The following is a 57,671-nucleotide window of genomic DNA, read 5'->3' on the forward strand; positions in this document are numbered from 1 at the left end:
GCTACGACCAGGGCGGCGGCTTTGGTGGTGGTGGCAACCAGGGCGGCGGCTTCGGCGGAAGCGGCGGCGGTGGTGGACAGGCTCCATCCGGCGGCTTCGGCGGTGGAATGGACGACGAAATCCCGTTCTAAGCCTAGCGCATTATTCATTAAGGCCCGGTGTGAGTGTGAGCTCATTGCCGGGCTTTTTTGTTTACGGCAGATTTTGTTGAGTGCGTAGATTCTCTCAGCTTGGGAGCTGGTAGAGTTAGGCTTGCAGGGTAGGAGGTTGCTAGAGCAGGATGCTTTGTGTGCGTCTATATAGACGTAGCCACTTGCTTGCAGATCTTATCATAATGTGAGGAAGAGAAATGGTACGCCCAAGGGGAATCGAACCCCTGTTTCCGCCGTGAAAGGGCGGCGTCCTAACCGCTAGACGATGGGCGCACTCTACAGCGTTTTCGCCGTGCGGCGCGCTGTGTGAGGAGGCTTATAGGTTTTCACTAGGATAATGTCTAGTGCTTAAAATTTTATAATTCAAACAATCCACAAATATGAGGATCGCATATACTTTTCTTAATTATGCTTTGATTTCAGCGCCTCAATGCTGATTGAGGCGCTGTATCAGATCCTCTGGGATTACCAGCTTCCGGTGTTGCCCATGGAGAGCCATGGTTCGGCTGGCTCAAGATTTCCGCCTTTTTGCAGCAGTTCGATGGAAATGCCGTCTGGAGAAACGATGAATGCCATGCGGCCATCACGTGGTGGGCGGTTGATGGTGATGCCAGCTGCCTGCAGTTTTTCGCAGGTCTCATAGATGTTATCGACTTCATAGGCGAGGTGGCCGAAGTTGCGACCGCCGGTGTATTCTTCCGGATCCCAGTTATAAGTCAGTTCCAGCGCAGGAGCAGAAGAGGCGTTGAAGGTTTCTTTATCTTCAGGTGCTGCAAGGAACACCAAGGTGAAGCGGCCCGCCTCACTTTCGTGGCGGCGTACTTCTTCCAGTCCGAAAATGGTGCAGTAGAAGTTGAGTGACTCATCCAGATCTTTAACCCGGACCATGGTGTGCAGATAACGCATGTCGAACTCTTTCTTATATGGGGTGGCTCTCAGAACAGGAGCCAGCGGAGGTTGAAGTTGAGCGAAGCTAGCGTGAAAAATGATAAAGGGAAAGGGTGCCTAGTATTTCTGATTTGGGAATATACAAGGTACGTTTTGCAATAGTGTGTATCCGATGATGTGGTGGGCTTTTGAAAGTAACACGGGGTTTCATGGGATAAAATCTTCAGTAGTGTTAGCTATACCCCCTCCAAACTTCAGGTAAATGGTGTTGATAGGACAACACTAACCAAATCAATGGGGGATCATTTAGCTCTTTGTTAATTTTTTACCTTCTTGGCGTCGGGCGTGATGATATTCTTTTCGTGGAATCAAGTGGCGTTCGGTTCTGAATGGACGCTACATTTCAGATGCGGCAAATTTCGGGGCATTCATCATGGTGGTAAAAACGGCGCCTCAGGTAGGCTCTGTCGAGGACCTGGTTGACGATACAGCCTTAGATGTTCTTCAGGTAGCAGGAACAATCAAGTGGTTTGATATTGGGAAAGGCTATGGTTTTGTAGAGCCGGAAGACGATCTGCCTGACGTCTTGCTGCATGTTACATGCTTGCGCAGAGACGGGTATCAGACTGCTTATGAGGGGGCTCGCGTTGTTTGCGAGGTCTTGAATCGTCCACGTGGTTTGCAGGCGATGCGCATTCTTTCCATGGATGAAAGCTATGCGGTTCATCCGTCACAGCTGCCGCCATCCCGCACTCATGTTCAGGTCACGCCAGAGGGTAGCTTTGTTGAGGCTGAGGTGAAGTGGTTTAACCGTGTCAAAGGCTTTGGCTTCCTGACACGCGGTGAAGGCACGGAAGATATCTTTATTCATATGGAAACTCTGCGCCGCTTTGGTATTACTGAGCTGCGCCCAGGCCAGAAGGTTCAGGTGCGCTTTGGTGATGGTCCAAAAGGCAAGATGGCTGCGGAGGTTCGCCCTGTTGGAAATGGCACGCACATTCCAGCATCGCACTAAAGAGATCTGTCTGGTCAGATCACAATATTGAGATTTGCCGATTTCAAGCCCTTGGTGACTTGCCAAGGGTTTTTCTTTGCCTCAAAGCTTAAAGAAAAGAGGTTCAGAGCGAGCGGTATGACGGTTCTTCGATTAGCTTTTCTAGTATTATTAATGGGTGTGACAACGGCGTTTTCAGCAGGCATGCGAACTGAAACGGTTGAGGTTCGTAGCGATAACGGGACGCACGAGTTTCAGGTTGAAGTGGCCGAGACGGCTGATGACAGAGCGCAGGGACTGATGGGGCGGACTGATCTGAAGCCAGATCAGGGAATGTTGTTTATCTTTCCGCAATCGGGTCTTCAGTATTTCTGGATGAAGAATACGCCAACTTCACTCGACATCATCTTTATTGGCTCTGATTACAAGATTAAGAGCATTGCGGCGAATACGGTGCCATTCTCTGAGGAGATAATCCCTTCCGGATTACCAGCAAAATATGTGCTGGAAATTCTGGCGGGCCGAGCAGCTGAGCTTGGGATCAAACCTGGAGATCAGGTTATTCGTATTCCATAAGAATGTTTGAGTTCGCTGAAACAAAAAAGATGCCGACTGAGAGTTTCAGTCGGCATTTTTGTTAGAGGCTGTTTTTGAACTGGAGTTTCTTTTCCCAGTCCAGCGCGTGCTTTACGATTGTCGGCAGATCATCGAACTGTGGTTTCCAGTCCAGATTGCTCATAATCCGGGAGTTGTCGGCCACCACTTTTGGGGAGTCGCCGGCACGGCGTGGTTCTTTTTTGACCTCAAAGTTTACGTCGGATACGGCTTTCACAGCATCAATCACTTGCAGTACGGAATAGCCGTCGCCGTAACCAGCGTTCATGACGATGCTGTCGCCGCCATCGCGCAGTCGTTTTAGAGCGAGGTAGTGCGCACTTGCGAGGTCGGACACGTGGATGTAGTCGCGCACGCCGGTGCCGTCGGGAGTGTCGAAATCATCACCAAAAATGCCGAGATGAGTGCGCTTGCCAAGTGCCGCTTCGCAGGCAACCTTGATCAAATGAGTGGCGTTTTTGGTTGATTGACCCGTGCGACCTTCAGGGTCTGCGCCTGCCACGTTGAAGTAGCGTAATGCGGTGTATTTGAAGTCATGTGCGGCGGCGGTGTCACGCAGCATGAGCTCTGTCATAAGTTTGGAAGTGCCGTAAGGGCTTAAGGGGGTTAGGGGTGCATCTTCAGAAACCGGAATAACTTCCGGATCCCCATAAACAGCAGCCGTAGAAGAGAAGATGAAGTGCTTGATGCCATTCTTCACGCACGCTTCAATCAGTGTGCGTGAAGCTGCCGTGTTATTATTATAGTATTTCAATGGGTTAGAGACGGACTCTGGTACAATAATTGAGCCGGCGAAGTGAATAACTGCCGTGATATCATGATTGCGGAAAATCGTCTGGAGCAGATCAAGATCTGTGATCTCACCTTCGTAAAGTTTAGCGCTCTGCGGTATCGCCCAGTCAAAGCCAGTGGACAGGTTGTCGATGACAACGAAGTCCTCTTTGGCATCGTGAAGGCACCACGTCATATGGCTTCCAATATATCCGCAGCCGCCTGTTACAAGTATGGTCATTGTCTGCTCCAAGACTCTCAAAATAAGTGTGTTTCATAGAGCGCTTCCTGTCGGATCTCTATGCAAAAGAATTAGCCTTGATTATTCGCCCTCAAGAATCTGATGGTCACGTGCGGCCTGTACTTCCAGGAAGACGCGTCCGATCACAGGGTGCGCGCGTTTGATTGTATCTTCCAGCGAGAAAATGACTTCCTCAACGGCGCCCGCTGTGAGTGCGTCTTCAAAATCCAGAGATGCTGCAAGGAGGACGTCATTCGGGCCGAGGTGCAGGGTGCGGATTTCGTTGACGCCTTTAATGGCTGATGGTGCGTTCAGGATCTCACGCACCGATGCTACAAGCTCGTCAGAAGCACTTTCGCCGATGAGGAGGCCTTTGGTTTCAAGGGCGAGCACGAAGGCTGTGCCTGCCAGAATAAGGCCGATGACGACTGATGCTGCACCGTCCAGCCAAATGATACCAAAAGTTTGAGCGCCCCAGATGCCGCCAAGGGCAACAAGAAGGCCCAACATTGCGGCGGTGTCTTCAAACAGAACGGTGAAGACCGTTGGGTCTTTGCTGTCGCGCACCGCCGTCATGAACGGGCGCTTGCCTTTGGTTTTTTGGAATTCTTTGAATGCGACCATCCAGGCCCAGCCTTCGAAGATGATAGCAAGGCCCAGAACGACATAAGCGACAAATGCGGATTCAAGTGGGTGCGGATGGATGATCTTCTGGATGCCTTCGTAAAGCGAGATGCCTGCGCCAACCGCGAAGATCATGATAGCGACGACGAAAGCCCAGAAGTAGATTTCGGAGCCGTAGCCAAATGGGTGTTTCTCGTCAGCAGGCTTTTCTGCGCGCTTCATGCCAAGCAGCAAGAGGCCCTGATTGCCCGTGTCGACGAGGGAATGGATGCCTTCGGACAGCATTGCGGCTGAGCCGGTGTAAGCTGCGGCGCCAAACTTGGTGATTGAAATGAGTGTGTTGCCAGCGAGGGCGGCGAAAATGACCTTCTTGGAGCCGTGGGCAGCCATTCGAATCCTCCATAAAATACAAGGGTGACTTTACGAAGGGGATTTTGGACTTCAAGTCCTATCTCATTTTCGGGAAGGGTGCGCCCACAAGTGCTGCGGGCGCAGAGCTGTTTTAAGAGTGCATCTCGATCAGCGAGAAGATGCCGTCTGCTACGAACTGAACGGACAGGGCCGCAAGGATCACGCCGAAGAGACGGGTGATGATCAGCTGAACAGTTGAGCCGAGCAGTTTGTCGATGCGTGCTGCCAGCAGGAATACGAAGAAGCTGAGTGCGAGCACGGAAAGGAGGACTGCGATCAGGCTCATTTGGCCTGTGAAGCCCGGTGCCTGGCCTGCGAGCAGGATGATGGCAGAGATGGTTGCCGGGCCAGCAATGAGCGGAATAGCCAGCGGGAACACAGCTGTCTGAGACAGGTCTTCCTGCTCAACCACTTTTTCGGCGCTTTCAGCTTTACGCTTCTGGCGATGTTCGAACACCATCTCAGTTGCAATGATGAAGAGCAGAAGGCCGCCCGCAACCTTAAAGGCCGCTTGAGAGATGCCGAGAACTTCCAGAAGCTGGCGTCCGGCAAAGAAGAATGCCAGGAGCGTGACGCCAGAGATGATTACGGCTTTGATCGCAATCTGACGGCGCTCAACACTGCTTGCCCCAGCGGTTACGGCCAGAAAAATCGGTGCCAGACCAATAGGGTCAATGGTGACAAACAGCATGGCAAATGCATTGATCAGAAACTCAATGAGCATTGCGCTTTACCTTGTATGTGGGGTGGGCCCGACTTCGGGCGTTTTTACCCGCAATTCTGCGGTTCTTGAGAGGGCGCTAACAGACAATGTTGTATTTGGCAAGAGTTTGATAGGTTTTTGCACCACCTGAACTGAGCTTAGTATTTTTATGAGGAAGAGCGAGGCTTTTGAGCAACGAAACTGCGTAGAAAGGCCTAGTGACCTGCCACGGATCAGGCCGTGGGGTAAGGTAGTTGTTATTAGGTGTCTTTTCAGGGCTTGTGGCGTTTGGTTCTGCGGTTTGAATCGGCTATAAAGGTGCGGAATTCTGACTTAAATTGATGAGAATAATCCTTGGCAGATCAGGACTTAAGTACACCACCAGGTGGCCTACCCAGCGACATTCGGCCCGTCTCTATCACAGATGAAATGAAGCGCAGCTATCTCGATTATGCGATGAGCGTGATCGTAAGCCGTGCGCTTCCCGATGTTCGTGATGGTTTGAAGCCGGTTCACCGCCGTATTCTGTATTCCATGCATGAAAACGGATATGAGTGGAACAAGCCCTACCGTAAATCCGCCCGCGTCGTTGGTGACGTTATGGGTAAGTATCACCCTCACGGTGATAGTGCGATTTATGATGCTCTTGTTCGTATGGCGCAGGATTTCTCCATGCGTCTGCCGCTCATTAACGGGCAGGGTAACTTTGGCTCGATTGACGGTGACCGCGCTGCGGCGATGCGTTACACCGAATGTCGCCTTGAAAAAGTTGCTCACACTCAGCTTTCCGATATCGACAAAGATACGGTCAATTTCCATGAGAACTACGATGGTTCCGAGCAGGAGCCTGAAGTTCTACCGGCTCGCTATCCGAACCTTCTGGTCAATGGTGCTGGCGGTATTGCGGTTGGTATGGCGACCAATATTCCTCCGCACAACATGGGTGAGGTGATTGACGGCACGATCGCAATGATCGAGCGCCCTGAAATCACTCTGCCTGAGCTGATGGAAATTATTCCGGGCCCTGACTTCCCGACTGGCGGCATTATTCTTGGCCGTGCGGGCATCAAAGCGGCTTACGAGAATGGTCGCGGCTCCGTCATTATGCGCAGTAAGGTGGACACGGAAGAGATCCGTGCCGGCCGTATGGCGATCATCGTCTCCGAGATCCCTTATCAGGTCAACAAGTCTGCAATGATCGAAAAGATCGCGGAACTTGTGCGTGAGAAGCGTATCGAAGGTATCTCCGATATTCGCGATGAGTCTGATCGTCAGGGCATGCGCGTTGTTATTGAGCTGAAGAAGGATGCGGTTCCTGATGTCATCGTGAACCAACTCTATCGCTACTCTCAGCTGCAACAGAGCTTCGGCTGTAACATGGTGGCGCTGAATGGTGGTCGTCCTGAGCAGCTTGCTCTGAAAGACATGCTCAAGGCCTTCATCGCGTTCCGTGAAGAGGTTGTTGGACGCCGTACACGCTTCCTGCTGGCAAAAGCACGAGATCGTGCGCATGTGTTGGTTGGTCTGGCTGTTGCGACTGCGAACATCGATGATGTTATTCATCTGATCCGCACTGCGCCGGATCCTGCGACTGCGCGTCGTCAGCTGATGGAGCGCAACTGGCCTGCAAAAGACATTGAGCCTCTGATTCAGCTGATCGATGATCCGCGTTATGCAATTCAGGAAGATGGCACATTCAAGCTATCTGAAGATCAGGCACGCGCTATTCTGGATCTTCGCCTGCAACGTCTGACCGCTCTGGGTCGTGACGAAATCGGTGATGAGCTGGATAAGCTTGCTGCGGAAATCAAAGACTATCTGGATATTCTGAAGAGCCGTGAGCGCATCCTTGAGATCGTTCGCACTGAGCTTGAAGAAGTTCGTGATGAGTTTGCGACACCGCGCCGAACTGAGATCACTGATGGTGGTGGCGATCTGGATGATGAAGATCTCATCCAGCGTGAAGATATGGTCGTGACCGTCTCTCACTCCGGCTACATCAAACGTGTTCCTCTGGATACTTACCGTGCGCAGCGTCGTGGTGGTAAGGGTCGTTCCGGCATGCAGACGAAGGACGAGGATTTCGTAACCCGTCTGTTCGTTGCCAACACCCATACGCCGGTTCTGTTCTTCTCTTCCCGCGGTATTGCCTACAAGATGAAAGTCTGGCGTTTGCCGCTGGCTGGTCCCCAGGCACGTGGTAATGCGCTGGTTAATATGCTTCCTTTGGAGCAAGGCGAACGCATCACATCTATTCTGCCGCTTCCTGAAAATGAGGAAACATGGGCAGAGCTGGATGTGTTGTTTGCGACCAAGCGTGGCACCATTCGTCGGAACAAGCTCTCTGATTTTGCGCAGATCAATAAGAACGGCAAAATCGCAATGAAGCTGGAAGAGGGCGATGGCATTGTGAACGTGATGACGTCAACCGAAGACGATGATGTTCTTCTGACGACTTCTGCGGGCATGTGTATTCGCTTCCCAACGACAGACGTGCGTGTGTTCTCCGGGCGTAACTCCGTTGGTGTTCGCGGTATCAACCTTGCTGAGGGTGATCACGTTATCTCCATGACCATCCTACGCCACTTCGACTGTGATTCAGAGGAGCGTACTGCTTACCTGAAGCTTTCACGTGCGATGAGTGGTGAAGAGGGTGCTGAGAGCGTTTCCTTTGAAGATGCTGGTATGACCAAAGAGCGTTTTGAGGCAATGGACGAGAATGCAGAAGTCATTCTTACTGTTTCTGAAAATGGTTACGGCAAGCGCACCAGCTCTTACGAGTACCGCACCACTGGTCGTGGCGGTAAGGGTATTGCTGCGATGACTGTGAATGATCGAAACGGTCGTCTGGTTGCCTCTTTCCGCAGTGAAGAGAGTGATGAGATCATGCTGGTGACCAACGGTGGTCAGCTGATCCGTTGTCCTGTTCACGGTATCCGAGTTGCTGGTCGTTCCACACAGGGCGTGATCGTCTTCAACACGTCTGCGGATGAAAAAGTTGTTGCAGTGGAGCGTATTAGCGAAGCTGACGATGATGAAAACGTAGAAGCGGAAGGCGCAAGTGAAGGCGGAGCCGAAAACGGCGAAGCTGGAGCAGTCCCTCCAGCACCAGAGGGCGACGGCGGCGAGACGCCAAGCGCTGAATGATTTGAGAAAGGGAGCTTCGGCTCCCTTTTTTATTGGGTGCCTGAGATGTGAGAAGTGATGTATCGGTTTCAAGTTTTACAAGAAATGCCTATGGTCTTGATTGGGTTTTGAACTTGGAATTTGAAATGACATACGAAGTATTGCGGGAACCACCCAGACTGGAAGATTACATGCGATTGCGCCGCGTTTCTGGTTTAAGCGGCTTTTCTGAAGAGGGTGCACGTAAGGGATTAGCAGCGACACTATTTGGTGTTTCGATTCTTCATGAGGGCCAAACAGTTGGCATGGGCAGACTGATTGGGGACGGTGGCTGCTTTCTTCAGGTGGTTGATATTGCTGTAGATCCTGAACACCAGGGAAAAGGTTTGGGAAAGCAAATTATGGCTGCGCTTAATCAGTTCATTGATGAGATTAAAGAGCGTCCGATATATGTGAGCCTCATAGCCGACGTGCCTGCCAATAAGCTATATGAGCAATTTGGCTTTAAGGAAACAGCTCCAGGTTCCATTGGTATGGCGCGCTCTTTGCGTTCCTGAGCACTTTGGAAGTGCTTTCTTGAAGGCTGAACTCTCACGAGGTGAGGGAGCTTGTAGCTTCTTCGACGTATTGCTGGGCTAAGCTGATCAGAAACAGCTTGAAACACCTAGTAAAAATAGGTTCAATCGCGCAAACGCCCGAGAGGTAAGCGTCATCTTCGATGCTTATGGGGGAGGCATCTAGTGACGCGAGATATTATATGAAGCGCATTGCACTTTATCCGGGGTCTTTTGATCCTATGACGCACGGCCATCTGGACATTCTGGAGCAGTCTTTGGTTCTGGCTGATGAGGTGGTCGTTGCCATCGGTATTCAGGCCTCCAAGGCGCCGTTGTTTTCTTTTGAGGAACGGGTGGAGTTGATCCGTCTTGCTTGTGAAGAACAGTTCGGCAAGGAAAATGCAGCGCGCATTCGCACTGTGTCCTTCACCGGGCTTGTTGTTGATGCCGCTCGAGAGCATGGTTCCAACATTCTGGTGCGCGGGCTTCGTGACTCGACAGATCTCAACTACGAAATGCAAATGGCTGGCATGAACGGTGCCATGGCGCCGGACATCAAGACTGTCTTTTTTCCAAGTTCGCCGGTGATGCGCCCAATTACGGCTACACTGGTGCGCCAGATTGCGAAGATGGGGGGAGATTACAGTTCGTTTGTCCCCAAGTGTGTTGAGGACGCGCTGAAAAAGCGCTTTGAGATTGCTTAAAAACAACGCAACAGGAAAGACTGCCTATTTGATAGGGTTAGACTTTTTTAGCGCGTCGCGTTTATGTGCAATTACGCATCACCGCTAATTAGTGTTTTGTACGCGCATCTTGCTCTTCAGGTCGATTGGGGCTTAGGGCAGTGCGCTTTGGTTAAGACAAGGACAGAAATCTTGCTACGTATCCTGACAGCATGTGCGATGGTTCTGGGCGCATTTATGATGCCTTTTACTGCCAGCGCCAAAGATCTTGAAAACACGATTTATCTGGACCTGAAAGATGGCCGCGTTGAAATCGCGCTGCGTCCTGATCTTGCTCCTGAGCACGTCAAACGCATCAAGCAGCTGACCCGTGAAGGTTTTTATGACGGCATCGTCTTTCACCGTGTGATTGATGGCTTCATGGCGCAGACTGGTGATCCAACCGGCACCGGCATGGGTGGTTCTGAACTGCCAGACCTGAAAGCTGAGTTCTCCAAGGCTCCTTTCAAGCGCGGCACTCTTGGCATGGCTCGCTCCCGCAGCCCGCACAGCGCGAACTCCCAGTTCTTCATTATGTTCAATGAAGGTTCCTGGCTGAACGGTCAGTACACCGTATTTGGTGAAGTGGTTTCCGGAATGGACGCTGTAGACAAGATCAAACGCGGCGAACCTGTTCGTAACCCTGATAAGATCATCAAAATGCAGGTTGCGGCAGACGCCAAGTAAAGGCTATGTCTGCACTCAGACTTATTCTAAGATAAAGGACAGTCCCGTGGCTGATATCAAAGATCCAGAAAACACACTGCTGCTGGAAACCACTCAGGGTAACGTTGTTATTGAACTGCGTCCTGACCTGGCACCTAACCACGTTGCTCGCATTAAAGAGCTGGTACGTGAAGGTTTTTACAACGGCATCGTGTTCCACCGTGTGATTGACGGCTTTATGGCTCAGACCGGCTGCCCACAGGGTACAGGCACCGGCGGTTCTGGCAAGAAGCTGAAAGCTGAGTTCAACGATGCGAAACACGTTCGCGGCACTTGCTCCATGGCGCGTTCCATGGACCCGAACTCCGGTGACAGCCAGTTCTTCATCTGCTTTGGCGAAGCAAACTGGCTCGACGGCCAGTACACCGTTTGGGGTCAGGTTGTTGAAGGCATGGACAACATCGACAAGATCAAGCGCGGTGAGCCAGTTGTAGACCCAGACAAGATCGTTTCTTTGAAGGTTGCAGCAGACGCTTAATTTTGAGCGCATTGCGATTTTTTGAAAAGGCTCGGCAATTTGCCGGGCCTTTTCTTTGCCTGCATGCAAATGGACGCGGCAAGTCTAAACAGGTTGACCTTAATCGCACTAAAGGGTATCCCCCAGTGGCTTCAAGCGTTTGGCTGTGGGATAGGTGACAGTAAGGCCTGCAGGTGACCGGCGTTTGAGCGTAATTCCAATAAGACAGCGGATAAAAGGCGACCACATTTTGTGCGGCGCTGAGATGCTGTTTTGTAAAGCTGGATACCCTATGCTGGTTGATGATTTTGATTTTGATCTGCCGCCGGAAAACATTGCGCTTCGTCCGGCAGTGCCGCGTGACAGTTCACGCTTGTTGGTGGTGCGCCCTGATGGGGAGCAACTGCTAACGGATGATCAGGTGCTGTCTCTACCTGATTTGCTGGAGCCAGGTGATGCACTGGTCTTCAATGATACAAAAGTAATTCCTGCACAGCTCCTCGGCTTTCGCACGCGTGATGGCGTGACAGCAAAAGTTGGTGTGACGCTACACCAGCGTGCAAGCGCGAAAGAGTGGCGCGCCTTTGTACGTCCTGCCAAGAAACTCAAGGTTGGCGATACTGTTCGCTTTGCTTTTGATGAAGAAAGCAAGGATGCGGCTGAGCTTTCTGCAGTTGTGACCGAGAAGTCCGAAGCAGGAGATATCCTGTTTGAGTTTGATCGTTCTGCAGGTGATCTGGACACTGCGATTGCGCAGGTCGGTCACATCCCGCTGCCGCCGTATATCGCAGCCAAGCGTGCGGAAGATGATCAGGACCGTAAGGATTATCAGACCATCTACGCCAAGCATGAAGGCGCTGTTGCAGCGCCAACCGCTGGCCTGCACTTTACAGATCGCCTGTTTGCAGCTTTGGAAGAGCGCGGCATAGAAAAGCACTTTGTGACGCTTCATGTTGGTGCAGGTACGTTTTTGCCAGTGAAAGCTGACAAGACCGAAGATCACAAGATGCACTTTGAGTATGGTGAAATCAGCGAAGAGACTGCCGCTGCGCTCAACGCTGTGCGGGCACGTGGGAACAAGATTGTTTCTGTTGGTACAACCTCACTGCGCATTCTGGAAAGCGCGGTAACGGAAGAGGGGATCATCAACCCGATCTCCCAAAGCACCGACATCTTTATTACGCCGGGCTACCAGTTCAAAGCCATCGATGCGTTGATGACCAACTTCCACCTGCCGCGCTCTACGCTGTTCATGCTGGTAAGTGCGCTGAGTGGTATGGAAGAAATGCGTGCCGCGTATGAACATGCCATCAGTTCTGGCTACCGTTTTTACAGTTATGGAGACAGCTCGCTGCTGTTCAAGAAGGCTTCAAAATGACCGAAACGACTATCGATACACAGCAGGACGCCAAGCCGTTTTCCTTCAAGCTGCTAAAGACCGATGGCATGGCCCGCCGCGGTGAAATCACAACCCCACACGGCAAGGTGCGCACACCAGCTTTATGCCAGTTGGCACGCAAGCGACGGTAAAAGCCATGTACCGCAACAGGTGCGTGATCTGGGCGCTGATGTTGTTCTGGGCAACACCTACCACTTGATGCTGCGCCCAACCGCAGAGCGTATCGCCAAGCTGGGCGGCCTGCACAAGTTCATGGGCTGGGATCATACGATCCTGACCGACTCTGGCGGCTTCCAGGTGATGTCCTTGTCTGGCCTGCGCAAGATGACAGAAGAAGGCGTGACCTTCTCCTCGCATCACGACGGCTCCAAGCACTTCATGAGCCCGGAACGTTCCGTTGAAATTCAGGGTCTTCTGGGTTCCGATATTCAGATGCAGCTGGATGAGTGTATCGCGCTTCCTGCTGAGCGTGACGAAGTTGAGCGCGCTATGCAGCTGTCTCTGCGTTGGGCTGAACGTTCCCGTGCTCAGTTTGAGAAGATGGGTGGCCCACAAAAAGGGCAGGGCCTTTATGGCATCGTTCAAGGTGGTGATGTACCTGACCTACGCATTAAATCCGCGCAAGCTCTCGGTGAACTTCCGATGGAAGGATACTCCGTAGGTGGTCTAGCCGTTGGTGAGCCTCAGGCAGTGATGCTGAAGATGCTGGAAATCACCACACCAGCGATGCCTAAGGACAAGCCGCGCTACCTTATGGGCGTTGGTACGCCTGAAGATATTCTGGAAAGTGTTGCCCGCGGCATCGACCAGTTTGACTGCGTCATGCCAACCCGCGCTGGTCGTCATGGTCTGGCTTATACTCGCTTTGGTAAGGTGAACCTGAAGAACGCCCGCCACTCAGAAGATCCACGTCCATTGGATGAGCTTTCCAACTGTGAAGCAACCTCCAAATACTCTCGCGCTTACCTGCATCATCTGGTGCGCGTTAACGAAGGTCTGGCAGCGATGCTCCTGACCTGGAACAACCTTGCGTACTACCAGTACCTCATGCAGGGCATTCGCGACGCTATCGATGAAGGCCGCTTTGAGGAGTTCCGCCAGAAGACCAAGGAAGACTGGGCTCGTGGTGATATTGAACCTTATGTTTGGTCATAGGACTGTATCTCATTAAACAACAAGAAGGCTTGGATGTGACTGCATCCAAGTCTTTTTTATAGGCGCCACAATTTTACGTGCTCTGGTGTCTTTTCTCGTTCCAGCAGGCCATGGAGGTCGGCCACGAACACTTTTTCAGCGCTTAAGTAACGTTCCATGACATGCCATGGTTCTTCGTTTTCGAAGAAGGAGTGATGTGGAACTGCGAGGATAACAGCATCGCAATCTCCGGGAGGAGAGTCTTCGTAAAGTTCAATGCCGAAGTTGTCTTTGGTGTGCTGCGGGTCTGCCAGTGGATCGACGGCGAAGATATGTGCGCCGAAACGCTCTAGTTCCCGGATCAAGTCAATCACTTTGGAGTTTCGGGTATCCGGCACATCGGCTTTGTAGGTTATGCCTAAGACCGCGATCCGAGGTGGCATAGGGCGGGCGAGCTTGACGCAGCCCTGAATGACTTCCGTTGCAATAAAACGGCTCATGCTCTCATTCGTGCCCCGTCCGGCAAGGATCACTTGCGGAGAGAAGCCAAGCTGATGTGCTTTATCGGTCAGGTAATAAGGGTCGACACCGATGCAGTGGCCTCCGACCAGGCCGGGGTGAAATGGTAGGAAGTTCCACTTTGTTGACGCACCTTCTAGAACATCCCGCGTATCAATATCCATGGCATGGAACAGCATGGAGAGTTCGTTCATGAGTGCGATATTGAGATCGCGCTGGGTATTTTCGATGACCTTTGCAGCTTCCGCCACCTTGATGGATGAGGCTTTATAGATGCCAGCTTTGACGATCTTGCCGTAAAGCTCTGCCAGTGTTTCCAAGGCTTCGTCGGAACTTGCTGAAACGATTTTGAGGAGGTTGGAGAGCGTGTGTTTCTTGTCACCGGGATTGATCCGTTCGGGCGAGTAACCAATCTGGAAATCTCTAGGGAACCTCAGGCCAGATTCTCGTTGGAGAAGTGGTACGGCGATTTCTTCTGTAGCACCCGGATAGACGGTTGATTCAAAGACAACAATGTCGTTGGGTTTCATGAACGCGCCAACAATCTTAGAAGCCTTTTTGATTGGTCCAAGGTCGGGGCGTTTGGAGATGTTGATAGGGGTGGGAACTGCCACAATGTGGATCCGCGCCTGCCTGATGTCAGGCGCAGAGTAAGTCAGTGTCAGATTTTTGGAAGAAAGTGCCGTCTTGGTGACGGATGAGGTTCGATCTTTCCCTTCAAGGAGTTCCTGAACCCGGTGACGATCAATGTCGTAACCAATTGTTTTGATACCAGCGTGGGCCAGTGCACAAGCAACGGGCAGACCTACGTAGCCAAGCCCGACAACTGAGACGATTTCTTCCATAAAATGGCACCTTGGGACGTCCTAGACATTGTAGTAATCCCGATACCATTTGACGAAGTTTGCAACCCCTGCCTTTACGGAGGTTTGCGGTTTGAAGCCTGTGGCCTCAATCAGATCTGTTACATCTGCGAAGGTTGCGGCGACGTCTCCTGCCTGAAACGGAAGAAATTCCTTCTTCGCTTCCATGCCCAGTGCTTCTTCGATCGCTGCAAGGTAATCCATCAGCTGAACAGGATCGCTGTTGCCGATGTTAAAGACCTGATATGGCGCACTGGATGTTGCTGGATCAGCGTTTTTGCCATCCCAGTCATCTGAGTGCTGAGGTGGAAGATTTGCAATGCGAACGATGCCCTCGACTATGTCATCCACATAAGTGAAGTCGCGGATCATGTTTCCGTGGTTGAACAGCGGAACAGGCTCACCTTCAAGGATTGCCTTGGTGAACTTGAAGAGGGCCATGTCTGGGCGCCCCCAAGGACCATAAACGGTGAAGAACCGGAGGCCAGTGCAGGGGATGTCAAAGAGGTGCGCATAGGAATGCGCCATCGCTTCATTGGCTTTTTTGGTAGCTGCGTAGAAGGAAACCGGATGGTTTCCACCGCGATGTGTCGACAGCGGCATAGTTTCGTCAAGACCATAAACGGAGCTGGTGGACGCATAGACCAGATGCTTTACAGAGTGGGCGCGAGCGCCTTCCAGAATGGACAGGAAGCCTGTAACGTTCGCGTCTACATATGACTGAGGACTTTCTAGGGAATAGCGCACACCTGCTTGAGCGGCGAGGTGAATGACTTTTGACGGTGCGTGCTGCTTGAAGATGCGCATAACAGCTTCTGCATCTTCAAGTCTGATCCGCTCTTCAGTGAAATGGTTTGAGGATGTGAGGCGTTTCAGTCGCTCTTCCTTGAGTGTCACATCATAGTAGTCGGTGACGCAATCAAGGCCGATGACATGATAACCATCTTGCAACAGACGGAGGGCCACAGCATTACCGATAAAGCCGGCAGTGCCTGTTACAAGTACTTTTTCCATTTCACGTTTCCCGATACTCAGCTGGTTTTTACAAGTAGTTTGTCCAGCATTGGACGCAGCTGAGCGGCAAGCTCCGAATCGTCCAATGCGTAAGCGACATTTGCGGACAAGAACCCTGAGCGAGAACCACAGTCGTAAGTTTCTCCACGGAATTCAACGCCGTGGAAGTCCTGCTGACCCATGAGAGTGAGCATTGCATCAGTGAGCTGAATCTCTCCACCAGCACCAGTGCTTTGGTTTTCCAGCAGGCCGAAGATCTCCGGCTGAAGGATATACCGGCCGTTGATGTAAAGGTTAGAAGGAGCCGTGCCTGGCTCTGGCTTCTCGACCATACCTGTAATGGCGAATGTTTCATCCGCGCGAGGAGCGTCGCGTTCAACAATGCCGTATTTATGCGTCTGATCCCATGGCACTTCCTCAACAGAGATGATGTTGCCGCCGTGACTTTCATAGGCTTCGACCATCTGAGAGAGACAGCCTTTTGGCGCTTTCATCAGCATGTCTGGCAGCAAAATTGCGAATGGTTCGTGGCCGATGATGTCGCGAGCACACCAGATTGCGTGACCAAGGCCCAGCGGTTCCTGCTGGCGGGTGAAGCTTGTTGTACCTGCAGAAGGACGGATTTTTTCAAGCAGCTCTAGCGCGTGTTCTTTGTTTCGGCGGCGTAGCGTCTCTTCCAGCTCATAAGCAATGTCGAAGTGATCTTCGATCACCTGCTTGTTGCGGCCAGTTACAAATACGATGTGCTCGATCCCGGCAGCCCGTGCTTCATCAACCACGTATTGGATGATGGGACGATCCAAAATAGTGAGCATCTCTTTTGGAACGGCTTTTGTTGCAGGCAGGAAGCGGGTGCCCAGACCAGCAACCGGGAGAACAGCTTTTCGTATTGCACGTGTCATATATTTGAATTCCTTAGGTCAAGGAGATCGAAACAGTCATTTTGAAAGCACTTATCGGCAGCGTATTAGGCTCGTCAATGGTATCAAATGAATTTGTCCTAGGACATAATGCTTCGATTGCCCGAAATTTGAATTACTCATTCTTCAGAGATGTTCATTCGCAGTCAATTATCGCGAAATTGTGAAGCTCTCTTGTTTCTCCAGAACATGCTGCTTTAAAAGTTACTTCCAGATGAACAGAAAGCTATCAGGGGTATAGTTGTGATTGAAGGTTTTAAGCTTGCGGCGTTAGAAGCCGGGCAACGAATTCTGGGGATTTATGAGGAAGGCTTTCAGTCTGAGACAAAAGGTGATGGGTCTCCTGTCACGATTGCTGACCAACAAGCGGAAGAAATAATCCTCAATCACCTCTCAACATTTTGTCCGGATGTGCCCGTGATTGCGGAAGAGGCTATGGCTGCGGGTATCATGCCGGAAATCGGATCCTGCTTTATTCTTGTTGATCCATTGGATGGAACGCGTGAGTTCATCAGCCGCAATGGTGAGTTCACAGTCAACATTGCTCTTATTGAAGATGGTACCCCAACAAAAGGCGTCATTTATGCTCCTGTGACGGGAGAGCTGTTCTGGGGCGAAGTCGGGCAAGGCGCTTATTGTGCTGTGGCTAGTGGGCTTGAGCTTGGCGAGGCGACGCAGATGAACTGTTCTGCGTTTTCTGAAGAGTTGCGTGTGCTTGCCAGCCGGTCTCATCGCAGCGAACGCACCAATGCCTTGTTAGAAAAGCTGGACAACTCTTCTATCGTCGCGGCTGGGTCTTCTTTGAAATTCTGTCGTTTGGCTGAAGGAAAAGCTGACTTTTATCCGCGTATGGAGCCAACGATGGAATGGGATACGGCTGCAGGTCAGGCGATTCTTTGTGCTGCTGGTGGCTCTGTTGTTGTGGAAGGTGGAGGACCACTTGAATATGGCAAGCTGAAAACGCCTCAGGACAAGCCCTTCGCAAATCCGTGCTTTTTAGCGGTCGCGGACGAAAAAATTATTTCCCATTATGGCTTAAGGTCGGGTTGGTAAGCTTCGGCTCAGCAATGCTCAACCGTTAAACTCTGGCTCAAGACTTAACGACACGTCCTTTGGAGACCGTGATGGGCATTGATAGCCAGTCGCATCTGCGACGACTAGAAAACGAGAGCATTCATATTATTCGCGAGGTGGCAGCAGAGTTTGATAACCCTGTGATGCTTTACTCCATTGGTAAAGACAGCGCAGTGATGCTGCACCTTGCTCTTAAGGCCTTCTATCCTTCCAAGCCTCCGTTCCCGCTTCTGCACGTGGATACCACGTGGAAGTTCAAGGAGATGATTTCCTTTCGTGACCACACGGTTGAGAAGTACGGGTTGGATCTCATCGTTCATACGAACGAAGAGGGCGTTAAAAACAACATCAACCCGTTTGATCACGGCAGCTCCAACTACACGCACATCATGAAGACGGAAGCGCTTAAAGAAGCGCTGACGAAATACAAGTTTGATGCAGCTTTTGGCGGCGCACGACGCGATGAAGAGAAATCTCGCGCAAAAGAACGCGTTTTTTCGTTCCGTTCTGCGAGCCACGGTTGGGATCCGAAAAACCAGCGCCCAGAACTATGGTCTCTTTACAATGGCCGTATTGCCAAGGGTGAATCCATTCGTGCGTTCCCGCTTTCCAACTGGACCGAGCTGGATATCTGGCAGTACATCCTTGCTGAAGGCATCGATATCGTCCCGCTTTATTTCTCTGCGAAACGTCCCGTTGTGGAGCGCGATGGGACGCTGTTGATGTTAGACGACGACCGTTTCCGGTTGGAGCCGGGTGAGAAGGTTGAGCATCGTGATGTTCGTTTTAGAACCCTTGGCTGTTATCCTCTAACCGGTGCAGTTGAATCCACTGCAGATACTCTTGAAGACATTGTGAGTGAAATGCTGATTGCGCGGACTTCCGAGCGCAGTGGCCGCCTGATTGATCACGACAGCTCTGGTTCCATGGAGAAGAAGAAGCGTGAGGGGTATTTCTAATGAATAAGATCACGCCAGTGGCAGAAGCTTTTGATCTGTCTAACTACATCAACTCCCAGGAATCCAAGAGCTTCCTGCGTTTTCTGACCTGCGGAAGCGTGGATGATGGTAAGTCCACTTTGATCGGGCGTTTGCTTTATGACACGAAGCTGATTTTTGAAGATCAGTTGGCTGCGCTTGAAAAAGACAGCCGGAAACACGGCACTGTTTCAGATGATATCGATCTGGCTTTGCTGGTGGATGGTCTGGAAGCTGAACGTGAGCAGGGCATCACGATTGATGTGGCCTATCGCTTCTTCTCTACCGAGAAGCGCAAGTTCATCGTTGCTGATACGCCGGGTCACGAGCAGTACACCCGTAACATGGCGACAGGCGCTTCCACAGCGGATCTGGCTATCTTGCTGGTTGATGCACGTAATGGTCTGCTGACACAGACACGTCGTCATGCGTTTATCGCGTCGCTGCTTGGTGTGCGTCACGTGGTGTTGGCCGTCAATAAGATCGATCTGGTTGATTATGACCAGACACGTTTTGATGAAATCAAGGCTGACTTTGAGAGCTTCTCATCCGGTTTTGATTTTGACAGCTGCGAAGTTATTCCGCTTTCAGCACGCTTTGGTGACAATGTTACCACCAGCAGTGACAAACTGAGCTGGTTTACTGGCCCAACTCTGCTTGAACATCTTGAGAATGTTGAACTGGGCCATGAGCACAGTGAGGCTGCGTTCCGTTTCCCTGTTCAGTGGGTGAACCGTCCAAATCTGGACTTCCGCGGCTATAGCGGTACGGTTCGTGGTGGTTCTGTCAATGTTGGCGATGAAGTTGTTGTTGCTCAGTCTGGCAAAACCAGCCGTGTTGAGAAGATTGTCACCATGGATGGGGATCAGGTGCGTGCTGACGATGGGCAGTCGGTTACGTTGACCCTGACTGATGAGATCGACATTTCCCGTGGTGATGTTTTGGCTCCTGTACATTCTCGTCCTGATGTGAGCGACCAGTTTGCTGCGCATCTGATCTGGATGTCTGAAAATGCTATGCTTCCTGGGCGACCATATCTTCTGAAATGCGGTACCAAGACTGTTGGTGCGAGCGTGACCGAGATTAAGCACAAGGTCGATGTGAACACGTTTGATCATCATGCGGCCAAAGAACTCTCACTCAACGAGATCGCGTTCTGTAATCTGGCGCTGTCTGAGGTGATTGCTTTTGATCCTTATGAAGCAAACCGTGACACCGGCAGTTTCATCCTGATTGATCGTATGACCAATGAGACGGTTGCTGCTGGTTTGATCTGGTTTGGTCTGCGCCGTGCAACAAACGTCCATCGTCAGGCTTTGGATGTGAACAAGAAGGCACGTGGTGGTCTGAAAGGGCAAAAGCCTGCGGTTCTCTGGTTCACAGGTCTGTCTGGTTCTGGCAAATCAACCATTGCAAATGCGGTTGAGCAGAAACTGCTGAGCTTGGGTCGCCATACCTATTTGCTCGATGGTGACAATATTCGCCATGGCCTCAACAAGGATCTTGGGTTCACTGACGCTGACCGGGTGGAGAACATCCGCCGGGTTGCGGAGACGTCCAAACTGTTTGTCGACGCAGGTCTGATCACGCTGGTCTCGTTTATTTCGCCATTCAAGGCAGAGCGCCAGCTTGCACGTGATCTTTTGGAGAATGATGAGTTCTACGAGATCTTCGTTGATACCTCGCTTGAGGATTGCGAAGCGCGTGATCCAAAAGGCCTTTATGCGAAAGCGCGTAAAGGAGAGATCACTAACTTCACCGGTATCGACAGTGCTTATGAAGCACCGGAAGCGCCGGAATTACATCTGAAGACGCAAGGCCGGACCGTTGAGTCTCTTGCTGATGAGATTGTAGATCGCTTGCTTGCTGATGGCTTTATTGGATCGGACAACACCTGGGTCATCTAAACTGAAAAAGTAACTTCTATTCAAAGCCGGGGGCGAAAGTTCCCGGCTTTTTTGTGTTCGCTCACATTGGAACCGAGATAAGTCTGGGCATTTTCTGAGATGTTTTTTTACCAAACAAACACCCCGCAATTTTTTGAGGAAGCGAGTTCCGCTAGGTTTCGGCCTAACTCAACTGATCTCATTTTAAGGCTATGGGAGGATCAGATGCCGAAAGCGCTTAAAAAATATAAGAATGTCAAAGAGTTCCTTAGCGGTGTGCCTGCCTTCAAAAAGGAAATGGAAAAGAAGCATAAACTGCCAGCCAAGGACATTGATAAGTATGGCAAGCTGACAAGCGACAAGGCGGGCATCGAGAAGAAGTACATGTCGCTTGTTGAAGAAGATCCTAAGCTGAAGAAAATCTCCAGTGACATTGATAGAGCAGAAAAAGCCGTCAAAAGCCTGTCGAAGGCACAGGATGAATACATCAAAGCGCATAATACAGTTGAGCAAATCAACAAAGGTATGAAAACCTTGGAAAATTCTGTCAGGGGAGACACAAAACAGCTTTTGGGGAATGATAAGTACCAGCAGCTTCGTCAACACTTGGATGCTGCGAACAAGAGTTATGCCGCCGCGGAAAAGAAGATTGCTCAAAGAGCGGCTCTTCAAAAGCAATTTGAGCAGCTTTTGGATGTCTACGACAAAGAGAAAGACAAGATCGCAAAGAGTTATGGGGTCACTCTCACGACCGACGCAAAAAGCCTGATCGTGCTTATGGGAAAGAGTGCGGAATACTCGATGATCATCGGATAAGCCAGTTGATGCATAGCAGAAAGTGAGAGTGCTTTTTCTGGCAATCCTTCATGTTGAAGCGGAGCTGGCCTGAGGCTTCGCTTCCAGAATTATGATGTTCTACATGTGATAGAGCTCTCCATGATCACAGTTACACGACATTTTAAAAGCGTTAGTTATTTCCAGAAGTGGGGAGCACGGGTTGTCGGAGATTGGGATCTGAGTAAGGAGGCTCTTGCTCAGTATAAGGCCATCCTTGCCGATCCGGATGCTTTGAGGCCATGGCAGTCCTCTGAAAGTGAGGACTATGAACTCGGTGATCTGATGGAACTGAGAGAGATCGAAGCGGCAGAGGTTGATCAAGAACTTGCTGCTGCTGAAGACGTGTGTCGACACCTCTCAAAGAAACTGATGCGGCTGGAGAGGAACAACAACGGTGCTGAAACCGCCAGATATCAAGCTTTGCAGAGTGAATATGAAGTAACTGCCAGACAATGCGAGTTGTTGGAGGGAAAACTGCAGGCCTTGAAAGTCCAAAGGCAGGAGATCAGCCAAAGCAGGCAGCCCCTAAGGAAACAAAAGAGACGAACTTTAGAGCCGTTGCAGGTCAGCGTTACGAGAACAGATGAGTGCCTCGTTATACGAGTTGGTGGGAGTGTATGCTCCGTCATTCCTTGCAATGAGAATGTGCGCAGGAAAAAGAGCTACAAAAATCCGGATCCGGTCCCAAAGCAGGAGAGGTCGCTGAGAGCGCTCGCCTTGAAGCAAAAGCTACTCAATCAACGCAGATGAAGGGAAGGGTGATAACTTGCAGGTCTGTAAAGTGAGCTTTGCGCTTCCGAAGGTGACGCCCCCTAAAACCCTCTTCAGACGCACAACAGGGTGTTCACGCTCTTGTAATTTGGTGCCAAAGCGCCTAATCAACTTTTGGATTATATTCACGCCTTTAAGGAGATCTCTTCGTGTCTCAACCGAACTCAGAAGTTTCCGTCGGGAACGCTGTCTTTTCAAATGATAAACCGTTCTCTCTGATCGCTGGCCCGTGCCAGATGGAGAGCCGGGCGCATGCCTTGGAAATGGCGCATGCAGTCAAGGAAATTGCAGAAGAGTTGAACATTGGTTTGGTTTTCAAGGCGAGCTATGACAAAGCAAACCGGACAAGCCTTTCTGCCAGTCGTGGCATGGGCATGAAGGGTGGTCTTGAGGTCTTTGCGGAAATCAAAGAGACCTATGGTCTGCCAGTTATCACTGATGTGCACGAACCAAGCCATTGTGCGCCAGTTGGTGAGGTTTGCGATGTGTTGCAGATTCCAGCTTATCTGTGTCGCCAAACTGACCTTCTTGTTGCTGCTGCGAAAACCGGCAGAGCACTGAATGTGAAGAAGGGGCAGTTTCTCGCGCCTTGGGACATGAAAAACGTCATGACCAAGGTCGTTGAGAGCGGCAACTCCAACGTGATGTTGTGCGAGCGTGGCGCAACATTTGGTTACAACACTCTTGTTTCAGATATGCGCGCGCTGCCAATCATGGCTGAGATGGGCGCACCTGTTGTGTTTGATGCAACGCATTCTGTACAGCAGCCAGGTGGCCTTGGTGGATCTTCTGGTGGTCAGCGTGAGTTTGTTGCGACGCTTGCCCGTGCAGCTATTGCGGTGGGCATTGCAGGGCTGTTTGTGGAGACACATGACGATCCTGACAACACAACGTCATCTGATGGCCCGAATATGATCCCACTGAACCGACTCAAAGACCTGCTGAAGTGGCTGCAGGAGTTTGACCGGATCGCGAAAAACGGAAGTTTTACGCTTTAGATATTTCACGGCACCTAAGGTAAGTGACAAAATACTGCGTTTTTACGTAGAGGTGCGACAAAATACATTCGTTTATTCCCAAGGATTTACAGAGGAGTACGGTCTCTTCTCTTCCTTGGGGGCAGCGCCTCAGGTAAAAGCTCTTAGAGCCAAAATTCCACACTCTACAAGTACATTGGAGTACTCTTAGATGACTGCTATCATCGACATTATCGGTCGCGAAATTCTTGACAGCCGCGGCAACCCAACTGTTGAAGTTGATGTGCTTTTGGAAGACGGCTCCTTCGGTCGGGCTGCTGTTCCGTCCGGCGCCTCCACTGGCGCGTTTGAAGCTGTTGAACGCCGCGATGGCGGTGAGCGTTACCTCGGCAAAGGTGTTGAGGACGCTGTTGAAGCTGTAAACGGTGAGATCTTTGATGCAATCGGCGGCATGGACGCTGAAGATCAGATCAAAATTGACCGTGCAATGATTGAACTTGACGGCACCGACAACAAAGGCCGTCTTGGTGCAAACGCTATCCTGGGCGTTTCCCTTGCTGTTGCTAAAGCTGCTGCAGAAGCTGCTGCAATGCCGCTTTACCGCTACGTTGGCGGTTTCGGTGCACGCACTCTGCCAGTTCCGATGATGAACATCATCAATGGTGGTGAGCACGCTGACAACCCAATCGACTTCCAAGAATTCATGATCATGCCAGTGGGCGCAAGCTCCCTGCGTGAATCTGTTCGTATGGGCGCGGAAATCTTCCACACCCTGAAGAAGGGCCTTTCCGCTGCTGGCCACAACACCAACGTTGGTGATGAAGGTGGTTTTGCGCCTGGTATCGGTTCTACTGATGAGGCTATCGGTTTCGTTCTGAACGCGATCGAAAAAGCTGGTTACACCCCTGGTGACGACGTGATGCTTGCATTTGATGCGGCTTCCACTGAGTTCTACAAGGACGGCAAGTACAACCTCAAGGGCGAAGGCAAGATCCTTGGTTCCGACGAGATGGTTCGCTACCTTGAAGATCTGGTTTCCAAGTACCCAGTGTTCTCCATCGAAGACGGTATGGCTGAAGAAGACTGGGATGGCTGGAAGTCCCTGACCCAGGCAATCGGCAATAAGTGTCAGTTGGTAGGTGACGACCTGTTCGTGACCAACTCTGAGCGTCTTGCTCGCGGCATCAAAAACGACACTGCAAACTCCATCCTCGTTAAAGTGAACCAGATCGGTTCCCTGACCGAGACCATGGAAGCTGTCGATATGGCACACCGTGCAAACTACACCTCTGTTATGTCTCACCGTTCCGGTGAAACTGAAGACAACACCATTGCTGACCTGGCAGTTGCATTCAACTGTGGCCAGATCAAAACTGGTTCCCTGTCTCGTTCTGACCGTATGGCTAAGTACAACCAGCTTATCCGTATCGAAGAAGAGCTGGGTGTTCAGGGCGTGTTTGCTGGTCGTTCTATCCTGCGCGGATAAGACCTTTCAGCATCTGCTTGAAATTAAGAAAGCCGGTCCATTTGGACCGGCTTTTTTGCTTCCTACATCCTGCTGAAAATGCCGTATAGAAAGCTTCCAATTTTGAATATGAGCCAGCCTGCAAATAAATAACCCCACATGTAAGGAACGGCCAGAATCCCCCATGCGGCCAACAGACCGAGATCATATAAAGATCCCCCGAAGTCCATTCCATAAATGATGCAGGGACTTACGCCTTGAGAGGAAAATGAACACTCAGTTGTTGAACTGATTATGAAAAGCGCAGTTATACTTAAAAACCAGACGCCGATAGGTATGAGTAGTAGCGTAATGAAGGTTCTAAGGCTCATGCTTGCAAGATTACACTTGCAAGCAAAACAGAGCTATTATTGAAATTCACCAGTTGAACAGGTGATTTTGTCGTCGCAGTTTTCGAAATATGTTCTTGAAGACTGAAGAGCGGAGATTTTCAGCTCGTGCTTACTCGCCAGTTTTCGTTTCTTCCGCGTGGCGGATGGCTGCAGCCAGTGTTTCCGGGTTTTCAGCTCCTGCGACAGCGAAGCGGCCGTCGATGACGAAAAACGGGACACCAGTGACGCCGATTTCGTGTGCGCGGAATACGTCAGCTTCCACTTCCTTGACATCCTGATCAGTGTCCAGAAGATCTGAAACAAGTTTGCTGTTGAGGCCAGCCCGTTCTGCTGCGTCGACAAGAACTTGTTTATCTGTCAGGTCAGCGCCTTCGGTGAAGTAGAGTTTGAACAGCTCTTCGACCATCGCATCCTGCATGCCTTCAGAACGCGCCCAACGGATCAGGCGATGACTGTCGATAGTGTTTGGTGATTTTTTGATGGCTTCGAACTGGAAGTCGATATCTTCTGCCGCACCAGCATCGCGTACGTGGGAGTAGGCTTGTTCTGCTCGCTCAGGTCCGCCAAACTTGTCTTCCAGATACTTTTTGCGATCCTTGCCTTCTTTCGGGAGGGTCGCATCCAGCTGATAGGGGTGCCATTGAACTTTGACGGTGCTTTCCGGCAACATCATGAGGGCTTTTTCCAGTCGGCGTTTGCCGATGAAGCACCATGGGCACATGACATCGGAGATCACATCAATGACAATCGGGGCATTAGTAGACATCTGAATTCTCAGTTATGGGTGTATTCGCATTTGCTCTGTAGCCTATCAGGAAAATCCGATAGATGCTCTGGAAAACTCTCACAGTTTCGTGAGGTCGCAGAAGGGTTTATCCGTTGCCCAAGCCTGTGGTGCGCACCATCACCAGAACGCGGTTGGAGAGTTGCTCCATCCCTTTTTTACTGCGTAGAACGGCAACGGGGCCACGGCCTTCGATGTTGGCGACAAAATCCTCATCACGGCAGACGGCCATGGCGATGGAGAGAACGGTGCCGCTCCAATACATCTGATGCTGGGCGAAGGCCTGTGGGTTGCTGCCTGTGAAACGTTCTATGAGTTCCAGCAGGTTGAGCTCGTAGATGGATTCGCCGCGGCGTTTGGTGGATTCTTCAAGAAGTGTCAGATAGCTGCGGTAGGTCTGTTCTGACAGGTAATCCTCATCATCCTGCCGGGCGAGCCATTGGCTGGAGACCGTGAGGATCGCATCAGTGAGGCGCTGGCGGCGACCTCCGCGCAATGCGCTGATGATGTGGCCTGTGAGAGCCTTATCTGTCACGTCGCCCAGAAGAACATCTGTTGCGCCTGCAGAATAGAGCAGGTGAGCGGATTCCTCATCCACACTGTGGGCGAGGATCGGCAGGTTGAAGTAGCGCGGATCTGCGCGAAGCCGTTCGATCTCCTCACAGGCCTGCCATGCTGGCATATCGATCAGCACGGCCTCAAACCGGCGCGCGGTGAGGTAGTCCTCTGTCATGTCAGAGGTGAAGCCACCAACGATTTCGACGGGCATATCCAGAAGAGCTTGTGTGCGGCCAAAGTGCTTACCGAAACCTGCTACGAGTAAGCCTGCAGATTTCAGCGGACCGAACTCTGTTTTGTATTCTGGGAGAGGTCCAAACAGGCCGCGGCGCAAGCGGGCTTCTTCTGCTCTGTTCGCAAGACGCCTCAGGCCGGCAATACGTGGCAGAAGCACATCTGGCGGAATAGCGTCGCTGACAGTTGCGCTAGGTTTGAGCTCCAGCGGGACTGGGGCGTTGCCATTGGTGATGACGAGCAATGGGACTTCAACGCCCGGGCCTTTTCGGAAACGCTTAATGGTTTGAGTGAGTTCATCCAGCTCTGGCGGGTTTTGCTCTTGCCATGGCAGGAGGATGCAGATTGGGAGAACGCTTGCACCTTCCAGCTCTTCCATAAGCTGCTGGCTTGTTCTGATTGCAACGAGGCGATCAGACAGAACAGTCAAAGGCTCCAACATATCAAAGACATGATTGTGCACTGGAGCTATCAGCAGGATTTTACCCCAGCTGGAATCGTGCGTCTCAGTCTCTAATGGTTGGCTATGCTCGGCCATTCATCCTCTCAGGCAACCGCTTCCACCGGTTTTGGCTGGGAGCGTCTGGTCAATTTCTGTCTGTCTACGCGGCCATCTTTCGTCATTGGCAGTGCGCGCAGCGACAGAATTCTGTGTGGCATCATTGTCAGGCTCACGCGTGATGCGTCGAGGTAGGCGTAAAAGGCTTCTACATCAACGAGAAGACCTTCTGACGGTACCACCGCGACCATTAGGCGTGCACCCATTAATTCATCTTCTACCAGAAAAGCAGCCGCTTCTTTTACCCCCGAGAATTCACTGTATATCTCGTCGAGACGTTCCAGCTCGAGTAATCCGGGGGCTCTTTGACCAGGTGTGCCGAAGCCGTGAATGGCTCCTGTAACTTCATGTACGCCAACAGGGATTTCGGTAATCAGGCCGTGCTCGCCCTGTTCGTTGCTGAAGAAAGTGAGGTGCGAGTCGTTGGATGGCCAGTCTGCATCCGGGACCATCGCGCCCTTGAGTTTGAGGTGATATCCGGTTTCCGCCTTCGCGGATTCCTGTGAGAATTCCTCATTAATTTCAATTGGATCAATATTAATTAGGCATGGTCCATGGGTGGATGTGCTTGGGGCAAACTGATTGCCTGGGATTAATGGCACAGGTTGATCCGAGGTTCCGCGCAGATGTGCCACCATTGCATATTCATCGAGCACATGGAGATCTGTGACGACACCTTTTGCCTGGTATTTTGCAGGCTTTGGTGAGGTGATGGACCATGTGGCAACGGTGTTTGTGCTCCAGCCTTCCAACGCTCCATCGATGTGGGATGCAAGCGGTCCAGGGGTCAAAATATAATTTGCCTCGATGGAGCGTGCATGATCCGTCAATGTGGATAAAGCGTGTGGATGATGGAGATGGAGTGTTCCTTCACTCAGCAGCCAAGGAACCAAACCGGCACCAATCCCTGTAATTCCGCAGAGAATGTATGGCAGCAGAATGCGAGCACCGGGCTCCAGTCTTGTCTCCAGAAACGGCATCAGGCCTGTGGAGACCCAGTGGTTATGACTGCGCGGGATCGGACTGATTTCAGCGCCTGAGTGAACCCATGTGAGCGTTGCCACGTGATTGGCTGGTGCACCTTCGCGCTCAATGACTGGTTCGGCGAAGGAATCTCCGTTTTCGGCCAGCATCGGTGCCATATCAATGAGGCCATCAGGAATGTCACTGCCGAGGCCAAAAACGAAACGCAGTGAGAAAAAGTCGGCTGCCGCATCCCTTGCTTCTTCGCCAAGCATGCGTGTTTCAACGCGATCTGCGGTGATCAGCGCTTTGGCGTCTACCGTGCTGAGTGCGCGTAGGATCTCAGAATGGCGCCAGTGCAGCGGGAAGGGGGATACGATCAGGCCAGCGCGTAATGCGCCGAGAATACAAAGGACGTTATCAACTGTGTTTGGTGATTGCAGGCCCAGAATATGGTCCGGCTCCATGCCAACAGCAGCGAAGAAACCAGCGATCCGGCTGATTTCCTGCTCTGCCTCCGCGTAGGTCAGATGGCGCGGTTTGCCGCCTGTCCATTTTTCTCTGTCGGGTGCATCTACCAGTGCCAAGCGGTTTGGATGTTTTTGCGCCGCACGTCTGAACAGCATATCAAGGGTGATGTTGCCCCAAACTCCTGTTGTGCTGTGGTTTGCAATGGCATCGGTATTTGACAGTATCATTTAAGGTAAGTCCGCTAGGCGACTGAGAAATTCGAGATTCGGCAAGTTGGTTAATAGACACTTTTGTTGAGTAGGCTGCCTTCATCAAGAACGCAGCCTAATTTTTATGTGTTTATCTACTCTTTAGGTGCATCCCACCAGTTGTCGTACTGCATGCCGTATAGCGGTGTCTTCTCCGGATGCTCCACCGTTGTCCAGCGCGCTACCCATTCAGCCGGGGCGTGATAGAGCGGGATTGCATAGAAGCCGGAGATCAGAACACGGTCAAACGCGCGCACTGTGGCAACGAACTCTTCGCGGCTGCGGGCTGCAACCATGGCATCTATCAAAGCATCAATGGCAGGTTCTTTTGCGCCAACGATGTTTCTGGAGCTTTTGGTGTCAGCTGCCTGAGACGACCAACGGGCGTACTGCTCGCCGCCCGGAGATAGTGAAGCGAACCATGTGTTGAAGAGGGCGTCGAACTCAAAGGAGGCACGGCGTTCTTCAAACTGCGCTGCATCCACCATGCGCACAGCAAGATCGATGCCCAGAAGCTTCGCAGTTCGTTGCACGGCCAGAGCGACTTTCTCTTCATCCTGCACACGCACGAGGATCTCGAATGCAAATGGTTCGCCGGTTTCAGCGTTCACCAGTTTGCCCTGATCCAGTTTGTAACCAGCTTGTTTGAACAGGTTCAAAGCATCCCGCAGCACCTTGCGGTCGCGTCCGGAGCCATCAGCTTCTGATGGACGCCATGTGCCAGCAAGGACATCATCAGTTACTACATTCGGGAATGGCTCGAGCAGTTTCTTTTCCATGTCACTCGCAGGGCGACCGATGGAGGAAAGCTCTGAGTTGTCCCAGTAACCGTCCGTACGCTGGTACAGACCGTTGAACAGGGTTCTGTTGATCCACTTGAAGTCGAGCAGCATTCCGAGAGCCTGACGCACACGCTTATCTGCAAATTGCGCGCGGCGGGTGTTGAACGCGATCCCAGTCATGGCTGGAGGCGTGCCACGCTCAAACACATCTTTGACCACTTTGCCTTCTTCAAACGCCGGGAAGTTGCCCGCGCTCTCCCAGAGGCTTGGGTTGGCGTAGATCAGGGCTTCAGTGTCACCTTTGCGGAAGGCTTCCTGCAGGGCGTTGTAATCGCGGAAGTAGTCGACAGTGACTTCGTTGAAGTTATCGAAACCGATTTTCTGCGGCAGATCTTTGGCCCAGTAATCGTCACGGCGCGTGTAGGTGGTACGACGGCCCGGATTGATCTCTGAGAAAATATAGGGACCAGTGCCGACTGGTGGTGTCAGCGTGGTGTTGCCAAAGGTCTTGGGATCGGTTGTCCGGCTGTTGAAGATTGGCGCCAGTGCGATGAGGAGTGGCAGTTCACGGTCGCTGCCGTCTTTAAAGTGCAGCTTTACGGAGCGCTCCCCGGTTTTTTCGAAGTTGACGACTTTTCCGTACCAGCGTGCATATGGCGGGCGGCCATGATCTCGGATGGTTTCCAGAGAAAAGATAATGTCTTCAACGGTTAAAGGATCTCCGTTGGAGAATTTCGCATTTGGATTTAAGCGAAACTCGATCCAGTTGCGTTCTTCCGGCATACGCACGGCTTCTGCAAGGTGTGCATACAATGTGAATGCTTCATCGTTGCTGCGCAGAAGCAGGCTTTCCAGAATGTAGTTGCCCATCTGGCGCTCTTTCATGCCGCGCGCAGAGGTCCATGCCCCTTTGAGGGCAAAGGAATTCAGACTATCAAAAGTACCTTGAACGCCGAGAGAGAGACGACCGCCTTTGGGTGCTTCAGGATTGGCATAGGGCAGGTGGGTGTAATCTACTGGCAGAGCAGGTTTGCCATGCATTGCAATACCATGGCTCCATGGCACCGTATCCTGTGCAAGGGCGGTTGAGTAAGCTAATGTTGCCACACCGGAAAGGACAACAAGACCCTTCGCAAATTTATTTATTCCATTCACATAGGATCGGAAATGAGACATTCGAATTTCTCCTAGGGCGTCCGCAGAAACTAGCAATAATACGATTCTGAGGAAAATTCAGCCTACGAGGCTTTGGAAAAGGACAGTAACCACCCCAATCTATAGGTGGAAAAATGGCTTCGAGGTGTTTAAAGAAGTACATAAGTAGCATTTAACAGGTGCGTTGCCTTTTTTTCAGCTCTGTTCTGAGTATGCTTGGCGCCGAACAAGCAGTCAAAACACTGTTGAACCTAGAAATTGGTTGCTGCGTAATTGCCGGAGGCATCTTTTTGCACCGGATCAAACTTTGAGGAAATTTGGGATGGCCGTTAATTTCAAGGGCGTTCTGACTGGTGGGATTATTGCAGCAATGGCCGCAGTTGGCTTTGCTGGCACCAGTGTTGCACAGAATGCACAAGCAGAAGATGCTTGGGTGAAAGTGTGTAATACTGATCCAAAATCCAAGAAGGAATTCTGCCTTATTACACAAGAACTGCGCACGGACACTGGCCAGTTCCTTGCACAGGCTGTTGTGCGTGAAGTGACCGGCGAAAGCCGCAAACTGCTGCACCTTGCTGTTCCTCCTGGAATGCTGATCCAGCCGGGTCTGCGTGTTCAGGTAGATGGTGGCAAACAGTCTGAAGCGAAATATACAATTTGTTTTCCAAACGCTTGTATTGCCGAAATGGTCATTGATGACACCTTTATCGGTAGCCTGAAAAAGGGTGGCAAGCTGATCATCACCACACTGAACCAGCAGGGTAAGGCTCGTCCATTCGACCTGACCTTGAAAGGGTTCACCCGTATTTATGATGGTGAAGCGATCAAGCCTGAAGAACTCCAGGCAAAGCAGGAGCGCCTGCAGTCTGAACTTCAGAAGCGCGCAGAAGCCGCTCGTCAGAAGCTGATTGAGCAGCAGCGTCAGGCAAACCAGTAATTTGGTTACCGCGCTTTAGGCATCAAAAAACCCGAAGGAGATTTCCTTCGGGTTTTTTATTGATCTCTTGATCGTGATGAATTGCTGTTTCCATGAGCGGTGTTCAGCAATAAGCCTTAATGGATCTCTACATCCTTGACGATGTAGTCGCCATCGGTTGTTTCATCAAAAAATTCTTCGACCTGCGGATGTCGCACAGGTTCGCCACTATCGTCTTTTTCCAGATTCTGTTCCGAGACGTAGGCGATGTATTCACTTTCAGCGTTTTCAGCAAGAAGGTGATAAAAAGGCTGGTCCTTGCTTGGACGTGCTTCTTCGGGAATTGACTCCCACCATTCTTCAGTGTTGTCGAATGTTGGGTCCACGTCGAAGACTATGCCACGGAACGGGTACAGGCGGTGACGAACGACCTGTCCAATTCTGAATTTCGCGGTTCTAATTGTCTCCATAATCCACCAAGCTTTCGAAGATACTGTATCTTGTCAGGGCGCCTTAAAGGTCATGTTGCGCGCTTATTGTCAAGTTATATAGCGCAGCAAAGAGGCGAGAGGCAGCACAAACCGATCAAAATGTGACGTTTGGGGATGAATAGCTCCTCACATTTCATTGATATGCACATCCGGAGGTTGAAGAGTGGTGCTGACCACTCTTCAGGATTGATTATGTGTAGGCTTCTGCCAAATCCGGGTCTTTTGAGATCACCAGATCCGCGAGGTCACAAATCACTTTTGCCTGTTTCCAGGTGGCGTCGTCCTGCATCTTTCCATCCAGCATGACAGCACCTGTCCCGTCTGGCATTGCCTCAAGAATTCTGCGGGCGAATTTTACTTCTTCCGGTTCAGGGGAGAAGACGGATTTCGCAATGCCGATCTGGCTTGGATGCAAGGTCCATGTACCCAGGCAGCCCATAAGGAAGGAGTTGCGGAACTGTGCTTCACAGGCGGCTGGGTCGCTGAAGTCTCCAAAAGGACCGTAGAATGGTTTGATGCCTGCGGCGAGACATGCGTCGACCATTTTGGCAACGGTGTAGTGCCAGAGATCCTGCTGATAGCGAGTGCGTGGTGCGTCGCCATCTGCGTCGGCCAGAACCTGATAATCCGGATGTCCGCCACCAACGCGGGTTGTTTTCATACCGCGGGAGGCAGCAAGATCCGCCGGGCCAAGGCTCATCCCGTGCATGCGAGGCTGGCTGTGGCGATGGCTTCCACGTTGTTGACGCCTTCTGCCGTCTCCAGAATGGCGTGGATCTGGATTGGTTTGGTGACGCCAGCCTTGGCTTCCAGTTGTGCGAGTAGTTGATCCAGATAATGGATGTCCCATGGGCCGTTGACTTTCGGCAGCATGATCACGTCCAGCTTGTTGCCGCAACGGGTGACGATTTCGGTGATGTCGTCCAGAACCCACGGACTTTCCAGCGAGTTGATGCGTGTCCAGAGTTTGGTCGAGCCATAGTCGTTTTCGTTGGCCATCTGGATGAAGCCTTCACGGGCATTCAGCTTTTCATCGGCTGGAATGGCATCTTCCAGATTGCCGAGAATTACGTCCACCTGAGAAATTATCTGCGGGATCTTTGCGCGCATCTTTTCGATGTGCGGAGGCACGAAGTGGATCATGCGTTCCAGCGCGACAGGTGGCTCAGCAAACGGTGTTGGAGCACCAATGGCCAGAGGTTTATAAAAGGAACGATAGGTTTTCATCTGGCTAGCTCCCTCCCAAGCCGAAATGGAAATTCAGGGAGAGAGTATACAGATAATTGTGCGGTGCAAAATCAGCTCTTTGGGCTAAGTCCTGAAGACATTTACATTTAGGTAGAGTGGTTTGCGCAGCTTATGCGATTACTCGTCATCTCACACTTAGCGTTGAAATGGCCTGATTAAATCCACTTCTTCATGATCCACATCCACTGGGATGGTTCTTCGCGGATCCATTCTTCGAACTGGTCATGCATTGCCTGCGTTGTGGTGATGGCGTCCTGAACACGATCCTTGGTGCGGGCAACCGGGATCTCTTTGGCGAGAATCTCGAAGCGGGCGCCTTTTTTGCGGCGGGCAACCACAGCGATGAGACGCTTGTTCATGGTACGGGCCAGCGCAGCAGGGATGTGCGTTGCAGCCGAGGGCTGTTTGAAGAAGTCGATCTTCACACCGCGGCGATCCCTAACATCGGCAACAAAGGCAACCGAACCCTTTTTGCGCAGGATTGAAATGATTTTTGCGCCGGTGTCGTGGCCTTTGCAGTACAGGCCGAGTTTATAAAGAAAGTTACGTCGCTCGATCAGGTAGGATTCGGAGTAGGGGTTCTTGAGTTTCTGGTAGACACCTGCGAGGGGCAAGCCCAGTTCTTCAGCCTTGTCTGAAACCACTTCCCAGTTGCCGGAGTGCATGGTGACCAAAACGGCGCCTTCGCCCACGGACGGCGCAAAGACCTCTGGATTTGCATAGGTAACGCGGCTCTTATCCTTGTGGATTTTTGAGAGCAAAACAGTCTCAGCGGAGACTCGACCCAGATTTTCCCACATATCCCGGATAATTTTGTCTGCTTCGTTGAGCGTCATTTCCGGGTAGGCAGCCATTATGTGTGCTTTGGCGCGAGCATGCCTATGGGTCATTGGCGCGACGATGCGCCAGACATTTCCCATGAATGCGGAGGACCAATCCAGTGGCAGAGAGCGCAGAATTCCGCCGATAAATCTAAGCGCCAGCCATTCAGCTCGGTAGCTGAGCTTCTCACGACGTGTAAGGGGGCGACGGGATTTTTTAGCTTTCATATTGGCCTTTGGGCGGATGGAGCTTTCCAGTTCCGTTTACTCGCATACTATAGTGTCGTAGTTGCCGGTATGCCAACCTCTGTAGAATGGCTATATACGCTCAACTCGGTCATGGTGATTAGCCAATCAGTCTTTCAAAAGCAACTCATTCTCCAGTCGGAAGCGGAGAACACCAAAGAATTGCATGGGGAAATGGTTTAGATGCTCAATGTTGTGAATTTGGCAATGCCATTTTTCCTTCTCATCTTCTTAGGGTTCGTTTCTGGCCGTGGTGCGAAGCTTTCGCGCGATGGTCTGGCGTGGATGAACTTTTTTGTGGTTTATCTGGCGCTACCTGCCTTGTTTTTTCAGCTGCTTTCCGAAACTCCGCTGGAAGAGTTGGCCACCTTTGATTTTGTAGCTGCGACCACATTTTCAACCTTTGCCATGTTCGCTGTAGCTTACTCTTTTGCGCGGTTTATTCTGCGGGGAAGCATAGGTGAGGCGACAGTTCAGGCGCTGGTTGGGTCTTATTCCAACATTGGTTACATGGGACCCGGTGTGACGCTGGCCGTGCTGGGAGCAGGGGCTGCTGTACCAACGGCTTTGATCCTGTGTTTTGATACGATCCTGCTGTTCATTCTGGTGCCGATGATGATGTCCATTGGTGGGTCTCAGAACATCAAAGTGGGCCCGCTGGCCTTTGAGATTTTCAAGAAGATTGTCACTCATCCGTTCATTCTGGCGGTGTTTGCTGGCATTCTGGCAGCAGCGATTGAGTTCAAGCCGCCGGTTGCGATTGATCAGACGATATCGTTCCTGCGTCAGGCAGCTGCGCCCTGTGCTTTGTTTGCCATGGGTGTGACCATCGCTTTGCAGCCAAGCCGCAGGACAGCAAAGGAACTGCCGATCCTGCTGCTTATCAAGCTGGTCGTGCATCCGGTTCTTGTGTTTGTTCTACTGGAATGGATTGGTGGCTTTGACAGTCTTTGGATTTCAACTGCTGTTTTGATGGCAGCGCTGCCGCCAGCAGCTAATGTTTATGTGCTGGCGCAGCATTATTCTGCTTATGTGGAGCGGGCGTCGACTGCTGTTCTTTATGGAACGTTGGCTTCAGTTATCACGTTGCCAACGCTCATCTATCTCATTCAGTCCGGAATACTCGTGCCTTAATTGTTCTGCGCGCGCATCAGTGTTGGCAGGCTCCAGGAAGGAGCGATGCCTTCGCGCATGAGCAGGCGGCGGACGAGTGGGATTCTGGAGGCTGTATAAAGCCCCATGGAACGTAGCATTTGCACGGGCAGGGCATCTGTCAGCAAGGACCTGTTGAGCAGATCTACTGCTGTTGTGCGGCTGATGACATCTGCTTTGCGGCTGCGATCGTACTTTTGCAGCAGTTCTACTGCTCCCATATCAGCCTTTGTGTGCTTGGCGTTTGAAAGTAATTCTGTAGCAACGGCCACATCGCGCAGAGACAGGTTGAGACCTTGTGCGCCGATTGGCGGGAAGGCGTGGGCAGCTTCCCCCATCAGCAAAGAGCGGTTGCCACTCATGTGAACGGCGGTCAGGCCGGATAGTGGATAGACCTGACGCGGGCTTGCCAGCTTCAAAGAGCCGAGGACGAACTTGCTGAGCTTTTCCAGCTCTGCCTCTAGCGCTTCGTCTTTGTAGTTGTTCAGCTCTTCAGCGCGTTCTGGTGTCTCCACGTAGACAAGTGAGGAAGACTTGCCTGGAAGCGGTACAATGGTGAATGGGCCGGTGTTGCGGTGGAACTCGGTTGAGATGTTGTAATGCGGCAGGTCGTGTTTGAGGTTGAGAACGAGCGCCGCTTGTGGGTACTTCCAGTTCTTCGTCTCAATGCCTGCAGCGCGGCGGACCACTGAGTTTCTGCCATCGGCGCCAATCACCACCTGACACGTCAGATCCTGTGTGTTGTTCAGCTCGATGGTTGCCTTGTGATCGTTGCTGCTCACGTTCTTGATTGTGTCTTCCACGAGCTCGATGAGCTCGTTTGCATTGACCAGATCAAACAGAACGCGGTTCAGATCCTTGTTGAGAATGTTGTAGCCAAATGCAGGCAGATCCAGCTCAGAGGCTGCAAATGTTGTTTCCGGTGCGCGAATAAGACGATCTGTGCCATCAATCAGGCGCATTTTTTCCAGCGGGGTGAAGGATGCGCGCAGGTCTTTCCAGATGCCGATGTTATCCAAAAACTGACGGGAAGCGTCCATGAGAGCTGTGGTGCGGGCATCATTCAGATTGACTGGCGGGCCAATGAGAACAGTTTCAAGGCCGTTGCTGGCCAGTGCCAGTGCGGCAATCATGCCTGCGGGGCCTGTGCCTATAACAGCGCAATCATAGCTCTTTTCCTGCGAAGGCGTGTTGTTTTTGCTTTGGCCTTTGGTGCTGTCAGATGCAAGATTGGCTGCCATTTTTTCATTCCGCATTTTGTTTGCGTTCTATCCTTGAGTATCTAGGGGATAAAACCTATCGGTTTCAAGGTAGCGCAGGCGTATAGTCCCCTAATGAAAAGAGCGTAACTATCCTAGCGCCAGCTTCACCATGTCGCAGGGCCTAGTTTAGATTTGAACTAAATCAATGTCGCATTGGGACTATTACTGGTCTATTAGAGAAGCTGCATACATTGCGCTGGTTCTGAAACCAATGGGTTTTGGATGTCCTGAATGATTTCGAGGTCGGTTATGTCGCTTACCAGTCCGAAGACAGATTTTCAGTTGTCCTATCGGCTCCCTTACATTGTGCTGGGTGGAGCTGTGGTGCTGGGCTGGGTTTATCTGGCGGCTATGGTGGTCGATATGATCAGCCGCATGGACATGGGCGAAATGGGGCCGGGCATGGAACTGTTCAATCAGTTCAACATGTTCAAGGGCCTGCCGGAGCATGTGCGCGTGCAGCTTGCCTCGCTGTGTCTGCCATTGGCGCAGGAAGCATTTGGTATGCCGGGCCTCATCAACATGGGCCTCTATGACTATTTTCTGCTGTTTGTGATGTGGTTCATGATGGTGCTTGCCATGATGTTGCCCACAGCCATGCCAATGCTGCAGACCTACCATGAAGCGCGGGGCGGCAAGGCGATCTATGTGGTTGCAGGTGGTTATCTGGCCGTCTGGACTGCGTTTTCCATTGTCGCAACTGTGGCGCAGGGGTTGCTTCATGAGCTGGGCGTAATGAGCCCAATGATGATGCCTGTGTTTTCCAGCCTGACCATCACGACTGTGATTGCAGCGGCAATTTATCAGTTTACGCCTGCCAAGCAGGCCTGTCTGGACCGGTGCCGGACGCCAAATGTTGCTTTGGCCGTACACTCCGGCGAGCAAAAGCAGAACGCCTTCCAGTTTGGAATCGAACAAGGTTTGTACTGTCTGGGGTGCTGTTGGGCACTAATGGTGCTCATGTTTGCAGTGGGAATCATGAATATTATCTGGATCGCGCTGCTTGGTCTCATAATGACACTTGAAAAAAAGAGCAAAACACCGTTTACAAGCTATGGAATAGGTATCGCGCTTCTGCTATGGGGCGGTGCAAACATCTATTTCGCTCGGGCGGACTTACCTCTTTTTGAAGCTTTGGGTGATAGATTGTTCTAAGTGGTACCTGCACTTAAAGAATAACAAAGGACCCCAAGTTGACCGGTCAGACCAACTCCCGGCTGTTCCTCATTCACCTTCTTACCGCATTGGGTGCGCCCATTGCGTTGCTTGCGCTTGTCGCAGGAGCGAACGGCAACCTGCCTATGATGTTTTTCTGGCTCTGGGTCGCACTTGTTGTCGACGGGCTGGATGGTCCTTTAGCACGTAAATATGACATTCAGAATCGCCTGCCGCGCTGGAGTGGTGTTATTCTGGATCTGGTTATCGATTACGCGACCTACGTTTTTCTACCAGCTTTTGCGCTTTATCAGAGTGGGCTTCTCTCAGAATTCTGGGGGCTTCTGTCGGGTGCGATCATTGTGTTTACCGGCGCGATCTACTTCGCTGACGGCAACATGAAGACTGAAAGCGGTGGTTTCCTGGGCTTCCCGGGTGTCTGGAACATGGTGATTGTTGTGCTTGTTGCGCTGCAGTCTCCGCCATGGATCATCATTGGCATGGTGGTTCTGTGTTCTGTGCTGACCTTCGCACCGGTTGAGTTTGTTCATCCTGTACGTACCGTGAAATGGCGCCCGCTGACCCTGAGCATTCTCATGGTCTGGAGCGCAGCACTGGCTATGGCGCTTTATCAGGATTTCGTAATCGAGACCTGGCTGTTTGCGCTGATTACAGCAACGAGCCTTTACCTCTTCTGCGTTGGTGCTTTGCACCAGGTGTTTCGCAAGATGTGATTCTCGACCCTTATGAGTTTTGAAAGCCCGGCCATTTGGTCGGGCTTATTTGTTTTGCTGATCAGGTTTTCCTCTGTGGAATAGAGTTTCACCAAAGACGCTTGCAACTTAACGGCAATCTGTCCAAACTCCGCATCCAGCCGTTTATAAGGGGAATTCCATATGGTCTATGCTGTTCGCGTTGAAAAAACTGGTGATCCATCCGTTCTGACACACGTGGATGTGGACCTGCCAGAGCCGGGGATTGGCGAAGTCAGGATCCGCCATACGGCCATTGGGCTCAACTTTATCGATACATATTTCCGTTCCGGCCTATATCCGGCTCCCAACGGTTTGCCGTTTGTACCCGGCAACGAAGGAGCTGGCATTGTTGTCGCGCTTGGGGAAGGCGTGACGGATTTTGCGCTGGGAGATCGTGTTGCCTATGCCGGTCCGCTGGGGGCTTACGCGGAAGAGCGGAACATTCCTGCCAGTGTGCTTGTGAAAATCCCGGAAGGCGTGAGCGATGAGCAGGCGGCTGCGCTGATGCTGAAAGGCATGACTGCGCGCTATCTGCTGCGCGAAACCTTCAAGGTGGATGCAGACACAACGCTGCTTTACCACGCGGCGGCTGGCGGTGTTGGTCTTATCGTTGGCCAGTGGGCGTCAGCGCTTGGTGCGACTGTCATCGGTACTGTGAGCTCTGAAGAGAAGGCGCGATTGGCATCTGATAACGGCTATGAGTACGTGATCAACTACAAGACCGAGGACTGGGTTTCCCGCGTGCGGCAGATCACCGATGGGCGCGGCTGTGATGTGGTTTATGACAGCGTGGGCAAGGATACATTTCCGGCCTCACTGGATTGTTTACGGCCTCGTGGGCTGTGGTGTTCGTTTGGCCAGTCTTCTGGTCCGCTGCCTGAGTTCAATATGGCGATCCTCTCGCAAAAAGGCTCGCTGTTCGCAACGCGTCCGACGCTGTTCAACTACATTGCTGAGCGGTGGGAACTGGAAGAAACGGCGGGAGATTTGTTTGCTGCTGTGGCGGATGGCACCATCAATATTCAGATCAACCAGCGCTATAGCCTGAAGGATATTGCGCAGGCTCACTCTGATCTGGAAGGGCGCAAGACCACTGGTGCCACTGTGATCATCCCTTGATGGCTGGGGGATCAGAACGTTGATGGATCGATCGCGGTATCTTTACGGCCCAGCGCTGCGCTATTTTGCGGCAGCAGCAGAAGAAAGCTCTATCCGGGCGGCGGCACGTAAACTTAATGTGGCCTCATCTGCGTGAATCGGCAAATCCTGACGCTGGAAAAACAGCTCGGGATGGAGCTGTTTGAACGGGTAGGGCGTACGATCCGTCTTTCTTCAGCTGGTGAAATCCTGCTTGCCCATATCCGGCGTACACTTTCCGATTTGGAAGCAACTGGTGCCGAACTGGATGCGCTGAAAGGACTGCGCCGTGGTGTGGTTTCTATTGCAACGGTTGAAAGTGTTACGGAAGCTTTGTTGCCTGAGGTGATTGCCAAGTTTCACAAGGATTACAGCGGCATTCACGTGGACGTGCAGGTAATGGGGGCTGAGCGGGTTGCTGAGGCCGTTGAGAAGGCTGAGGTGGATGTCGGGTTCACGTTTGAACCGCCTGATACAGATGCGCTCAAAATCACCTACAAAAAAGCGCTTGAGATTGGGGCGATTGTCGCTCCTTCGCATCCTTTGGCGAGTGAAGAGCAGTTGAGCCTGGCACGGTGTTTTGAGTATCCGGTTGCCATGCCGGCTCCGGGCATTTCCATTCGTGCGCGTTTGGATGTGGCGCTGTCTCACAGCTCCGCTGATGGGCAAAGCAGTGTGGAGGCGAACTCGCTGCGGTTTATGAAGCATCTGGTGCGGTCAGGCGAGATGGTGGCGTTTCAGACTGTGGTGGGGCTTGAAGAGGAGCTGGCCAATGAACGCTTGTTGTTCAAGCCACTTGCCGATGAGCAGCTGACACGCGGGCATTTCTGTATCATTACCTCGTCTTTACGCGGTCTTGCTCTAGCTCCGGCGATCTTTCTGGAGCAGGCTGTTGCAAGATTGGAAAAGATGCTTCCATCATCTGATGCCTAAATGGCATCAATAAGCGCTCTTTTTTGTTCTTTTGTTATCACGGGAATGGGTGCACTCTGTAGTTTCACTTAGAATCTGACATCTATTGCAGATGCCATTTGATAGACGAGGAAACTATGGGGCGATTGACCACCCACGTTCTGGACAGTGCTCAGGGGAAACCCGCGGCGGGGCTGCGGGTTGAGCTTGTTCGTGTCGATGGGGACAGCTTTTCCAAACTTGGAGAATTTTCCACCAACAGTGACGGGCGTGTTGATGGGCCTTTGTTGGAAGGTGATAGCCTGACTGCAGGAACATATGAGCTGCAGTTCCATGCGGGTGATTACCTGCGCGGGGAAGGTATTGCGCTTCCTGAACCTGCTTTCCTTGATGTTGTTCCGATCCGCTTTGGTATAGCGGATGTCAGCAGCCATTATCACGTGCCGCTGCTGCTTTCTCCGTTTGGTTACACCACCTACAGAGGGAGCTGAGTGATGCGCACGGCAATCCGCTTCCTCCGAAAAGGTCAGGTTGTTGAGTTGGATCGTTTTGAGCCGACGACCACTCTTCTTGAATATCTGCGCCTGAGCGAACACGCGACCGGCACCAAAGAAGGCTGCGGTGAAGGGGATTGCGGGGCCTGCACCATCGCGCTTGGACGTTTGCGCGATGGCAAGCTGGTGTATGAGCCTGTGAACAGCTGCATTTTACTGCTTGGGCAGATTGATGGCTGTGAGCTTGTGACCGTGGAAGATCTGGAAGGGCCTGATGGATTACACCCTGTCCAACAGGCGCTGGTTGATCTTCATGGTTCGCAGTGTGGGTTCTGTACGCCGGGGTTCGTGATGAACCTGTTTACGCTCTACCACACCAACACACCGGGTCTGACCCGTCAGGATGTGAACACCTGGATTGCTGGTAATCTATGCCGATGCACAGGATACCGCCCTATCGTGGATGCTGCGCTTGAGGCGTGTCGCAATGGCCTGAACGATGCGTTTGCGGATCGTGCTGCAGAGACAGAAAGCAAATTGGCTGCGCTTCAGGACGGGCAGGATGTGCGTGTTGGTGATGGGGAGCACTTCTTCTTTGCCCCAAGCAGCTTTCAGAGCCTTTTGGAGACCTACGGAGAGCACCCTGATGCGACGCTAGTTTCCGGTTCTACAGATGTGGGGCTGTGGGTCACCAAGCATCTGCGAGATTTGCCGAAGGTGATTTATCTGGGCCGTGTGAACGGTCTGAGTACTTGTTATGAGGATGAGCAAGGCATTCGGCTTGGTGCTGGAGCCTCCTATGCGGTTGCCGAGCAGTTTCTGACGGCGATTGATCCTGACCTAGAAGTGGTGATCAGCCGGATTGGATCAAAGCAGGTGCGGGCCTCTGGTACAGTTGGGGGCAATATCGCGAACGGCTCGCCGATTGGTGACATGCCGCCAATGTTGATTGCTCTTGGCGCTGAGATTGAACTGCAGAGCAATCGTGGCCGGCGGGCGTTGCCTCTGGAAAGCTTTTTTATCGACTACGGCAAGCAGGATATTGCCGAGAATGAAGTGCTGACATCCATCAGCGTGCCCCGGATTGGTGAAGGGCAGCAGTTCAGAGCCTATAAGATCTCCAAGAGGTTCGATCAGGATATTTCTGCGGTCATGGCTGCGTTTTGTCTGACGGTGACAGATGGTGTTATTGAAGCCGCACGGATGGCTTTTGGCGGTATGGCAGGTATTCCCAAGCGTGCCAGTGGCGCAGAAGCTGCGCTGCGTGGAGCTTCACTGGCGGATCCAAACTCCTGGCAGGATGCCTTGAATGCCATTGAGAGTGATTTTATCCCAATGAGCGATATGCGGGCGTCCAGTTCGTACCGGCGTGATGTGGCGCGTGGTTTGCTGGAAAAGGCTCTCTTGGAGATTTCAGAGGCATCTTCCCATCAAACACGGGTCCATGGGCAGCGTGAACTTGCTGCGGGAGGTGCTCATGTCAACTGATCTTCTGGTGAAAACAAAGAGCCGAGCTTCTCAATCGCAGGCGGTTGGAAAGTCATACAAACACGACAGTGCGCTGAAGCATGTGGCGGGTAAGGCGACCTATATCGATGATATGATCGAGCCTCGCGGTACGCTTCATGTGGCGCCGGGATATGCGCCGGGTGCAACGTGTGGCCGGATTACGAAGATCGACCTGAGTGCCGTGCGGGCTGCTCCGGGTGTTGTTGCTGTTTTGGAAGCAGCAGATATTCCCGGTGTGAATGACTGCTCGCCAGCCATGGGTGATGATCCGGTGCTGGTGGCAGATAAGATCGTGTTCCATGGGCAGCTGGTGTTCCTCGTTGTGGCTGAGACGCGCCTTCGGGCCCGTAAGGCAGTGAAACTGGCCGAGATTGAGGTTGAGGCGGAAGCGCCGCTGGTGAGTGTTGCTGATGCGCTGAAAGCAAATCAGACCGTCCTGCCGGACTATGAATTCCGCCGTGGAACGCCTGAACAGACGATGGAACGCTCTGCGCAGCAGGTGAAGAGCAGCTTTGCGCTTGGCGGGCAGGAGCATTTTTATCTGGAAGGTCAGGTTGCTTTTGCCTTTCCCGGTGAAGACGGGGACATGACGGTTTACTCGTCTACCCAGCATCCAACTGAGGTGCAGCACACTGTTGCTAAGGTGCTTAGTCTGGATGAAGCTGCGGTGACCATTGAAGTGCGCCGCATGGGCGGTGCGTTTGGTGGTAAGGAGTCTCAGGCCAACCAATGGGCTGCTCTTGCGGCTTTGGCGGCCAATGCAACAGGGCGTCCATGTAAGTGCCGACTGGATCGTGATGACGATATGATCCTGACGGGCAAGCGTCACGATTTTCTGGTGGATGTGGCTGCTGGATGTGATGCCTCTGGCAAGATAGAAGCGGTTGAGATTTCTTTGAATTCCCGCTGCGGACACTCTGCGGACTTGTCGCTTGGCATCAATGACCGCGCCATGTTCCATGCGGATAACAGCTACTTCTATCCTGAAGTTCGGATTGGCTCTAAGAGGCTGAAAACAAATACGGTTTCTAATACAGCGTTCCGTGGTTTCGGTGGGCCTCAGGGGATGTTTGCGGCTGAACGGTTGATGGATGCGATTGCGATTAAGATGGGGCAGGACCCGCTTGATGTGCGCAAGGCGAATTTCTACCGGGAAGGACAGAACACCACGCCTTATGGGCAATCCGTCGATGAGCATGATGTACTGGCCAAACTGGTGGATCAGCTGGAGGAAAGCTCAGAATATCGTGCCCGCCGCAAAGCGGTAGATGCGTTCAACGCTAAGAGTACGATCCTGAAAAAAGGGATCGCGCTGACGCCGGTGAAATTCGGTATTTCGTTTACGCTGACCCATCTCAATCAGGCTGGGGCGCTTGTGCATCTTTATCGGGATGGCTCTGTGCATCTGAACCATGGTGGCACCGAAATGGGGCAGGGTCTTTATCAGAAGGTTGCTCAGATTGCGGCCACTGAGATGGGTGTAAGTCTTGAAAAAGTGAAGATCACAGCCACCAACACATCCAAGGTGGCCAATACTTCACCAACGGCAGCCTCATCAGGTACGGATCTGAACGGTATGGCCGCAGCGATTGCGTGCCGGGAGATTGTTGGGCGGCTGAAAACCTTTGTAGCACAGCACTTTGAGGTGTCAGAGGAAGATGTTGAGCTGGTTGATGATCAGATGCTGATCAACGGCAAGCCTAAGCTTTCCATTAAGCAACTGGCGCAGCTGGCTTATGAACATCGTATCCATTTGTCCTCCTCCGGTTTTTACAAAACACCGAAGATCATCTGGGACCGTGAGCGGGTGAAGGGGCGTCCGTTCCTGTACTTTGCCTATGGTGCCTCTTGCTCTGAAGTGGTGATTGATACGCTGACCGGTGAAATGAAAGTTGAGCGTGTTGATGTGCTGCATGATGTTGGCAAGTCGCTCAACCCGGCACTGGATATCGGCCAGATTGAAGGCGGGTTTGTGCAGGGCATGGGTTGGCTGACCACGGAAGAGCTGTGGTTTGATGACGCCGGACGTCTGCGGACCCATGCGCCGTCCACCTACAAAATTCCTACGGCTTCTGATGTGCCGGAGGAGTTCAACGTTTCTCTTTACGAGAGTGAGGGAAATCCGGAGCCGACGATTTATCGATCCAAGGCTGTTGGTGAGCCCCCCTTGATGCTGCCAATCTCGGTTTTCTGCGCAATCAATGATGCCATTGCAAGCCTGAACAAGGGCGTTCTGCCTAAACTGGACGCACCTGCAACGCCTGAAGCGATCTTGAAAGCTGTCAAAGCGATCAAGGCCGGAGAGGAGGGCTAAATGCTGGTCTGGGGTGAAGTTCTGTCTGCTCTGGATGCTGCTGGTCAATGTGTACTGGTGAGCATCATCAAAGTTGCCGGATCATCTCCCCGTGAAGCTGGTGCACGCATGGTTGTGCGTCCGGATATGTCGTTCAAAGGGACCATTGGTGGTGGTCGTCTTGAATATGACGTTTTGCATGAAGCAGTTTCATTGATGAAGAATGGCGGCCCGGCCTTCCAGACACGCCCCTTCGCTCTTGGTCCCGACCTTGGGCAGTGCTGCGGCGGGCGGGTTGAAATCGCATTTGAGCAATTTGATCTCAATTATCGTGGTCGTGCACAAGATTTTTCCACACAAGAAGGGGTGGGAATTTTTTCAACGACTGCAAATACTTGCAGTTCTGGACCCCTTGAAAGGCACGTATTACCCCCTGCAATGGAGGACCCGAATTCCGCTGAAATTGTTTTAAATCAAGGCAAATTGACGGAGAGGTTCGGGGAGGATAGACCACATCTGTATCTGTTTGGAGCTGGCCATGTGGGTAAGGCTTTGGTGCTTGCGATGGCACCTTTGGGCTTCAAGATCACCTGGATCGATGAACGGCGCGAAATTTTTCCCAAATATGTGCCTTCCAATATTCGCTGCATTCATCTAAATGAGCCTCAAGTCATCGTAAAGAACCTTGAGCCGGGAAACTATGTCATCGTAATGACCCATGATCACAAGCGTGATCATGCTATAGTAGATGCCGCTGTTCGTAGAACCGATCTGGCATTTATTGGATTGATAGGCAGTGCAACTAAGCGCGCGCGAACACTTAAACGGTTCAAAGACTCCGGAATATCGGAGGCGCACAGCAAACAGCTTGTTTGTCCGGTCGGAATTACTGAGATTAAAAGCAAAAAGCCGTCTGATATTGCAATTTCCATTGCCGCTCAACTCCTAGTGGTAAAGGAAGAACAAGCCAGCAATGCTCAGGGAGGTTATCGTTTTGCTTCTTAGGTTCAAGGAGAACGTCTTGATCTGATTTTTATGTTGGGGGAACGGGTAACACGATGGAAAATGAGCAGAGGTCCGGCCCGGTGACAGGGGGCGAGGATCTCATAGAAGCCAAGGGTATTACTAAGCGATTTGGTGATATTCTAGCGAACGACAATGTCGATCTCGTCATCAAGCAAGGTGAAATCCATGCGTTGCTTGGCGAAAACGGAGCGGGCAAGTCCACGCTCGTGAAAATACTCTACGGCGCCCTTGAACCGGGTGCGGGAGAGATCCTCTGGAAGGGGAAACGCGTTTCAATCTCAAATCCTGCTGCTGCCCGTAAACTGGGTGTTGGTATGGTGTTCCAGCACTTCTCGCTGTTTGAAGCGCTGAGTGTGGTTGAGAATATCGCACTGGCCTTGCCTAAAGGCGAAAAAATCGAGGCTCTTTCCAAGCGTATCACTGAGGTTTCCCAAAAGTATGGCCTGCCTCTTGATCCTGCAGCACTGGTTGCAGATCTGCCGGTTGGCATCCGTCAGCGTATTGAAATTGTACGTTGCCTTTTGCAGAACCCCAGCCTCATTATCATGGATGAGCCGACATCCGTTCTGACACCGCAAGAAGCGGATCAGCTTTTCATCACACTCCAGCGTCTAGCCTCTGAAGGTTGTGCGATCCTTTACATCTCTCACCGTTTGGAAGAGGTGAAGAAGATCTGTCATAACGCGACGATCATGCGTCATGGCCGTGTAGTGGGTGGATGTGATCCTGCTGTTGAGACACCAGCCAGCCTTGCTCGCATGATGGTGGGTGGTGACGTGCATGATATCACTGCAGGTGCTACCGAAGCTCAGCCGGGTGATGTGATGCTTAAGTTGCGCAACCTGTCTATTCCATCGGACGGTGCATTCGGCATTGAGCTGAAGAACGTCAACATGGATCTGCGCGGCGGTGAGATTGTTGCCATTGCTGGTATTGCGGCAAACGGCCAGAGTGAGCTGTTTGATGCGATCTCCGGCGAGACGCAGGTGAAAGACGCTTATGCCGTTGAGATCTGCGGTGTGCCGGTTGGCAAGCGCAAGATCAACGACCGCCGCCTGCTGGGCTCCGCTTTCGTTCCTGAAGAGCGTTTGGGACATGGCGCGGTGCCGGGCTTTGTTCTTTCCGACAACATTCTGCTGACCCGCTACAAGTCTGATCCTGAGCTCATCAAGCATGGCATGCTCAATCAGAAGCTTGCAGGGGAAATGGAAAAGCGCATCACCGTTTCTTACGATGTGCGCATGTCCCATGACAATCCTGAGGCGCGGTCGCTCTCTGGCGGTAACCTGCAGAAGTTTGTGGTTGGCCGTGAGCTGGACCGGGTGCCGAAAGTGCTGGTGATCAACCAGCCGACCTGGGGTGTTGATGCAGGTGCAGCAGCGCTGATCCGTCAGGCGATCATTGATCTGGCGCGTGGTGGTTCTGCTGTTCTGGTGATCTCTCAGGATCTGGATGAGATCTATGAGGTTGCGGATCGTATTGCTGTTATTTCCCGTGGTGAACTTTCTCCGGCAGAGCTTCTGCTGAGATGACACGTGAGAAGATCGGTCTTCTAATGGCCGGTATGGGTGAAGGAAAACCTTCTTCTTCCCCGGAAAAAGCGGGAGAAACCCATGCGCATTGAGCTTGAAAAACGCGCTGAACACTCTCAGCTGATGACCGTTGTTTCGCCGCTGATTGCGATTGGTCTTACACTTGTGTGTGGCTCCATCCTGTTCATCAGCATGGGCTACAATCCGGTTGAAGCGCTTTACGCGTATTTCATTGAGCCGCTGACAACCAGCTGGTCCATTGAAGAGCTGCTGGTAAAAGCAGGGCCGCTGGTTCTGATCGCGGTTGGCTTGTCCGTCTGCTTCCTTTCCAACTCCTGGAACATTGGTGCAGAAGGTCAGTTCACCATGGGTGCGCTGGCTGGGTCCATCATTCCGGTGCTGTTTTATGACTTCACCAGTCCGCTGGCGCTGCCGCTGATGGTGCTGATGGGCATTCTGGGCGGTATGGCCTGGGCGTCTATTCCGGCATTCCTGAAGGTTCGCTTTGGCACCAATGAGATCCTCACCAGCCTGATGCTGGTTTACATCGCCCAGTACATTCTCGACTTCCTTGTGCGTGGTCCATGGCGTGATCCTGAGGGCTTCAACTTCCCGGAAAGCCGTATCTTCGATGCTGCACATGTGCTGCCGAAGATCGGTGAGGGACGTTTGCACATCGGTATGATCTTTGCCGTTGTTGCCGTTCTCGTTGTCTGGTGGATGCTTTCCCGCACACTGAAGGGCTTTGAGATCAAGGTGATGGGTGAAACCCCACGTGCCGGTCGTTTTGCTGGTTTCTCCGGCAATGGTGTTGTGTGGTTCGGGTTCCTTGTTTCCGGCGGTCTGGCTGGACTTGCAGGTATGGCGGAAGTTTCCGGATCCATTGAGCAGCTGACGCCTGTTATCTCTCCGGGCTACGGCTTTACGGCGATTATCGTAGCGTTTCTTGGACGTCTGAATCCGATCGGCATTCTGTTTGCTGGTTTGCTGCTGGGGCTTTCCTATATCGGCGGCGAGTCTGCGCAGGTGAGCTTGGGCCTGACCGATAAGGTGACCCGTGTGTTTCAGGGCATGTTGCTGTTCTTCGTGCTCGCGTGTGACACGCTCATTCTTTACAAGTTCAAGATTGTTTCCAACGCGAAGGGCGTGAAGGAGGCAGCCAATGTCTGATCTTTCCATGATTGAAGCTGTTCTTCTGACAATCATCACTGCCTCCACACCGCTGCTGCTTGCTGCAATCGGTGAGTTGGTGGTGGAACGCTCTGGCGTGCTGAACCTTGGCGTTGAAGGCATGATGATCGTTGGCGCTGTGATGGGCTTTGCAGCCACGCAGGCGACCGGCTCTCCTTACATTGGTATCCTCGCTGCGATGATCTCTGGCGTTGCCATGAGCGTTCTGTTCGGCTTCCTGACGCTGAACCTGATGACCAATCAGGTGGCGACGGGCCTTGCTCTGACCATTCTGGGCCTCGGGCTTTCGGGTATGATCGGGGAAGCGTTTATTGGTCAGCCAGGCATCAGCTTGAAGCCGATTGCTATTCCGGGTCTATCTGCCATCCCGTTCATCGGGCCGCTGCTGTTTAATCAGGATATTCTGGTTTACGCCTCTTATGCTCTGGTGATTGCGGTTTACTTTGTGCTGTTCAAGTCCCGTACGGGTCTGATCATCCGTGCCGTTGGCGACAACCATGGCTCTGCTCACTCCCTCGGTTACTCTGTGATCAAGGTGCGGTATTTGGCGGTAATGTTTGGCGGTGCGTGTTCCGGTCTGGCTGGGGCTTACCTATCGCTGATCTATACACCGCAGTGGGTTGAGGGCATGACTGCTGGTCGTGGCTGGATCGCGCTGGCTCTGGTGGTGTTTGCAAGCTGGCGTCCGGCGCGGGTGCTGGTGGGGGCTTACCTGTTTGGTGCGGTTTCCATTTTGCAGTTCCACGCGCAGGCAGCTGGCATCGGGTTGCCGACACAGTTCATGTCTGCCCTGCCGTATCTGGCGACCATCATCGTGCTGATCATGATTTCGCGTAACAAGACACTTGCCAAGGTGAATACACCTGCATGTCTTGGAAAGCCTTTTGTGCCTGATCGCTAAGAAAAACCTGATTTGACCAATGTGCTCATAGTAGACATTGGTCAAATTGCCAATATTTCGACCTTCGTATACATGAGGGCGAGAGAACGAAGATAACAGAGACCTTGATCTCTGAGTGCAAATAACACGGCTCACCGTTGCACAGATCGCGGAAACCTGCCCGCACTCGAATAAAAGATCGCATCTACATGCGAGATACAACAAAGCAGGAAACAACTTGATAGCGCACAGATGCGCAGAACGACCTTCTGGTTTGTTCCTATCGTGTTTGCTTGGCGCCGTCGTTCACATAGTTCTCTGGTGCATTTCACCGCGCTTATTAGGGTGTTGCGTGGCTGGAATGCAGGTTAACCTATAAAGGGGAGCGCACAATGCGCAGTATCTTCAAACTGGCAGCGACAGCTGCAGTTGCACTTGGTCTTTCCGCTGGGGCTTCAAATGCTGCTGATCCACTGAAAGTGGGCTTCATTTACGTTGGTCCTGTTTCTGATCACGGCTGGTCTTACCAGCACGATCAGGGTCGTCAGGCAATTGAAAAGCACTTTGGCGACAAAGTTGAAACCACCTACATCGAGAGCGTGCCAGAAGGTGCGGATGCTGAGCGCGCGATTGAGCGTCTGGCTCGCTCCGGTCACGAGCTGATCTTCACCACTTCTTTCGGTTACATGAACCCAACCCTGAAGGTTGCGCGTAAGTTCCCAAAAGTGAAGTTTGAGCACGCAACTGGCTACAAGCAGGCGAAGAACGTTTCTTCTTACGGCGCTCGCTTCTATGAAGGCCGTTATGTTCTGGGTCAGATCGCTGCAAAGATCTCCAAGTCCGGCACTGCTGGTTACATCGGTTCCTTCCCGATCCCTGAAGTTGTGCGCGGCATCAACTCCTTCATGCTGGGTGCGCAGTCTGTTAATCCAGACTTCAAGATCAAAACCATCTGGGTGAACTCCTGGTACGATCCGGGCCGTGAAGCAGATGCTGCGAAAGCACTGATTGACCAGGGCGTTGACATCATGGTTCAGCACACTGACTCCCCAGCGCCTCTGCAGGTTGCTGAAGAGCGTGGCATCATGGGCTTTGGTCAGGCTTCCGACATGATCAAGTTTGCGCCTAAGGCTCAGGCAACTGCGATCATTGACGACTGGTCCGCTTACTACATCTCCCGCGTTCAGGCGGTTATGGATGGTAACTGGAAAGGCCAGGACACCTGGGGTGGTCTGGATGCAGACATGGTTCACATGGCTCCGTTCACCAACATCCCACAGGATGTTGCAGATGAAGCAGCTAAAACTCTTGCAGCTATCAAGTCTGGTGAGCTGAAGCCATTTACTGGTCCAATCACCAAGCAGGATGGTTCTGAGTTCCTGAAAGCTGGCGAAACCGCTGATGATGGTGCACTGCTGTCCATGAACTTCTACGTGAAGGGCATCGACGACCAGCTGCCTAAATAAGCCCAGCGCTTAATTTTTCGGAGAGCGCCGCACTATTTTCATGGCGCTCTCCTACGATTTTCGCAGTGGGGGTAAGCTCCCACTGCCTACGCATTTCAATTGAACTTAAAAGAACAAGACAATGACAGCCACGTTCCTTAGTGAATGGCTCAATCTGCTTTTCCGCTGGTTTCACTTGATAGTGGGCGTAGCCTGGATTGGGACATCGTTTTACTTCATCGCTCTCGACCTTTCCTTGCGCAAACGGGAAGGGCAGGCACAGGGCATCTTTGGCAGCGCATGGGAAGTCCATGGCGGCGGGTTCTACCATGTTGAGAAATACATGGTTGCGCCAAAAGAACTGCCCAAAGACCTGATCTGGTACAAATGGGATGCCTATCTGACCTGGGTGTCAGGTTTTGCTCTTCTAACGGTTCAATACTACTTCAACGCAACGGTTTACCTCATTGATCCGGAAGTCATGAAACTTCTGCCATCTGAGGCTGTTGCAATCTCCATTGCGTCTCTGGCATTTGGCTGGGTGGTGTATGATCGCCTGTGCCGGTCTCCCATTGGAAAGAACACACCACTGCTGGCCGCGTGCCTGCTGGTGATCATTCTGGGTGCGACCTACGGTTATTCTCAGGTCTTTTCTGGCCGTGGGGTTCTCATTCATGTTGGTGCGTTGATCGGCACGTTTATGGCCTTCAACGTGTTCATGGTGATCATTCCGAACCAGAAGAAGATTACTGCAGACTTGCTTGCAGGGCGTGAGCCTGATGCAGCGCTTGGCCTGATTGGCAAGCAGCGCTCGGTTCACAATAACTATCTGACCTTGCCTGTTCTTTTGATGATGGTTTCCAACCACTATCCATTGCTGACAGGACACAGTCAGCCGGTGCTAGTGGTGGCGCTGATCCTGGTGATGGGCGGTATGGTACGCCACTTCATCAACCGTCATGATGCTCATGACAACTTCGCCAATTTCTGGTGGGCACTGCCTGCTGCTGCTGTCAGTCTGATTGCTGCGGTGATTGTGACAACACCGGCCAAGCTGGGTGGTGATGTTGCCGTCTCAGATACGCAGGCACTGCAAATTGCGCAGGCTCATTGTGCAAGCTGTCATAGCGCATCGCCGACCAACGAGGCCTTTACCGAAGCGCCAAAGAACATTGAACTGGATAGCGTTGCTGATTTGCGCCGCTATGACACCTTGATCATGGCGCAAGCGGTTCGCTCTAACGCCATGCCTTTGGGCAATGAGACTGGGATGACCAAGCACGAGCGTGAGCTGCTTGGTGCCTGGCTGCAAGCGCACTGAGGTGGTGGGATGACGACATATTCTCTGGAGGAGGTGAACCAGTTCACGCTGGACACCTTTACCGAGGTGTTTGGTAATGTGGCTGAGCATTCTCCCTGGGTGGCTGTGGTTGCGCACCGGGAGGCGCCATATGGGTCTCGTGAGGCTCTGATTGAAGCGTTTGCCAGTTCTCTGCAAGAGGCTGAGGAAGATGCTCAGCTGGCTCTGATCCGCGCACATCCGGATTTGGCGGGCAAAGCTGCCCGGGCTGGAGAAATGGCTGAGGCCTCCGTGAACGAACAGGCCGGGGCCGGTCTGGATCAGCTGACAGACGCTGAGTATGAGCAGTTCACCCAGCTTAACGATGCTTACAAATCCAGTTATGGCTTTCCCTTCATTTTTGCTGTGAAAGGTGCGACCAAGCACCAGATTCTAGCAGCTTTTGAGCAGCGCCTGCAAAACTCTGCAGCAGATGAGTTTGTGGAGGCTCTACATCAGATCTGCCGTATTTTCCGGTTCCGCCTGGAGGATCTGGTTTCAGATGAGCAGAGCGCCGTTAGCTCCTGATCCGATCTGACTTGCCTTTCCTACAGTTACGTAATGGGCAGTAATCCACCGGAACATGAGGGTGCGCAAAATAAGAGGCTTGCAACCATCATCGTTATCCTTTGGATTAGCGAGACTATGAAATTCAAGGGGAGCGTTCATGAAGGCCGCAATAGAAAGCCGGTTTGCGGAGCAGGTTGAGTTCCTGCGCGAATTGGTCAAGGTGCCAAGCGATAACCCGCCGGGGGATACGGAGCGCCACGCAATGCGGACTGCTGAGCTGCTTGAAGGCCTTGGCTTTACCGTTGAAAAACACCCTGTCCCAGAACCATTTGTGCGCCAGAACGGCATGGTGTCTGTCACCAACCTGATTGTGCGCGAAAAATTTGGCAGCGGTCTTGGCCCTGTGATTGCGCTGAACGCCCATGGCGATGTGGTGCCTCCGGGTGAAGGCTGGTCAAAAGAGCCTTATGGTGCTGAGATTGAGGATGATGCGCTTTATGGGCGCGGGGCGGCTGTTTCCAAGGGAGATTTTGCCACTTACGCTTTTGCGCTTCTGGCACTGCGTGAGTATGCCGACGAGCTGGAAGGTTCCGTTGAGTTGCATCTGACCTATGATGAGGAAGCTGGTGGGTTTGTTGGCCCGAAATGGCTGCTGGAGCAAGAGCTGACCCAGCCGGACTATGCCATCTCCGCAGGCTTTTCCTATGCCGCCACGACCGCGCATAACGGCTGTTTGCATATGGAAGTGATCTTCCGCGGTCGTCAGGCCCATGCGGCTATGCCCGAAACTGGCGCTGATGCGTTGCAGGCTGCCACACCGGTTCTTGCTGCGATCTATGCTGAGCGGGAACGACTGACGTCCATTCAAAGCGAGCAGGACGGCATTGGGTCACCTCAGATCACCGTTGGTCTCATTTCCGGTGGTATCAACACCAATGTGGTGCCGGATCGGGTTTCTCTGCGCGTAGATCGACGGTTGATCCCGGAAGAAAACGGCGAACAAGTGGAAGAGCAGCTGATTGAGCTTATCGAGTCTGTTGTGCCGGAGGACTGCGGGGTTGAAGTGGAATGTCGGCGTATCATGATTGCCGAACCGCTTCGCGAGCTGCCGGGTGCCAAGAAGCTGATTGAAGCGCTGAAATGGCCTGCCAAAGAGGTTCTAGGCATTGAGCTGAAAGCCACGGGTGCACCGCTTTATACGGACGCTCGCCACTATGCAGAGGCTGGCATACCAACTGTGCTTTATGGTGCCGGGCCGCGCACGATTGTGGAGGCAAACGCCCATGGGGCTGATGAGCATCTGCAATTATCGGATCTGAAGGCCGCTACGATTATTGTGGCGGATGCCTTGAAGACACTTCTTCGATAGATGAGAAAAGCCCGGATGATCCGGGCTTTTTTGTTAGCTGACGCGGCCAGATAGGGCCGTGAAAATCCCAGCTCCCAGAAGGCCTGTGCCGCCGACCTTGTTCAGGCGCTTCAATGTGCTTGGGCCGTTGACTACTTTGCGCAAACCACCGGCCATGGAGACCCAGAACAGGGTGTTGATGCCGCCGAGGGTGACGAAGGTCAGACCCAGAATGAAGAACTGGGTCAGTACTGGCTGGGTTTGATCCACGAACTGAGGCAGGAACGCTACGAAGAATAGCATTCCTTTGGGGTTGAAGGTGGTGACCAGCAGCGTATCGCGGAAGATGCGCTTGGCCGGGACCACGGGCATTTCAACCTGAGCTGCCACGCCGGAGTTGGTGCGCCACATCTTGATGCCGATGTAGATGAGATAAGCCGCTCCAATGTACTTCATGATCTGAAAGAGCATAGCAGAGGTTGCCAGAACCGCGCCAAGGCCAGCCAATGCAGCGGTGATGGCAAACATATCGCCCAGCATCACACCGGTGACGGAGGCAACAGCTGCGCGCTTGCCCTGACTGAGGCTGTAACTGATGACCATCAATACGGTTGGGCCAGGAATGATCAGCAGCAGCATGCTAGCGGCGGCAAACGCAAGCCAAGTTTCAAATGCCATAAGGAAACTCCGAGAAGTCCAGAGCAGGACTGAAAGAGGTGTATTGATTATGAGCTTACCCACGGAGCGCGCGTTTGGGTAGTGGGGCTGTTTTGAGAAAATCTGGAGTGAGTTTGAGCTAACAGCACTTGCTCTTTTACGGGAACTTGCCGGACAGAGCGATGAACAGGCCGGCACTTAGCAAACCGGTGCCACCAATTCTGTTGAGCCGTCTTGCGCTTTTTCCGCCCATGAGCATAGTCCTGCAACTGCCGGCCATGGAGGTCCAGAACATGGTGTTGATGCCGCCCAGAACGACGAAGGTCACACCCAGCAGCACAAACTGAGGGATGACTGGGACAGTGTCATCCACGAACTGGGGGAGAAAAGCGACGAAGAACAGCATGTCTTTGGGATTGAAGGCTGAGACGAGGAAGGTGTCTCTGAAGATATGAAAGCGGGAGGTTGCGGTGATTTCGAGCTGGCCTTTGACGACGGACTTCCTGCGCCACATGCTGATGCCCAGATAGATGAGATAGGTGGCGCCTGCATATTGGAGCAGGTCATAAAGCAGGGCTGAGGTGGAAATGACGGCCCCCAGACCAGCCAGAGCGACAGAGATAAGAAGGATGCTTCCCAAGCTCACCCCGAGGCTGAGGCGATGACGGCTCGCAGGCCCTGACTGATGCCATAGCTGGAGACCATAAGGACGGTTGGACCGGGAATGATAAGCAGGATGATACAGGCGATCACGTAAGTCAGCCAAACCTCGACGGCCATGACGTTTCTCCTGAAACACTGTTGAGACCGGGAGAAATAGGCGCGAAATGTGACCAAATTTCTGTTCAGCACATGACGAAATACAACATTGGAAACAATAGTTTACGCCTCACATATTGTTTCAGTTTCTGCCCATGTTTGATGAGATTTTGAGTGGTTGCTTGCTGTTGCGCGAAGAACGCTCTTAGCTGCCAGAATATGGTTTGTGCCAGACCTTCAGCTTGCCGGATGTTTCAAATCCAGCCGCACGGGCGTTCAACAGTGCGTCCCCCCGGGCGTAGCCGGTCACCGGCTTCTCCGGCTTCCACCTATGCAGCAGTGTAGCTATTTGCCTGAAGGTGTGGGGTGAAAGGTCTTCTGCAAAGAAGTTTGACAGGCCAACCGAGGTGCCAGCATGGTTGCCGATGAAGCCTTTGGTGATTTTTGATCCTTCCAAATAGCCCCAGAATTCGAAATCAGGATTGTCCAGCAGTTTTGGTGGGAACATCGCACGATCCGTCTGGTTCCCGGCGTTCTTCCAGCTGGCCTCCCAACTCTCCAATTGCTCTGGAGTGGAGATTAACTGCCAGTCTGAGATGTCTGCCAGAACAGGTGCTTCCAGATATAACCAGCTGGCATCAAAGAGTGTGCTGAACCCGAGTGTTTCCAGTGGAAGATCCGCAAAACTGTCCTTGATGAAGATGGGAAAGGATGTGTTTGCAGTGAGTTCGTTGATGGTTTGAAGTGATGCCGCTGGCTTCAACGTCACGATGCTTGAATAGAACGGTAAGGGCTGTTCGGAGGTGTAAAACAGCCCCGAAGACCACTCAAACGAAACCCCATGTGCCTCAAACATATGCCTGTAAAGATCCGCATTGTTATCAACAGCCTCTTGCTGCTGTATCGTCTGGTCCGTCTTCGTTTGCACGTGCTGTCGCTCACCTAGCTGATTGGAACGTGCATCATAGGTGAAAGTGTGTGGTGATCAATATCCCGCCGCCGCATAGGGGCCTTTGCCTTCTCGGTAGACGAGGAGGGTTCGGGTGTAGGAGAGGGCTTCCTGGGCGGTTTGGTCGTGGGCGACGGTTTTTACGGTCAAAATGCCCTGATCTGGTCTGGAGCGGCTTTCGCGCGTCGCCAGGACTTCGCTTGTGACTTTGAAGCGGTCTTCTGCGTAAAAGTGGCGAGAAAGTTTTGTATCGGTCCAGCCTAGATTGGCAACCACGCGGCCAAAGGTGGAGGTGGTGGCAGCAGTGACGAGGGAGAGCACGTGGAGTTCTGAGGCGGGCAAGCGGTCTCTGCCGTAGATGTCCCGGGCGAACTCTCTGTCGTTGTATAAAGGGTGCCACTGCATGGTCTGGACGGCATGGCGGAGCATGGAGGAGGGATGCAGGGTGATTTCCGGGCTGTGTTCGAAGATCTGACCCTTGGCAAAGCCTTCAAAGAAGATGCCAGTTGCTTCCTGCAGGGAGCCATCCTCGCGCTGATGATAGGCCAGAAACCACGGATTGCTGCAGGTGTTGGGCTGATTGCCCCAGACCGGATGCTGGCCTTTTTTGAAGATACTGACCGTGTACGTCAGGTTGGCGACCTCGACGCCATTCTGATTGGTGCAAGAGGCTTT

At 52.3% G+C, this 57,671-nt stretch carries 50 protein-coding genes, 1 tRNA gene and 3 pseudogenes (1 of these 54 running past the window's edge); 33 read left to right on the top strand and 21 right to left on the bottom strand.

The window, feature by feature from the left end:
* Nucleotides 1-350: 350 nt before the first annotated feature.
* Both JCM12308_RS20850 and JCM12308_RS20855 read right to left on the bottom strand, forming a co-directional pair.
* A tRNA-Glu gene (locus JCM12308_RS20850) sits at nucleotides 351-425 on the bottom strand.
* A gap of 192 nt (nucleotides 426-617) precedes the next feature.
* Nucleotides 618-1,058, bottom strand: a complete 441-nt coding sequence (locus JCM12308_RS20855) for a VOC family protein (protein WP_054784956.1) — start codon at nucleotides 1,056-1,058, stop codon at nucleotides 618-620.
* 415 nt (nucleotides 1,059-1,473) lie between these two features.
* Here JCM12308_RS20855 and JCM12308_RS20860 point away from each other — a divergent pair, with 415 nt between their 5' ends.
* Both JCM12308_RS20860 and JCM12308_RS20865 read left to right on the top strand, forming a co-directional pair.
* Entirely contained in the window at nucleotides 1,474-2,055 is a 582-nt protein-coding gene (locus JCM12308_RS20860) for a cold-shock protein (protein WP_008546686.1), read from the top strand.
* A 27-nt stretch (nucleotides 2,056-2,082) separates the two neighbouring features.
* Nucleotides 2,083-2,610, top strand: a complete 528-nt coding sequence (locus tag JCM12308_RS20865; RefSeq protein ID WP_208608668.1) for a DUF192 domain-containing protein — start codon at nucleotides 2,083-2,085, stop codon at nucleotides 2,608-2,610.
* A 61-nt stretch (nucleotides 2,611-2,671) separates the two neighbouring features.
* Here the strand turns inward: JCM12308_RS20865 and galE are convergent, their stop codons facing one another.
* The 3 genes from galE to JCM12308_RS20880 form a co-directional block, all read right to left on the bottom strand.
* Nucleotides 2,672-3,661, bottom strand: a complete 990-nt coding sequence (gene galE, locus JCM12308_RS20870) for a UDP-glucose 4-epimerase GalE (RefSeq protein ID WP_083416392.1) — start codon at nucleotides 3,659-3,661, stop codon at nucleotides 2,672-2,674.
* Nucleotides 3,662-3,742: 81 nt separating this feature from the next.
* The gene (locus tag JCM12308_RS20875; RefSeq protein ID WP_054784957.1) at nucleotides 3,743-4,675 is read right to left on the bottom strand and encodes a cation diffusion facilitator family transporter; all 933 of its coding nucleotides are present in this window, start codon (nucleotides 4,673-4,675) and stop codon (nucleotides 3,743-3,745) included.
* 112 nt (nucleotides 4,676-4,787) lie between these two features.
* Nucleotides 4,788-5,420 (bottom strand): MarC family protein, encoded by a 633-nt coding sequence (locus tag JCM12308_RS20880; RefSeq protein WP_008546602.1) that lies wholly within the window; start codon nucleotides 5,418-5,420, stop codon nucleotides 4,788-4,790.
* A 408-nt stretch (nucleotides 5,421-5,828) separates the two neighbouring features.
* Here JCM12308_RS20880 and gyrA point away from each other — a divergent pair, with 408 nt between their 5' ends.
* From gyrA to tgt, 7 genes and pseudogenes are all read left to right on the top strand, one after another.
* A complete protein-coding gene (gyrA, locus tag JCM12308_RS20885) occupies nucleotides 5,829-8,546 on the top strand; it encodes a DNA gyrase subunit A (RefSeq protein WP_244271980.1) in 2,718 nt (905 codons plus the stop codon).
* A 47-nt stretch (nucleotides 8,547-8,593) separates the two neighbouring features.
* Nucleotides 8,594-9,082, top strand: a complete 489-nt coding sequence (locus JCM12308_RS20890) for a GNAT family N-acetyltransferase (protein ID WP_373282398.1) — start codon at nucleotides 8,594-8,596, stop codon at nucleotides 9,080-9,082.
* Nucleotides 9,083-9,282: 200 nt separating this feature from the next.
* The gene (coaD, locus tag JCM12308_RS20895) at nucleotides 9,283-9,786 is read left to right on the top strand and encodes a pantetheine-phosphate adenylyltransferase (RefSeq protein ID WP_054784959.1); all 504 of its coding nucleotides are present in this window, start codon (nucleotides 9,283-9,285) and stop codon (nucleotides 9,784-9,786) included.
* A gap of 198 nt (nucleotides 9,787-9,984) precedes the next feature.
* Nucleotides 9,985-10,491 (top strand): peptidylprolyl isomerase, encoded by a 507-nt coding sequence (locus JCM12308_RS20900; protein ID WP_014285766.1) that lies wholly within the window; start codon nucleotides 9,985-9,987, stop codon nucleotides 10,489-10,491.
* Between the two features lie 55 nt (nucleotides 10,492-10,546).
* Complete coding sequence (locus JCM12308_RS20905; RefSeq protein ID WP_086003620.1) at nucleotides 10,547-11,008, top strand: peptidylprolyl isomerase; 462 nt, start codon at nucleotides 10,547-10,549, stop codon at nucleotides 11,006-11,008.
* A 271-nt stretch (nucleotides 11,009-11,279) separates the two neighbouring features.
* Nucleotides 11,280-12,365, top strand: coding sequence for a tRNA preQ1(34) S-adenosylmethionine ribosyltransferase-isomerase QueA (queA, locus tag JCM12308_RS20910; RefSeq protein WP_054784960.1), 1,086 nt, complete (start codon nucleotides 11,280-11,282; stop codon nucleotides 12,363-12,365).
* Nucleotides 12,362-13,541: pseudogene (gene tgt / locus JCM12308_RS20915) on the top strand (tRNA guanosine(34) transglycosylase Tgt). Before queA ends, tgt begins: the two are co-directional and overlap by 4 nt.
* Nucleotides 13,542-13,597: 56 nt before the next feature.
* Here tgt and JCM12308_RS20920 read toward each other — a convergent pair.
* The 3 genes from JCM12308_RS20920 to galU are packed head-to-tail and all read right to left on the bottom strand — an operon-like array spanning nucleotide 13,598 to nucleotide 16,818.
* Nucleotides 13,598-14,884, bottom strand: coding sequence for a nucleotide sugar dehydrogenase (locus JCM12308_RS20920; RefSeq protein WP_054784961.1), 1,287 nt, complete (start codon nucleotides 14,882-14,884; stop codon nucleotides 13,598-13,600).
* 21 nt (nucleotides 14,885-14,905) lie between these two features.
* Nucleotides 14,906-15,916: an NAD-dependent epimerase gene (locus tag JCM12308_RS20925; protein ID WP_054784962.1), complete on the bottom strand. Its 1,011-nt coding sequence runs from the start codon at nucleotides 15,914-15,916 to the stop codon at nucleotides 14,906-14,908.
* A 17-nt stretch (nucleotides 15,917-15,933) separates the two neighbouring features.
* Nucleotides 15,934-16,818: a UTP--glucose-1-phosphate uridylyltransferase GalU gene (galU, locus tag JCM12308_RS20930; protein ID WP_054784963.1), complete on the bottom strand. Its 885-nt coding sequence runs from the start codon at nucleotides 16,816-16,818 to the stop codon at nucleotides 15,934-15,936.
* 261 nt (nucleotides 16,819-17,079) lie between these two features.
* Here galU and cysQ point away from each other — a divergent pair, with 261 nt between their 5' ends.
* From cysQ to eno, 7 genes are all read left to right on the top strand, one after another.
* Entirely contained in the window at nucleotides 17,080-17,889 is an 810-nt protein-coding gene (gene cysQ / locus JCM12308_RS20935) for a 3'(2'),5'-bisphosphate nucleotidase CysQ (protein ID WP_054784964.1), read from the top strand.
* A 71-nt stretch (nucleotides 17,890-17,960) separates the two neighbouring features.
* Complete coding sequence (gene cysD, locus JCM12308_RS20940; RefSeq protein WP_008546802.1) at nucleotides 17,961-18,869, top strand: sulfate adenylyltransferase subunit CysD; 909 nt, start codon at nucleotides 17,961-17,963, stop codon at nucleotides 18,867-18,869.
* Nucleotides 18,869-20,794 carry a sulfate adenylyltransferase subunit CysN gene (gene cysN, locus JCM12308_RS20945; protein WP_054784965.1) on the top strand — a complete coding sequence of 642 codons (1,926 nt, stop codon included), beginning with the start codon at nucleotides 18,869-18,871 and terminating at the stop codon, nucleotides 20,792-20,794. Before cysD ends, cysN begins: the two co-directional genes overlap by 1 nt.
* A 204-nt stretch (nucleotides 20,795-20,998) precedes the next feature.
* Nucleotides 20,999-21,589, top strand: coding sequence for a hypothetical protein (locus JCM12308_RS20950; RefSeq protein ID WP_008547185.1), 591 nt, complete (start codon nucleotides 20,999-21,001; stop codon nucleotides 21,587-21,589).
* 120 nt (nucleotides 21,590-21,709) lie between these two features.
* Complete coding sequence (locus JCM12308_RS20955; protein ID WP_128647451.1) at nucleotides 21,710-22,360, top strand: hypothetical protein; 651 nt, start codon at nucleotides 21,710-21,712, stop codon at nucleotides 22,358-22,360.
* Between the two features lie 170 nt (nucleotides 22,361-22,530).
* Complete coding sequence (gene kdsA / locus JCM12308_RS20960; RefSeq protein WP_008547281.1) at nucleotides 22,531-23,379, top strand: 3-deoxy-8-phosphooctulonate synthase; 849 nt, start codon at nucleotides 22,531-22,533, stop codon at nucleotides 23,377-23,379.
* A gap of 190 nt (nucleotides 23,380-23,569) precedes the next feature.
* Nucleotides 23,570-24,844, top strand: coding sequence for a phosphopyruvate hydratase (gene eno / locus JCM12308_RS20965; protein ID WP_014285757.1), 1,275 nt, complete (start codon nucleotides 23,570-23,572; stop codon nucleotides 24,842-24,844).
* Nucleotides 24,845-25,324: 480 nt separating this feature from the next.
* Here eno and JCM12308_RS20970 read toward each other — a convergent pair whose 3' ends face one another.
* From JCM12308_RS20970 to JCM12308_RS20985, 4 genes are all read right to left on the bottom strand, one after another.
* Entirely contained in the window at nucleotides 25,325-25,981 is a 657-nt protein-coding gene (locus JCM12308_RS20970; RefSeq protein ID WP_054784967.1) for a DsbA family oxidoreductase, read from the bottom strand.
* A 106-nt stretch (nucleotides 25,982-26,087) separates the two neighbouring features.
* On the bottom strand, nucleotides 26,088-27,329 hold the full coding sequence (locus tag JCM12308_RS20975; protein ID WP_054784968.1) for a response regulator transcription factor: 1,242 nt from the start codon (nucleotides 27,327-27,329) through the stop codon (nucleotides 26,088-26,090).
* Between the two features lie 8 nt (nucleotides 27,330-27,337).
* Nucleotides 27,338-29,011, bottom strand: a complete 1,674-nt coding sequence (locus tag JCM12308_RS20980; RefSeq protein ID WP_054784969.1) for a class I adenylate-forming enzyme family protein — start codon at nucleotides 29,009-29,011, stop codon at nucleotides 27,338-27,340.
* A gap of 116 nt (nucleotides 29,012-29,127) precedes the next feature.
* Nucleotides 29,128-30,990 carry an extracellular solute-binding protein gene (locus JCM12308_RS20985; protein ID WP_054784970.1) on the bottom strand — a complete coding sequence of 621 codons (1,863 nt, stop codon included), beginning with the start codon at nucleotides 30,988-30,990 and terminating at the stop codon, nucleotides 29,128-29,130.
* Between the two features lie 301 nt (nucleotides 30,991-31,291).
* Here JCM12308_RS20985 and JCM12308_RS20990 point away from each other — a divergent pair, with 301 nt between their 5' ends.
* The gene (locus JCM12308_RS20990) at nucleotides 31,292-31,906 is read left to right on the top strand and encodes an invasion associated locus B family protein (protein WP_008546562.1); all 615 of its coding nucleotides are present in this window, start codon (nucleotides 31,292-31,294) and stop codon (nucleotides 31,904-31,906) included.
* A 116-nt stretch (nucleotides 31,907-32,022) separates the two neighbouring features.
* On the opposite strand, the gene hspQ is transcribed toward JCM12308_RS20990, so the two are convergent.
* The 3 genes and pseudogenes from hspQ to JCM12308_RS21005 form a co-directional block, all read right to left on the bottom strand.
* A complete protein-coding gene (gene hspQ / locus JCM12308_RS20995; protein WP_008546550.1) occupies nucleotides 32,023-32,355 on the bottom strand; it encodes a heat shock protein HspQ in 333 nt (110 codons plus the stop codon).
* Nucleotides 32,356-32,566: 211 nt separating this feature from the next.
* Nucleotides 32,567-33,603 (bottom strand): annotated as a pseudogene (locus JCM12308_RS21000) (HpcH/HpaI aldolase/citrate lyase family protein).
* A gap of 176 nt (nucleotides 33,604-33,779) precedes the next feature.
* Nucleotides 33,780-34,673: a lysophospholipid acyltransferase family protein gene (locus tag JCM12308_RS21005; RefSeq protein WP_008547291.1), complete on the bottom strand. Its 894-nt coding sequence runs from the start codon at nucleotides 34,671-34,673 to the stop codon at nucleotides 33,780-33,782.
* A gap of 201 nt (nucleotides 34,674-34,874) precedes the next feature.
* Here JCM12308_RS21005 and JCM12308_RS21010 point away from each other — a divergent pair, with 201 nt between their 5' ends.
* The gene (locus JCM12308_RS21010) at nucleotides 34,875-35,825 is read left to right on the top strand and encodes an AEC family transporter (RefSeq protein WP_054784971.1); all 951 of its coding nucleotides are present in this window, start codon (nucleotides 34,875-34,877) and stop codon (nucleotides 35,823-35,825) included.
* On the opposite strand, the gene JCM12308_RS21015 is transcribed toward JCM12308_RS21010, so the two are convergent.
* On the bottom strand, nucleotides 35,822-37,084 hold the full coding sequence (locus JCM12308_RS21015; RefSeq protein ID WP_054785005.1) for a UbiH/UbiF family hydroxylase: 1,263 nt from the start codon (nucleotides 37,082-37,084) through the stop codon (nucleotides 35,822-35,824). The two genes, JCM12308_RS21010 and JCM12308_RS21015, sit on opposite strands and share 4 nt — an antisense overlap.
* 270 nt (nucleotides 37,085-37,354) lie before the next feature.
* Between JCM12308_RS21015 and JCM12308_RS21020 the strand changes: the two genes are divergently transcribed.
* From JCM12308_RS21020 to JCM12308_RS21090, 15 genes and pseudogenes are all read left to right on the top strand, one after another.
* Nucleotides 37,355-38,260, top strand: coding sequence for a DUF2182 domain-containing protein (locus JCM12308_RS21020; protein ID WP_054784972.1), 906 nt, complete (start codon nucleotides 37,355-37,357; stop codon nucleotides 38,258-38,260).
* Between the two features lie 38 nt (nucleotides 38,261-38,298).
* Entirely contained in the window at nucleotides 38,299-38,994 is a 696-nt protein-coding gene (locus tag JCM12308_RS21025; RefSeq protein ID WP_008547159.1) for a CDP-alcohol phosphatidyltransferase family protein, read from the top strand.
* Nucleotides 38,995-39,156: 162 nt separating this feature from the next.
* Nucleotides 39,157-40,134 carry a quinone oxidoreductase family protein gene (locus JCM12308_RS21030; RefSeq protein ID WP_054784973.1) on the top strand — a complete coding sequence of 326 codons (978 nt, stop codon included), beginning with the start codon at nucleotides 39,157-39,159 and terminating at the stop codon, nucleotides 40,132-40,134.
* Nucleotides 40,135-40,266: 132 nt separating this feature from the next.
* Nucleotides 40,267-41,085, top strand: coding sequence for a LysR family transcriptional regulator (locus tag JCM12308_RS21035; protein ID WP_208978812.1), 819 nt, complete (start codon nucleotides 40,267-40,269; stop codon nucleotides 41,083-41,085).
* A gap of 116 nt (nucleotides 41,086-41,201) precedes the next feature.
* Nucleotides 41,202-41,555 (top strand): hydroxyisourate hydrolase, encoded by a 354-nt coding sequence (gene uraH, locus JCM12308_RS21040; RefSeq protein ID WP_054784974.1) that lies wholly within the window; start codon nucleotides 41,202-41,204, stop codon nucleotides 41,553-41,555.
* A 3-nt stretch (nucleotides 41,556-41,558) separates the two neighbouring features.
* Nucleotides 41,559-43,046 carry a xanthine dehydrogenase small subunit gene (xdhA, locus tag JCM12308_RS21045; protein WP_054785006.1) on the top strand — a complete coding sequence of 496 codons (1,488 nt, stop codon included), beginning with the start codon at nucleotides 41,559-41,561 and terminating at the stop codon, nucleotides 43,044-43,046.
* Nucleotides 43,036-45,381 carry a xanthine dehydrogenase molybdopterin binding subunit gene (xdhB, locus tag JCM12308_RS21050; RefSeq protein WP_054785007.1) on the top strand — a complete coding sequence of 782 codons (2,346 nt, stop codon included), beginning with the start codon at nucleotides 43,036-43,038 and terminating at the stop codon, nucleotides 45,379-45,381. Before xdhA ends, xdhB begins: the two co-directional genes overlap by 11 nt.
* Nucleotides 45,382-46,365 carry a xanthine dehydrogenase accessory protein XdhC gene (gene xdhC / locus JCM12308_RS21055; RefSeq protein ID WP_054784975.1) on the top strand — a complete coding sequence of 328 codons (984 nt, stop codon included), beginning with the start codon at nucleotides 45,382-45,384 and terminating at the stop codon, nucleotides 46,363-46,365. It begins immediately after the preceding gene.
* Between the two features lie 53 nt (nucleotides 46,366-46,418).
* Nucleotides 46,419-48,010: pseudogene (locus JCM12308_RS21060) on the top strand (ABC transporter ATP-binding protein).
* Nucleotides 48,000-49,088 carry an ABC transporter permease gene (locus tag JCM12308_RS21065; protein WP_054784976.1) on the top strand — a complete coding sequence of 363 codons (1,089 nt, stop codon included), beginning with the start codon at nucleotides 48,000-48,002 and terminating at the stop codon, nucleotides 49,086-49,088. Before JCM12308_RS21060 ends, JCM12308_RS21065 begins: the two are co-directional and overlap by 11 nt.
* The gene (locus JCM12308_RS21070) at nucleotides 49,081-50,010 is read left to right on the top strand and encodes an ABC transporter permease (RefSeq protein WP_083416396.1); all 930 of its coding nucleotides are present in this window, start codon (nucleotides 49,081-49,083) and stop codon (nucleotides 50,008-50,010) included. Before JCM12308_RS21065 ends, JCM12308_RS21070 begins: the two co-directional genes overlap by 8 nt.
* Nucleotides 50,011-50,381: 371 nt before the next feature.
* Nucleotides 50,382-51,455: a BMP family ABC transporter substrate-binding protein gene (locus JCM12308_RS21075; protein WP_008547088.1), complete on the top strand. Its 1,074-nt coding sequence runs from the start codon at nucleotides 50,382-50,384 to the stop codon at nucleotides 51,453-51,455.
* A gap of 121 nt (nucleotides 51,456-51,576) precedes the next feature.
* Complete coding sequence (locus JCM12308_RS21080) at nucleotides 51,577-52,755, top strand: urate hydroxylase PuuD (RefSeq protein ID WP_054784977.1); 1,179 nt, start codon at nucleotides 51,577-51,579, stop codon at nucleotides 52,753-52,755.
* Nucleotides 52,756-52,764: 9 nt separating this feature from the next.
* A complete protein-coding gene (gene uraD / locus JCM12308_RS21085; RefSeq protein ID WP_054784978.1) occupies nucleotides 52,765-53,301 on the top strand; it encodes a 2-oxo-4-hydroxy-4-carboxy-5-ureidoimidazoline decarboxylase in 537 nt (178 codons plus the stop codon).
* A 139-nt stretch (nucleotides 53,302-53,440) separates the two neighbouring features.
* Nucleotides 53,441-54,652, top strand: a complete 1,212-nt coding sequence (locus JCM12308_RS21090) for an ArgE/DapE family deacylase (RefSeq protein WP_054784979.1) — start codon at nucleotides 53,441-53,443, stop codon at nucleotides 54,650-54,652.
* Between the two features lie 33 nt (nucleotides 54,653-54,685).
* Here the strand turns inward: JCM12308_RS21090 and JCM12308_RS21095 are convergent, their stop codons facing one another.
* The 5 genes from JCM12308_RS21095 to JCM12308_RS21110 all read right to left on the bottom strand — a co-directional run.
* Nucleotides 54,686-55,309, bottom strand: coding sequence for a LysE family translocator (locus JCM12308_RS21095; RefSeq protein WP_008547143.1), 624 nt, complete (start codon nucleotides 55,307-55,309; stop codon nucleotides 54,686-54,688).
* 136 nt (nucleotides 55,310-55,445) lie between these two features.
* Entirely contained in the window at nucleotides 55,446-55,928 is a 483-nt protein-coding gene (locus JCM12308_RS21100; protein ID WP_208978813.1) for a LysE family translocator, read from the bottom strand.
* 2 nt (nucleotides 55,929-55,930) lie between these two features.
* A complete protein-coding gene (locus JCM12308_RS30620) occupies nucleotides 55,931-56,068 on the bottom strand; it encodes a hypothetical protein (protein WP_208978814.1) in 138 nt (45 codons plus the stop codon).
* Between the two features lie 184 nt (nucleotides 56,069-56,252).
* The gene (locus JCM12308_RS21105; protein ID WP_054784980.1) at nucleotides 56,253-56,975 is read right to left on the bottom strand and encodes a hypothetical protein; all 723 of its coding nucleotides are present in this window, start codon (nucleotides 56,973-56,975) and stop codon (nucleotides 56,253-56,255) included.
* A gap of 57 nt (nucleotides 56,976-57,032) precedes the next feature.
* A protein-coding gene (locus JCM12308_RS21110; RefSeq protein WP_054784981.1) for a MaoC family dehydratase crosses the window boundary here: on the bottom strand, nucleotides 57,033-57,671 show its 3' portion. Its footprint extends 405 nt past the window's final position; the window shows 639 of its 1,044 coding nt (coding positions 406-1,044); its start codon lies beyond the right edge, outside the window; it ends in the stop codon at nucleotides 57,033-57,035.

The sequence above is a fragment of the Pseudovibrio denitrificans JCM 12308 genome (genome assembly GCF_001310815.1).
Classification (GTDB): domain Bacteria; phylum Pseudomonadota; class Alphaproteobacteria; order Rhizobiales; family Stappiaceae; genus Pseudovibrio; species Pseudovibrio denitrificans.

Bases quoted from the DNA above. Each gene is read 5' to 3' on its own strand.
- JCM12308_RS20855 (WP_054784956.1), bottom strand. From the start codon at position 1,058: ATGCGTTATCTGCACACCATGGTCCGGGTTAAAGATCTGGATGAGTCA.
- JCM12308_RS20860 (WP_008546686.1), top strand. From the start codon at position 1,474: ATGGTGGTAAAAACGGCGCCTCAGGTAGGCTCTGTCGAGGACCTGGTT.
- galE (WP_083416392.1), bottom strand. From the start codon at position 3,661: ATGACCATACTTGTAACAGGCGGCTGCGGATATATTGGAAGCCATATG.
- JCM12308_RS20875 (WP_054784957.1), bottom strand. From the start codon at position 4,675: ATGGCTGCCCACGGCTCCAAGAAGGTCATTTTCGCCGCCCTCGCTGGC.
- JCM12308_RS20880 (WP_008546602.1), bottom strand. From the start codon at position 5,420: ATGCTCATTGAGTTTCTGATCAATGCATTTGCCATGCTGTTTGTCACC.
- gyrA (WP_244271980.1), top strand. From the start codon at position 5,829: ATGAAGCGCAGCTATCTCGATTATGCGATGAGCGTGATCGTAAGCCGT.
- coaD (WP_054784959.1), top strand. From the start codon at position 9,283: ATGAAGCGCATTGCACTTTATCCGGGGTCTTTTGATCCTATGACGCAC.
- JCM12308_RS20900 (WP_014285766.1), top strand. From the start codon at position 9,985: ATGGTTCTGGGCGCATTTATGATGCCTTTTACTGCCAGCGCCAAAGAT.
- queA (WP_054784960.1), top strand. From the start codon at position 11,280: ATGCTGGTTGATGATTTTGATTTTGATCTGCCGCCGGAAAACATTGCG.
- JCM12308_RS20920 (WP_054784961.1), bottom strand. From the start codon at position 14,884: ATGGAAGAAATCGTCTCAGTTGTCGGGCTTGGCTACGTAGGTCTGCCC.
- JCM12308_RS20925 (WP_054784962.1), bottom strand. From the start codon at position 15,916: ATGGAAAAAGTACTTGTAACAGGCACTGCCGGCTTTATCGGTAATGCT.
- galU (WP_054784963.1), bottom strand. From the start codon at position 16,818: ATGACACGTGCAATACGAAAAGCTGTTCTCCCGGTTGCTGGTCTGGGC.
- cysD (WP_008546802.1), top strand. From the start codon at position 17,961: ATGGGCATTGATAGCCAGTCGCATCTGCGACGACTAGAAAACGAGAGC.
- cysN (WP_054784965.1), top strand. From the start codon at position 18,869: ATGAATAAGATCACGCCAGTGGCAGAAGCTTTTGATCTGTCTAACTAC.
- JCM12308_RS20950 (WP_008547185.1), top strand. From the start codon at position 20,999: ATGCCGAAAGCGCTTAAAAAATATAAGAATGTCAAAGAGTTCCTTAGC.
- JCM12308_RS20955 (WP_128647451.1), top strand. From the start codon at position 21,710: ATGATCACAGTTACACGACATTTTAAAAGCGTTAGTTATTTCCAGAAG.
- eno (WP_014285757.1), top strand. From the start codon at position 23,570: ATGACTGCTATCATCGACATTATCGGTCGCGAAATTCTTGACAGCCGC.
- JCM12308_RS20970 (WP_054784967.1), bottom strand. From the start codon at position 25,981: ATGTCTACTAATGCCCCGATTGTCATTGATGTGATCTCCGATGTCATG.
- JCM12308_RS20975 (WP_054784968.1), bottom strand. From the start codon at position 27,329: ATGGCCGAGCATAGCCAACCATTAGAGACTGAGACGCACGATTCCAGC.
- JCM12308_RS20980 (WP_054784969.1), bottom strand. From the start codon at position 29,011: ATGATACTGTCAAATACCGATGCCATTGCAAACCACAGCACAACAGGA.
- JCM12308_RS20985 (WP_054784970.1), bottom strand. From the start codon at position 30,990: ATGTCTCATTTCCGATCCTATGTGAATGGAATAAATAAATTTGCGAAG.
- JCM12308_RS20990 (WP_008546562.1), top strand. From the start codon at position 31,292: ATGGCCGTTAATTTCAAGGGCGTTCTGACTGGTGGGATTATTGCAGCA.
- hspQ (WP_008546550.1), bottom strand. From the start codon at position 32,355: ATGGAGACAATTAGAACCGCGAAATTCAGAATTGGACAGGTCGTTCGT.
- JCM12308_RS21005 (WP_008547291.1), bottom strand. From the start codon at position 34,673: ATGAAAGCTAAAAAATCCCGTCGCCCCCTTACACGTCGTGAGAAGCTC.
- JCM12308_RS21010 (WP_054784971.1), top strand. From the start codon at position 34,875: ATGCTCAATGTTGTGAATTTGGCAATGCCATTTTTCCTTCTCATCTTC.
- JCM12308_RS21015 (WP_054785005.1), bottom strand. From the start codon at position 37,084: ATGGCAGCCAATCTTGCATCTGACAGCACCAAAGGCCAAAGCAAAAAC.
- JCM12308_RS21020 (WP_054784972.1), top strand. From the start codon at position 37,355: ATGTCGCTTACCAGTCCGAAGACAGATTTTCAGTTGTCCTATCGGCTC.
- JCM12308_RS21030 (WP_054784973.1), top strand. From the start codon at position 39,157: ATGGTCTATGCTGTTCGCGTTGAAAAAACTGGTGATCCATCCGTTCTG.
- uraH (WP_054784974.1), top strand. From the start codon at position 41,202: ATGGGGCGATTGACCACCCACGTTCTGGACAGTGCTCAGGGGAAACCC.
- xdhA (WP_054785006.1), top strand. From the start codon at position 41,559: ATGCGCACGGCAATCCGCTTCCTCCGAAAAGGTCAGGTTGTTGAGTTG.
- xdhB (WP_054785007.1), top strand. From the start codon at position 43,036: ATGTCAACTGATCTTCTGGTGAAAACAAAGAGCCGAGCTTCTCAATCG.
- xdhC (WP_054784975.1), top strand. From the start codon at position 45,382: ATGCTGGTCTGGGGTGAAGTTCTGTCTGCTCTGGATGCTGCTGGTCAA.
- JCM12308_RS21065 (WP_054784976.1), top strand. From the start codon at position 48,000: ATGCGCATTGAGCTTGAAAAACGCGCTGAACACTCTCAGCTGATGACC.
- JCM12308_RS21070 (WP_083416396.1), top strand. From the start codon at position 49,081: ATGTCTGATCTTTCCATGATTGAAGCTGTTCTTCTGACAATCATCACT.
- JCM12308_RS21075 (WP_008547088.1), top strand. From the start codon at position 50,382: ATGCGCAGTATCTTCAAACTGGCAGCGACAGCTGCAGTTGCACTTGGT.
- JCM12308_RS21080 (WP_054784977.1), top strand. From the start codon at position 51,577: ATGACAGCCACGTTCCTTAGTGAATGGCTCAATCTGCTTTTCCGCTGG.
- uraD (WP_054784978.1), top strand. From the start codon at position 52,765: ATGACGACATATTCTCTGGAGGAGGTGAACCAGTTCACGCTGGACACC.
- JCM12308_RS21090 (WP_054784979.1), top strand. From the start codon at position 53,441: ATGAAGGCCGCAATAGAAAGCCGGTTTGCGGAGCAGGTTGAGTTCCTG.
- JCM12308_RS21095 (WP_008547143.1), bottom strand. From the start codon at position 55,309: ATGGCATTTGAAACTTGGCTTGCGTTTGCCGCCGCTAGCATGCTGCTG.
- JCM12308_RS30620 (WP_208978814.1), bottom strand. From the start codon at position 56,068: ATGGCCGTCGAGGTTTGGCTGACTTACGTGATCGCCTGTATCATCCTG.